We start from the raw sequence: 54,261 nt of genomic DNA, 5'->3' as shown, positions 1-54,261 counted from the left end.
GGCATCAACCACCACACGGCTCCGCTTGATTTGCGGGGTCGTTTTGCGTTTGCGCTCGATCAGATCGCGCCGACGCTGCAGGGCCTGCGCCAGTCGCTGGTCACTGCCGGCCGCCATGACGGTGTGGAAACCGCCATCCTGTCGACCTGCAACCGCACCGAAATCTACTGCGCAGCCGACACCCCGGCGCTGGACCACACGCTGAACTGGCTGGCACGCAGCGGCGGCGTCAGCCCCGAAATACTGCGCTCGCACTCCTACGTACTCGAAGAAGGCCTGGCCGCGCGCCATGCGTTTCGCGTCGCCAGCGGTCTCGACTCCATGGTGCTGGGCGAAGCGCAAATCCTCGGCCAGATGAAGAACGCCGTGCGCGCCGCCGAAACCGCCGGAGCCCTGGGCACCACACTCAACCAATTATTCCAGCGCAGCTTCGCCGTGGCCAAGGAAGTGCGCAGCTCCACCGAAATCGGCGAGCACAGCATCAGCATGGCCGCGGCTGCCGTGCGCCTGGCCAGCCAGCTGTTCGAAGACCTGGGCAAGATCCGCATCCTGTTTGTCGGCGCGGGCGAAATGATAGAGCTCGCGACCACGCACTTCGCGGCCAGGAACCCGCAGCACATCACCATCGCCAACCGCACCATGGAGCGCGGCGAAAAGCTTGCCGCCCGCTTTGGCGCCGACGTGATGCGCCTGTCCGAGCTGCCCGACCACCTGCACGAATACGACGCGGTGATCAGTTGCACGGCCTCGAGCCTGCCCATCATCGGCCTGGGCGCCGTCGAGAGCGCCCTGAAGAAACGCAAGCACCGGCCCATGTTCATGGTCGACCTGGCCGTGCCGCGCGACATCGAACCCGAAGTCAAGGCGCTGCGCGACGTCTATCTCTACACCGTGGACGATCTGGCCCACGTGGTGCAGACCGCCCAGGCCCACCGCCAGGCCGCCGTGGCCCAGGCCGAAGCCATCATCGACAGCGGCGTGCAGAGCTTTCTGCACTGGATGGACCAGCGCAGCCCCCAGGGCGGCGTCGTTCCGCTGATCCAGCAATTGCACGAGCAGACCGATGTCTGGCGCGCCGCCGAAATCGCGCGTGCCAAGAAGCGCATCGCCAAGGGCGAAGACCTGGACACGGTGCTCGAAGCCCTGTCGCGCGGATTGACGCAGAAAATGCTGCACGGCACCATGACCGAGCTGCACTCGGGCGACACCGCCCAACGCGCCCAGACGGTGCAAGCCGTCTCCCGCCTGTTCCTGCGCTCGCAGGGCCGCAAAACCTCTCTTTAGCGGCGCCCGCCGCTGGCCCTGACGGGCCTGGCCCCCGGCTGCGCGCCGGCCGGCCCGCCGACCTGTGCCCAGGTCCTTGCATCCAAGCCCTTTTCTCCAGCTATGTCCTGCATAGCGCAACTGCCCCGCACTGTCATGCAAACCTTTCTCCGCAGCCAGCTACAGCGCTTCGCCCAACGCCTGGAAGAGCTCGACTTCCTGCTGTCGCGCGAAGACATCATGAGCGACATGGCCCAGTACCGGAAAATTTCGCGCGAACACGCCGAAGTGACTGCCGTGGCCGGACGCTACGCCCGCTTTGTGCAGCGCGAAGCCGACCTGGCCGAAGCGCAGGAAATGCTGACCGACCCCGAAATGGGCGACATGGCGCAGGAAGAAATCGCCGGCGCCACGGCCGAACTGGCCCAGCTCGAAGAAGAGCTGCAGCGCCTGCTGCTGCCCAAGGACCCCGACGATGCGCGCGACGCCTACCTGGAAATCCGCGCGGGCGCCGGTGGCGACGAATCGGCACTGTTCGCGGCCGATCTGGCGCGCATGTACACCCGCTACTGCGACAGCGTGGGCTGGAAAGTCGAAGTCATGAGCGCCAGCGACAGCGAAGTCGGTGGCTACAAGGAAATCGTGCTGCACGTGAGCGGCGACCAGGTCTACGGCAAGCTGCGCTTTGAATCGGGCGGCCACCGCGTGCAACGCGTACCCGCCACCGAAACCCAGGGTCGCATCCATACCAGCGCCTGCACCGTGGCCGTGATGCCCGAGCCCGACGAGACCCAGGCCGTCACCCTCAACCCTGCCGACCTGCGCATCGACACTTTCCGCGCGTCCGGCGCCGGCGGCCAGCACATCAACAAGACCGACTCCGCCGTGCGCGTGGTCCACCTGCCCACGGGCATCGTCGCCGAATGCCAGGACGGCCGCAGCCAGCACGCCAACAAGGCCAAGGCCCTGCAGGTGCTGCAGGCGCGCATCCAGGAAAAGGAACGCAGCGAGCGCGCGGCCAAGGAAGCCGCCCAGCGCAAGGGCCTGATCGGCAGCGGCGACCGCTCCGACCGCATCCGCACCTACAATTTCCCCCAGGGACGGATCACCGACCACCGCATCAACCTCACGCTCTACAAGCTGCTGTACGTGATGGAAGGCGATCTGGGCGACGTGTTGCAGGCGCTGCAGCATGCGCGCGAAGCCGAGCAACTGGCGGAACTCGAAGTCAACGGTTGACCATGAACCTGCAACAAGCCCTGCACCAGGCCCAACAGGACGGCCTGGCCCGCATCGATGCCCAGATGCTGCTGCTGCATGCATTGGACAAACCCGATGCCGGCCGCGCGTGGTTGCTGACGCATGACACGGATGCCCTCACACCCGCGCAGCAACAGACTTTCGACCAGCTCTGCGCGCGGCGCCTGGCGGGCGAGCCCGTGGCCTACCTCACGGGCCACAAGGAGTTCTACGGCCTGGCGCTGCACATCGATGCGCGCGTACTGGACCCGCGCCCCGACACCGAAACCCTGGTCGACTGGGCGCTGCAAGTGCTGGCCGACTGGAATGCACCGCGCATCGTCGACCTGGGCACGGGCAGCGGCGCCATCGCCCTGGCCTTGCAGCACCAGCGCCCCGATGCCAGCGTCTGGGCCGTGGATGCCAGCGCCGACGCGCTGGCCGTGGCCGCGCTCAATGCCCAGGCACTGCACCTGCCCGTGCAATTCGCCCAGGGCTCGTGGCTGCAGGCACTCGCGCCGGACCTGGTATTCGACGCCATCGTCACCAATCCGCCCTATATCGCCGCCGATGACCCGCACCTGGCGGCCCTGACGCACGAGCCGTTGTCGGCGCTGGCCAGCGGCAGTGACGGGCTGGATGACATTCGCGCCATCGTCGCCCAGGCACCCGCGCGGCTGGCGCCCGGCGGCTGGCTGCTGATCGAGCACGGCTGGGACCAGGCCGAAGCCGTCCAGGCCCTGCTGCGCGATGCGGGCTTTGGCGAGGTGCAAAGCCACAATGATTTGGCAGGCATTGCCCGTTGCACGGGCGGGTGCATGACGCATTTGGACAGACAGTGAAATAATCCCGGGTGTACCCCATGCCGCACGCGCGGCCGCCCACTTTTGGAGCCACCATGAACAATACCCACCAACGCATCGACGACCTCGTCAAGAATAACGACATCCTGCTGTTCATGAAGGGCAACGCCAGTTTCCCCCAGTGCGGCTTTTCCGGCCGCGCGCTGCAAATCCTCAAGGCCTGCGGCGTGGACACCAAGACCATCGCCACGGTCAACGTCCTGGAAGACCAGGAAATCCGCCAAAGCATCAAGGACTACAGCCAGTGGCCGACCATTCCCCAGCTGTACATCAAGGGTGAATTCATCGGCGGCTCGGACATCATGATGGAGATGTACGAGTCGGGCGAACTCCAGCAACTGCTGGAAGCCAAGGCTTGATTCAGCGGGCCTGCCCCTGAGCTTGCACCCAAAAGCCGCCTTCGGGCGGCTTTTTCGTCGCCATGCAAACTTTGTATGATGCAATGGCGCCCCGCTGCGAGGCCTCTCTCGCGGCCTTCTTTCCGGTTATCTGCCTATGAGTCTGTCCCAAAGTCTGTTCACCATTGCCCTGCTGATCGCCCTCAGCGCCTTTTTCTCGATGGCCGAAATCTCCCTGGCCGCCTCGCGGCGCATGCGCCTGCGGCAGCTGGCCGACGAGGGTGACCCACGCGCCGAGCGTGTGATGCGCATGCAGGATCAGCCGGGCTACTATTTCACGGTGGTGCAGATTGGACAGAACGCCATCGCCATTCTTGGCGGTATTGTGGGCGAAGGCGCTTTCAGCCCGCATTTCACGCGCATCTTCGAGCTCTGGTTTGCTGCGAACACGGCCGCAACGCTGGGCTTTCTGACGTCATTCTTCATCATCACCTCGCTGTTCATCGTCTTTGCCGACCTCATCCCCAAGCGCCTGAGCATGGCCGAATCCGAGGCGGTGGCGCTGCGCGTGGCAGCGCCCATGCAATGGTGCATGTCGCTGTTCAAGCCCATCGTCTGGCTCTACAGCCGCACCACCGATCTCCTGTTCAAGCTGCTGAGCCTGCCGACCCAGCGCGACGAGCGCATCACCTCCGACGACATCCTGGCCATGACCGAAGCCGGCGCCCGCGCCGGCATGCTGGCCCAGCGCGAGCAGCAGATGATTGCCAATGTGTTCGAGCTCGACTCGCGCACCGTGTCCTCGGCCATGACGCTGCGCGACCGCGTCGCCTACTTCTTGCGCGATGACACCGAGGAAGTGGTGCGGCTGCGCATCGCCGCCGAGCCGTTCTCCACCTACCCGGTCTGTGACGGCGACATCGACCACATCATCGGCTACGTGGATGCCAAGGACCTGTTCCAGCGCGCCCTGACCAACCAGCCGATTTCGCTGCGCGACGAGACCCTGGTGCACAAGGCCCTGGTCGTTCCCGACCGGCTGACCCTGACCGAAGTGCTGGACCAGTTTCGCCAGGTGCATGAAGACTTTGCCATCATCATCAACGAATACAGCCTGGTGGTCGGCGTGGTCACGCTCAACGACGTGATGAGCACGGTGATGGGCGACATGGTGGACATGGAGTACGAAGAGCAAATCGTGCGCCGCGACGCCAGCTCCTGGCTGATCGACGGCGTGACGCCCGTGGGCGACGTGCTGCGCGCGCTCTCGCTCGACTCCCTGCCCCACGACGACGAATACGACACCCTGGGCGGCTTTCTGATGGTGATGCTGCGCCGCGTGCCCAGGCGCACCGATAGCGTCAACTGGGGTGGCTACAAGTTTGAAGTGCTGGACGTGGACAGCTATCGCATCGACCAGGTCATGGTCTCGCGGCTGGGCAGCGAAGCCGCCACTACCGACACGCCATCCGCCCCCTGATCAGATCCGGCTTGTGTCGCCGGGCTCGTACAGCCATTTGCGCTGGGCGGCAAAAACGGCATTGGGGTAAGGCGGCTTGCCCCGGCTGCCGTTGTAGCGGCCCAGGGCCATGAAGGCGTCTCCCCGCTCGCGGTCCAGGTAATGGCGCAGGATCACGCAGCCAAAGCGCAGATTGGTCTGCATGTGGAACAGCTTGCCCGCATCGCCATCGCCTATCACCCGCACCCAGAACGGCATGATCTGCATATAGCCACGCGCGCCGACGCTGGAGATCGCGAATTTGCGAAAAGCGCTTTCGACTTCGATCAGGCCCAGCACCAGGCTCACGTCTAGACCCGCGCGCCGCGACTCGTACCAGACCGTCTGCAGGAATTCGCGCCGCACCGCGGCGTCGGCCTTGCGGCGATACAGGCGGTCGCTCATCGCGGCCAGCCAACGCAGATAGGACAGCTTGGCCTCGGTCGAGGCAAACACCAGTTCCGGCGGCCCCTGGCTGACCACGGCCGCGCGCAGCGCCGTGCGCACGGAGTCAGCCAGCGGCTCCTCGAGCTGGCCGCCGGCATGCGCCGGCAAGGCTGCACCGACCAAGGCGGCCGGCAGCGCAGCCAGCAGGCCGCGCCGGCGCAGCCCCGCGGCCGCGGACCGCGGCAGGGGTGCAGCGGTGCGGCCTGAGGGCATCACAGGCCCAACCGAGCCTTGAGATGGTCCAGAATGCCGTCCTGCGCGACCTTGCTGGCTTCGGTCTCGCGGCGGTGCTGGTACTCGACCGTGCCTTCTTTCAGGCCGCGGTCGGAAATGACCACGCGGTGCGGCACGCCGATCAGCTCCCAATCGGCGAGCATGGCGCCCAGACGTTCGTCACGGTCGTCGAGGATCACGTCCACGCCCAGCGCGATCAGCGCGTCGTACAGACCACCGGCGGTGGCCTGCACGGCTTCGCTGCGGGCCATGCCGATGGGGCACAGCACCACGGTGAAGGGCGCAATCGCGTCGGGCCAGATGATGCCGCGCTCGTCGTGGTTCTGCTCGATCGCAGCGGCCGGCAGGCGCGTGATGCCGATGCCGTAGCAGCCCATCTCAAAGAACGCGGGCTTGCCGTTGTCACCCAGGAAGGTGGCGTTCATGGCCTTGGAGTACTTGTCGCCCAGGTAGAACACGTGGCCGACTTCGATGCCGCGCTCGATGGCCAGCACGCCCTTGCCGTCCGGCGACAGGTCACCGGCGACCACATTGCGCAGATCGGCCACCAGGGCCGGCTCGGGCAGGTCACGACCCCAGTTCACGCCGGTCATGTGGAAGCCTTCCACATTGGCGCCGCAAATCCAGTCGCCCATGACTGCCACATCGCGGTCCACGACCAGGGTCACGGGCTGCAGCAGGTTCAACGGGCCCAGGTAGCCGGGCTTGCAGCCGAAATGCGTTTCGATTTCGGCCTGGGTCGCGAAGCGGAAGCCCGCATCGAGGCCGGGCACCTTGGCGACCTTGATCTCGTTCATGTCGTGGTCGCCGCGCAGCAGCAGCAGCCAGACATGGCTCTTGACCAGAATGCCCTTGTCGTCGAGTTCGTCCGTGGCCAGCACCAGCGACTTCACCGTGGTGGACAGCGCAACGCCCAGCAGCTCGGCGACATCGGGGCAGGTGCTCTTGCCCGGCGTGGCGGTCTGGGTCAGGGCCAGGGCAGCCGCGGGACGTGTGCCCGTGGGTGCCAGGGCTTCGGCCTTCTCGAGGTTGGCCGCGTAGTCGCTGGCGGGACAGTAGACGATGGCGTCTTCGCCCGTCGACGCAATGACCTGGAACTCTTCGCTCAGGTCACCGCCGATGGCGCCGCTGTCGGCACGCACGGCGCGGTAGCTCAGACCAAAACGGTCGAAGATGCGCTGGTAGGTGGCGCGCATGTTCTGGTAGCTCAGCTGGGCCGCGTCACGGCTTTTGTCGAAGCTGTAGGCGTCCTTCATGATGAACTCGCGACCGCGCATCAGGCCGAAACGCGGACGGCGCTCGTCGCGGAACTTGGTCTGGATCTGGTAGAGGTTCTTGGGCAGCTGCTTGTGGCTGCGCAGCTCCTGGCGAGCGATGTCAGTGACCACTTCCTCGCTGGTGGGCTGGATCACGAAGTCACGGCCGTGGCGGTCCTGGATGCGCAGCAGCTCGTCACCCATCTTCTCGAAGCGGCCGGTTTCCTGCCACAGCTCGGCGGGCTGGACCACGGGCATGGACACTTCCACGGCACCGGCGCGGTTCATCTCTTCGCGCACGATGGCCTCGACCTTGCGGATCACGCGCAAGCCCATGGGCATGTAGTTGTAGATGCCGGCGCCCAATCGTTTGATCAGGCCTGCACGCATCATGAGCTGATGGCTGACCACCTCGGCATCCGCCGGAGCTTCTTTGAAGGTGGAGATGAAGAATTGAGAGGCTTTCATGGGGTCACAGTACAGCGGAAATCAGGCGGGCGCGCTTGCCGGAGGCATAGCACCATGCATAATGGACGCAATTTAAAAAATTGGGGTTCGATTATGCTTGACCGGGACGGATTTCGCCCGAACGTCGGCATCATCCTGCTCAACCACAAGAACCAGGTGTTCTGGGGCAAACGCATCCGCACCCACAGTTGGCAGTTCCCGCAAGGTGGCATTGACCGGGGGGAATCTCCGGAGCAAGCCATGTTCCGGGAATTGCACGAAGAGGTGGGTCTGAAGCCCGATCACGTTCGCGTGGTCGCCCGAACCCGGGACTGGTTGCGCTACGAGGTGCCAGACCGGTATATCCGCCGCGATGCGCGCGGACATTACAGAGGCCAAAAGCAGATCTGGTATTTGCTGCAGCTACTGGGCCATGACTGGGATTTGAACCTCAGGGCCACTGACCATCCTGAATTCGACGCCTGGCGCTGGAACGACTACTGGGTTCCGCTGGAAGCCGTGGTCGAGTTCAAGCGCGGCGTCTATGAAATGGCGCTGACCGAATTGGCGCGCTACCTGCCCCGCCATGAGCAGCGCAACCGCTATCTGCGCAGCGGCATGCGCCACCGCGAACAGGACGACCCACAAAACCTCTGTGCGCTACCGATGCGCACCGCCATCGGCCTGCTCCATCCGGGCCTGGAGTTGCCGCCAGGCGCGAGCTTCGATCCCGATCCGCAAACCGATCTGAACGCGGCCAGCCTGCGCGCCGAAGCAGAACAGGCCAAGACGCACAAGACGGGCTGAGCCACCGCGGGCCAGGCGCCTACGCGACCTCCAGCCCATGACACTGGCGCGCCCCAGCAAGGGGGCAGCGAGGAAGGGCCGCCCCGCACCGAGGCTGCCGTCCCCCTCCACCGAAGGTTGAGAGGGGGAAGCGTCGAAGACGCTCAGGGGGGGCTTCACTTCAGTGGCCGGGTACCACCATGTTGTCGCGGTGGATCATTTCCGCCTCGGCCGTATAACCCAGCAACTGCTCGAATTGCGCCGAGCTCTTGCGGCACAGCAGCCGCGCTTCGGCACTCGCATAATTGGCCAGCCCGCGCGCGATTTCCTCGCCCTGCGCATTGCGCACGGCAATCACATCGCCGCGCGAGAAGTTGCCTTCCACGCCCGTCATGCCGATGGGCAGCAGGCTTTTGCCTTCATCTTGCAGCTTCAGCGCCGCACCCTCATCGACGCTGACCGAGCCCTTGAGCTGCAGATGGTCGGAAATCCAGCGCTTGCGGGCCTGGTTTTTCGGTGTCTGCGCCACCAGCAAGGTACCAATGGCTTCGCCCGCTACCAGCCGGCCCAGCACATTGGGCTCGCGCCCCCAGGCAATCACCGTGGACGCTCCCGAGGCTGCGGCGCGCTTGGCGGCCAGGATCTTGGTGATCATGCCGCCGCTGCCTATGCTCGAGCCCGCACCGCCGGCCATGGCTTCGAGCGCCGGATCGCCGGCTTCGGCTTCGTCGACGAAGCGGGCATCGGAATGCTTGCGCGGATCGGCGGTGTACAGACCTTTCTGGTCGGTCAGGATCACCAGCGCGTCGGCGTCAACCAGGTTGGCCACCAGGGCCCCCAAAGTGTCGTTGTCGCCGAACTTGATTTCGTCATTGACGACCGTGTCGTTTTCGTTGATGACCGGCACCACGCCCAGGCCCAGCAGGGTCAGCAAGGTGGTGCGGGCATTCAGATAGCGCTCGCGGTCGGCCAGGTCGGCATGGGTCAGCAGCACCTGGGCACTGCCCACGCCCTGCTCGCGCAGCTTGGTTTCATACATCTGGGCCAGGCCCATCTGTCCCACGGCCGCGGCGGCCTGCAGTTCATGGATCTGCTTGGGCCGGACTTTCCAGCCCAGGCGCTTCATGCCTTCGGCAATCGCGCCGCTCGAAACCATCACGACTTCACGGGGGGTGCCGTCCGCATCGCCGCGCACCAAGGCAGCGAGCTGCTGACTCCACTGCGCAATCGCCGCCTCATCCAGGCCCCGACCCTCGTTGGTCACGAGGCTGGAGCCCACCTTCACCACAATGCGACGCGCATCACGCAAAACACTGGAAGCCATGATTTAGATTGTTCTTGAGCGCCTGCCTACACAGGCCACAGGCGCTGGTCAGTCAATGGCCCGAACCTCGCTCAGGCCTCTCCCCCGGCAGGCCTTGCGGCCTGCCCGGCACTCTCACTGGGCCTCGTCGCCCGCAAAGCGCGGGTCGCGTGGATCGACTTCCGCTGGTACATCGCCGACAAAGCGCGGATCGATTTCCTCGGGCGTGTTTTCCGCGCGTTGCTGGGATTGCACGTGCTGGAAGATGGTCTTGATCAGGGGCTCGCAGCCTTCACGCGTCAGCGCGGAGATCTCGAACACCGGACCCTTCCACTTGAAGCGCTTGACGAAGTCCTTGACGCGCGCTTCGCGCTCGTCCAAAGGCACCATGTCCAGCTTGTTGAGCACCAGCCAGCGCGGCTTGTTGTACAACGCCATGTCGTACTTCTTGAGCTCGCCCACGATGGCCTTGGCCTGTGCCACGGGATCCACCGCGTCGTCAAACGGAGCCATGTCGACCACATGCAGCAGCAAACGCGTGCGTTGCAAATGGCGCAGGAACAAATGGCCCAGGCCCGCGCCTTCGGACGCACCTTCGATCAGGCCGGGAATGTCGGCAATCACGAAGCTTTGCTCAGGGGCGACCCGCACCACACCCAGATTGGGGTGCAGCGTGGTGAAAGGATAGTCGGCGATCTTGGGGCGGGCATTCGAGACCGCGGCAATCAGCGTCGACTTGCCTGCGTTGGGCATGCCCAGCAGACCCACGTCGGCCAGCACCTTGAGCTCGAGCTTGAGGCTCTTGCGCTCGCCGGGCCAGCCCGGAGTCTTCTGGCGCGGTGCACGGTTGATCGCGCTCTTGAAGCGCATATTGCCAAAGCCGCCATCACCGCCCTTGGCGATGGTGACCACTTCGCCCGGCGTCAGCAGTTCATACAGCACTTCGCCAGTTTCCTGGTCCGAGAAGATGGTGCCCACGGGCACGCGCAAAGTGATGTCGGGGCCGGCAGCGCCGAACATGTCCGAACCCATGCCGTGCTCGCCGCGCTTGGCTTCATGCCGGCGGGCGTAACGAAAATCGACCAGGGTGTTGAGATTGGAATCCGCTACCGCGAAGACGTGACCGCCACGGCCACCGTCCCCCCCATTGGGGCCGCCGAATTCCTTGTACTTCTCGTGCCTAAACGAGACGCAGCCATTGCCGCCATCACCGGCAGCAATGTCAATATAAGCTTCATCGACGAACTTCATGAGGCATCCAGTTTACAAAACAGTGCGCTTTTGTGCAGCGTGCCGCGTTAGCCGCCCTGCGCAAAAGCATGAAGCCCCGCGAACGGGGCACTCATTAAAACCGAGGGGTAATACCCCTCAAAAAAACTGAGGGGGCAAACCCTCAAACAGCGAAGCCCCGACAGGTCGGGGCTTCGCTGCGAGTCGAAGTGACAAACCTTATGCAGGCGTCACATTGACCATGTGCTTGGACAGTGCGCCCTTGGTGGAGAAGGACACGTGGCCCTCGACCAAGGCAAACAGCGTGTGGTCCTTGCCCACGCCGACGTTTTCGCCGGGATGGAACTTGGTGCCGCGCTGGCGAACAATGATGGAACCAGCTGTGATCAACTCACCGCCGAAAGCCTTCACGCCGAGCATCTTGGGCTTGGAATCGCGCCCGTTTCGCGTAGAGCCGCCGCCTTTTTTCTGTGCCATGACTCAGCTCCTATTAAGCAACGATTGCCACGATCTGCAGTTCGGTGAACTGTTGACGGTGACCCTGACGCTTCTGATAGTGCTTACGACGGCGCATCTTGAAGATGTGCACTTTGTCGTGTTTACCGTGAGCAACTACAGTTGCCTTCACAGTTGCGCCGGACACCAGGGGTGTACCGACCTTGAGTTCAGCGCCGTTGCCGACTGCCAAAACTTGGTCGATCACAATTTCCTGGCCTACGTCCGCAGCAATCTGTTCTACTTTGATTTTTTCGCCGGAAGCAACGCGATACTGCTTGCCGCCGGTTTTTATGACCGCGTACATGTTGACCTCTTTAATTGAGAGTTCTGCGGACGAATTTCCACAGAGCCGGCGATTGTACCATGGCAGAATCTTTCGCGCTGACCATGAGCATGCGCGCACCACTTGCCGTGGTCAAAGTCACCAGTCCCCCACAGCGGCCGACCCTTCCTATAATCCAAGGCTCACATGGCGGCCACCATCTTGACAACAGCTATCACCCCCACCAATCCTCTTTCCCTGATCGTCGACGACATGCGCGAGGTGGACAGCGTCATTGCCCACCGCCTGCACAGCAGTGTTCCGTTGATTTCCCAGATTTCCCAGTACATCATTGCGGCTGGCGGAAAGCGCTTGCGCCCCGCGCTGCTGCTGATGGTGTGCAGCGCCCTGGGCTACCAGGGACGCCAACGCTTCAACCTGGCGGCCGTGGTGGAACTGATCCACACCGCCACCTTGCTGCACGACGATGTGGTCGACGAATCCACCATGCGCCGCGGCCGTGCCACGGCCAACGAAGCCTTCGGTAACCCCGCCAGCGTGCTGGTGGGCGACTTCCTGCACACCCGCTCTTTCCAGATGATGGTCGAGGCCGGCAGCACGCGCGTGCTGCAAATCCTGTCGGATGCCACCAACATCATTGCCGAAGGCGAAGTCCAGCAATTGATGAACATGCACGACGCTTCGCTGGATGAAGAGGGCTACCTGCATGTGATCCGCTCCAAGACAGCCAAGCTGTTTGAAGCCAGCGCCCAGCTCGGCGCCGTGCTGGCCGGCAGCGATGCAAGCGTCGAAGCCGCCTGTGCCACTTACGGCCAGGCCCTGGGAACGGCCTTCCAGATCATTGACGATGTGCTCGACTACACCGGCGACACCGCCGAAATGGGCAAGAACATCGGCGACGACCTGCGCGAAGGCAAGTGCACCCTGCCCCTGATCGCCGCCATGCAGCGCGCCGCGCCCGCGCAGGCCGCCATCGTGCGCCAGGCCATCGAGCAGGGCTCGACCGAGCAGCTCGCCACCGTGGTCGGCATCGTCCAGGCCACCGGCGCGCTGGACGTTGCCCGCGACGCAGCCCACGCCGAAGCGCGTCGCGCCATCGATGCGCTGAGCCAGCTTCCTGACAATGAGCACACGGCAAACTTGCTACAATTGGCCGCCCAACTTTTGGATCGCCGCACCTGAAACCCTTGCGGGTTGACGGCCCCAAAAGGGCAGGAATCGGGGTGTAGCTTAGCCTGGTAGAGCGCTACGTTCGGGACGTAGAGGCCGGAGGTTCGAATCCTCTCACCCCGACCAGGAATCCATGCAAAAAGCCCAAGTGATGCAATCACTTGGGCTTTTTGCGTTGGGCTTGCGGAAATCAGCGCGCGGCAGCCAGGCAGTCGTCTGCACTTTCGAGCGACGGCTCGCTCCACATCGCCAAACCGCCGGCCAGGCTCCAGGCGGACGCATGGCCCAGACGGCGCAGCGTGCGCGCGGCCTGGGCGCTGCGGTTGCCGCTGCGGCAATAGAACACCACCGGCACCTGGGACGCCAGCGCCAGCCACTGCGGCACGGCCGAGAGCAAGTCCGACAGCGGCACTGCCTGCGCATTCGCGAGCAGGCCACGTCGCTCCTGGACCTCGCTCTCATAGGCTTCGCGCACATCGACCCACAGGCCGCCCGCCTGGGCCTGCAGCAAGGCCAGCGCGGCCGGCTGGTCCAGCACCACGTCCATACTGTCCGCCAGGTCGTCGGCCAGAGCCAAGCTGGCAAACGCCGCCGACGCATCCAGCGGCGCCGCGCCGCTCAGGCCGCGAGCGCGCAGCACCTCGCCGCAACGCTGCAGGCGCGCGCAGGCCGCGGCAATGAACTCCGGGCTGTCCAGGGCGCCAAACGACAGGCGCACCGCGGCCTGGGTCTGCCATTCCTCCAGGCCCATGGCCTGCAGCACATAGCTGGGCTCGGCCTTGGCGGCGCTGCAGGCCGAGCCGCCGCTGACGCGCAGATCGGCGGCATCGAACAGGTCCAGCAACAGCCGGGAAGTCACGCCGCGCACCGCGAAGTTCAAGGTCGTCGGCAGGCTCAACGCGTCAGGGGCGTTGAACACCAGGCCGGGAAACGCCGCGTGCAAGGCCGCAGCCAGTTGGCCACGGTGCGCGGCCAGTGCCGCGGGCGTCTGGAATACATCTGCGGCTTCCCAGGCCTGCAGCACCGCGCCCAGCGCGGCAATGCCCGCGATGTTCTCCGTGCCGCCACGCAGCCCGCCCTCCTGCCCGCCGCCCGTCAGCAACGGCGTGAAAGGCGCGCCCGCGCGCACATAGAGCAGGCCGATTCCCTTGGGCGCATAGAACTTGTGGCCGGAAAACGGCGCGTAATCGATGCGCCGCTCGACCAGCTTCAGCGCCAGCTTGCCCAGCGCCTGCACGCCGTCGACCAGCCACAGCGCCGGACTCGCACGCAGGATGTCGGCAATGCCGTCGAGGTCGCTGATGACGCCGGTCTCGTTGTTCGCGGCCATGGTGCAGACCAGCCCGGCGGTTGGCGCGTGCGCGCGCAGCCAGTCCAGGTCATGGCGCCCCGAGCGGTCCACGGGGATTGCCAGCACTGGCAAGTTCAATCCCAGCAGCACATTCCAATGGTGCAGCGCCTGCGGCACGGCCTTGTGTTCGGTCGCGCCATAGAGCAGCGCCTGGGCCGTGGGCTCGCCAGCGTCGCGTCGGCGGCGCAACTCGCACAGCGCCGACAGCACGCTGGTCTGAATGCCTTCGGTCGCGCCGCTGGTGAAGAACAGCTGCCCGGTCGGCGCATCGAGCACGCGCCGCGCGCTGGCGCGCACCCGGTCGACCACGGCGCGCGCCTTGAGGCCGCTGCCGTGAATGCTGCTGGGATTGCCGAAGCCCTGGGCCATGACGGCCAGCGCGGCCTGCTGGGCCGGGGGAAAGACAGCCGTGGTGGCGTTCGCGTCGAGATAGATTTCCATGGAGAAAATTTTCCACCAGCGGCTCCGTACAGGTCTTGCAAAATACAGCTTGATTTCGCATCATTACGCTATGAAATTCCACTTCCAACATTAAAAGTGAAAATAGATTCCATTGACTGCAAGCTGCTGGAAAAACTCCAGCAAAACGCCGATGCCCCGGTCGCGGATCTGGCCGCCGAATTGGGCCTGTCGCAGACCTCGTGCTGGCGGCGCATCCAGCGCCTCAAGGAGGGCGGCGTGATCACGCGCAATGTCGCGCTGCTGGACCGCAACCACGCCAACGTCAGCGTCACGGTGTTCGTCGCCGTGCGCACCAGCACCCACAGCCAGGAATGGTTCGACCAGTTCCACGCCACGGTCGCGGCCATCTCCGAAGTGGTCGAGCTCTACCGCATGAGCGGCGATGTCGATTACCTGCTGCGCGTGGTCGTGCCCGACATCGCGGCCTACGACAAGGTCTACAAGCGCCTGATTGCGGGCACCCAGCTGCTGGACGTGTCCTCGAGCTTTGCGATGGAGGAACTCAAATACACCACGGCCTTGCCCCTGACCTACGTTCGCTGACGCTGCGCAGGCGATATGGCCTAGACCAAAACACCATTCATGGCCCTCACGGACCAGTCCATTGCCGCACCACAATGGCGTCAACCGAGTCACCGGGACAGCGCCTCCAGGCACTTTGCTGGCCGCTCCCGGTGCATGAAATCTGCAATTTTCACTCTTGACTGGAACGGACCATGAGCCAACGCCTCGACTACTACAAGCTTTCTCCCGACGCTGCCCAGAAGTACGTGGAGTTCAACAACCTGCTGCACAAGAAGCCATTTCTCGCGCAATACGGACATCTGGTGACACTGCGCGCTTCGCAGCTCAACGGCTGCGCATTCTGCGTGGACATGCATGTCAAGGAAGCCCGTATCCACGGCGAGCGCGAACTGCGCCTGCACCATGTGACGGTATGGCGCGAGTCGCCCCTGTTCAGCGCGAAGGAGCGTGCCATCCTCGAATGGACCGAGGCCTTGACCCACCTGGGCGCGCATGGCGTATCGGACGCGATCTTCGACAGCGTGCGCGCCGAGCTGTCGGACGAGGAGCTCGCCGACCTGTCCTTCCTGATCGTCGCCATCAACGGCTGGAACCGCCTGAGCGTCGCCTTCCGCGCCGTGCCGGGCTCGGCCGACAAGATCTACGGCCTCGACAAGGCCGGCCTGGCCTGATCTAGAGCGACTGCCTTATCAGTATTCCCAGGCGCTCGGCCTGCGCGGCGGTGCTGTTGGTGAAGCTCATCAGCAAGGCCGAATCCCGGCGCTCCGAAGCCCACCAGCCCGACATGGGCTGCACGGCCATGCCGTGGGCCAGCAGCTTCTCGGCCAGGGGCTGGTCGCTGCGCTCGCCGGGCAGGCGCAGCACCAGATGCATGCCGCCGGGCTGGGGCTCGGTGCGCAGCCGGCCTTCGAGGCCGCGCTCGAGCGCGACGATGGCAGCCGCGCGGCGCTCGGCATAGAGCTTGCGCATGCGCTGGATGTGGCGCGAGAAATGTCCTTCGGCCATGAAGTCCGCGACGATGGCCTGGGTGATGGCCGGCGTCGCGGCGGCGAAGAAGATGCGCCCCACGCGCTCGAACGCCGCGACCTGGGCCTGCGGCACGACCAGATAAGCCAGTCGGATGCCGGGAAACAGCACCTTGCTGAAGGTCCCCGCGTACAGCACGCGGCCATGGCGGTCCAGGCTCGCGAGGGCCGGCAGCGGCCGGCTGGCGTAGCGGTACTCGCCGTCGTAATCGTCCTCGACCACCCACGCGCCTTGCGCCGCGGCCCACTCCAGCAGCGCATGCCGGCGCGGCAAGGAAAGCGACATCGACAAGGGACTTTGGTGCGCGGGCGTGACCGTCACCACTTTCGCGTCGGGCGCGAGCGCCAGGCCGCGCTCCACCATCAGGCCTTGCGCGTCGACCGGCACCGGCACCGGCAGCAGGCCCGACTCGCGCAGCAGCTGCCGTGTGGGCGGGTAACCGGGATCTTCGACCCAGGCGCGATCGCCGGCCTGCATCACCGTCAGCGCAGCCAGTTGCAGGCTCGCGCGGTAGCCCGTGGTGATGAACACCTGGTGCGCGCCGCAATCGATGCCGCGCGCCACCTGCAGATACGAGGCGATCGCGCTGCGCAACGCGGGCAGGCCATGGGGCGGTGGATAGTCGAGGTCCGCGGCCTGCATGCCGCGCAGGTAGCGCGCGCCCAGCCGCGCCCAGAGCTTGCGCGGAAACGCATCCATCGCCGGCACGCCCAGTTGGAAAGGCAGCAGTTGCGCGGGCCGCCACAGCGCATCCTGCGTCGAGGCCGCAGGCGTCTCGGGTGGCGCGACCGCCGCCGGCGCCGCCGCCTCGGCCGCTCGCAACGCCGGATGGATGACCGTGCCCGCCTGGCCGCGCGCCAGCAGATAGCCTTCGGACGTCAACAGCTCGTAGGCCAGCTCTATGGTGCCGCGCGCCACGCCCAGCTCCTTGGCCAGCGCGCGCGCCGAAGGCACGCGGTCCCCCGGCGCAAGGTCACCGGCCGCGATCGAGGCCCGCACACGCGCGTACAACTGACGGTACAGCGGCGTGCTGCTTTCCACGGCCAGCGGCGCAAAGGCATCCGGCGAAACAGCAGGCGTCATGGTCCAGTCCAGAAGTACAGTCTTGGCTTGAGGCATTGTGGCATGTGACTTGCAGCGTCAAGGGCCCGCGCCCAGCCACGGGCGGCGCTGCTGGCGCGGCGCCGCCCGTGAATGCGCATCCGCGGCCCCGGGGCGCCTTGATACAAGATCTTGCAAAATTTGCCGCGCAGCTATGCAGTCTGCCGCGAATGAGGGATGATAGGGCGACTTCACTTCGCCTCCAATCGCCTGCTTCATGTCTGCTGCTGACTCCGTCACTTCGTCCTCATCCAGCATGGCGCTTCCCGGTTTGGGACGTGCGCTCATTTCTGCCGGCAAGATCACCACCCAGGTGGCCGAAGCGCTGCACCAGAAATCACTGTCCGCGCGCACCAGCTTCATTTCCGAGTTGATCGGCTCGGGCACGGTGTCGTCCGCCGAGCTGGCCCATACGCTGGCCTCCGTTTTCGGCGCGCCCCTGCTGGACCTGGACGCGGTAGACCCCACCGCCCTGCCCCAGGGGCTGCTGCCCCCCAAGCTGTGCCTGACCTACCGCGTGGTGGTGCTGAGCAAACGCAACAATCGCCTGACGATTGCCGCCGCCGACCCCACGGACCAGGAAGCAGCCGAAAAGATCAAGTTCACGTCCCAGATGGGGATTGACTGGATCATTGCCGAGTACGACAAGCTGGTGCAATTCATCGATGCGACGCACAAGACCGCGGCCGAATCGATGCAAGCCTATACGGCGTCCAGCGACTTCAACTTTGACGACATCAAGGCCGACGACCCCGAGGAATCCGGCGACAACGCCGCCGCGTCCGACATCGAAGATGCGCCCGTCGTCAAATTCCTGCACAAGATGCTGCTCGACGCGTTCAACATGCGCGCGTCCGACCTGCATTTCGAGCCCTACGAGCACCAGTACCGGGTGCGCTTTCGCATCGACGGCGAATTGCGCGAAATCGCTTCGCCGCCCGTCGCCATCAAGGAAAAGCTCGCCTCGCGCATCAAGGTCATCTCACGCCTGGACATTTCCGAAAAGCGGGTGCCGCAGGATGGTCGCATGAAGCTCAAGGTCGGCCCCAACCGGGTGATCGACTTTCGCGTCAGCACCCTGCCCACCCTATTTGGCGAAAAGATCGTGATCCGTATCCTGGACCCCGACAGCGCCAAGCTGGGCATCGAGGCCCTGGGCTACGAGCCCGAGGAAAAAGAGCGCCTGATGCATGCCATCAAGCGCCCCTACGGCATGATCTTGGTCACCGGCCCCACGGGCTCGGGCAAGACCGTCTCGCTCTACACCTGCCTGAACCTGCTGAACAAGCCAGGCGTCAACATCGCGACCGCGGAAGACCCGTCGGAAATCAACCTGCCAGGCGTCAACCAGGTCAACGTCAACGAAAAAGCCGGGCTGACCTTCGCCACCGCGCTCAAAGCCTTTCTGCGCCAGGATCCCGACATCATCATGGTCGGTGAAATCCGCGATCTGGAGACGGCCGACATTTCCATCAAGGCCGCCCAGACCGGCCACCTGGTGCTGTCCACGCTGCACACCAACGACGCTCCGACCACGCTCACGCGCATGCGCAACATGGGCATTGCGCCGTTCAACATCGCCTCCAGCGTGATCCTGATCACGGCCCAGCGCCTGGCCCGCCGCCTGTGCCCGCAGTGCAAGCAGCCGGCCGACATTCCGGATCAGGCCCTGGTCGATGCCGGCTACGACGCACACGACATCGACGGCAGCTGGGTGACCTACAAGCCCGTAGGCTGCAAAGCCTGCAACAACGGCTACAAAGGCCGGGTCGGTATTTACCAGGTGATGCCTATTTCGGAAGAAATCCAGCGCATCATCTTGCGCGACGGCAGCGCTCTGGACATCGCGGCCCAGGCCAAGCTCGAAGGCGTGCGTTCGCTGCGCGAGTCAGGCCTGCACAAGGCCCGGCAAGGCCTGACCTCGCTCGAAGAGGTCCTGGCCGTGACCAACGAATAAGACCGCACACCACACGAGAGAGAACATCGCATGGCGACAGTAGCATCCGGCATCCAGGATTTTGTCTTCGAATGGGAAGGCAAGGACCGGCACGGCAAGATCGTGCGCGGCGAAACCCGTGCCGGCGGAGAAAACCAGGTCCAGGCGACACTGCGCCGGCAGGGTATTTTCCCCACCCGGATCAAGAAGCGCCGCACGCGCTCGGGCAAGAAGATCAAGCCCAAGGACATCGCCTTGTTCACCCGCCAGCTGGCCACCATGATGAAGGCCGGCGTGCCCTTGCTGCAGTCCTTTGACATCGTCGGCCGCGGCAACACCAACACCAGCGTGACCCGGCTGCTCAACGACATCCGCTCGGATGTGGAAGTCGGCACCTCGCTGAGTGCGGCGTTTCGCAAGCACCCGATGTACTTCAACAGCCTGTACTGCAACCTGATCGAAGCGGGCGAAGCCGCGGGTATCCTGGAAACGCTGCTCGACCGCCTCGCGACCTACATGGAGAAGACCGAGGCCATCAAGAGCAAGATCAAGTCGGCACTGATGTACCCCAGCGCCGTGATCGTCGTGACCTTCGTGGTGATTGCCGTGATCATGATTTTCGTGATTCCGGCGTTCAAGGAGGTGTTCAGCTCCTTCGGCGCCGACCTGCCGGCCCCCACGCTGATCGTGATGGCCATCAGCGAAATCTTCGTCGCCTGGTGGTGGCTGATTTTTGGCGTGATAGGCGGCGGAATCTACTTCTTCCTGCAGGCCTGGCGCCGCAGCCCGCGCATACAGATGACCATGGACCGGCTGTTGCTGCGCCTGCCGATTTTTGGCGTGCTGGTCGAAAAATCCTGCGTGGCCCGCTGGACGCGCACGCTGTCGACCATGTTCGCTGCCGGCGTGCCGCTGGTCGAAGCCCTGGACTCGGTCGGTGGCGCCGCGGGCAATGCGGTCTACAGCCAAGCCACAGAGAAAATTCAGCAGGAAGTCTCCACCGGCACCAGCCTGACCACGGCCATGTCGAATGCCAACGTATTTCCCTCGATGGTGCTGCAGATGTGCGCCATCGGCGAGGAGTCCGGCTCCATCGATCACATGCTGGCCAAGGCGGCCGATTTCTATGAAGCCGAAGTCGATGAAATGGTCGCCGGCCTGTCGAGCCTGATGGAGCCCATCATCATCGTCGTCCTGGGTGTCGTCATCGGCGGAATCGTGGTTTCCATGTACCTGCCCATCTTCCAGCTGGGTCAGGTGGTCTGATGCAGTTGGCTTGGGAACATGCGGCCATGGGCGCCGTTTTCGGTTTGCTGATCGGCAGTTTCTTGAATGTGGTGATCCACCGGCTGCCCAAGATCATGGAGCAGCAGTGGGCCGATGAATGCGCGCACTACGCCCAGGAACAGGCGCAGACGGCAGGCCAGGCGCCGGTATCGCCTGCACCTGAGGTGCAACGCATCAGCCTGAGCACGCCGCGCTCGCGCTGCCCCCATTGCGGGCATGCGATCCGCTGGTGGGAAAACATTCCAGTGCTGAGCTATCTGGCGCTGCGCGGCAAGTGCTCGGCCTGTCACGCGGGCATCAGCGTCCGCTATCCGCTGGTCGAGATCGCCACCGCCGCCCTGTTTGCCTTCTGCCTGGGTCAGTGGGGCCCCACGCCCACCGGCCTGGCCTGGTGCGGCTTCAGCGCCGCCCTGGTGGCGCTGGCCATGATCGACTGGGACACCACCTTGTTGCCGGACGACATCACCCTGCCCCTGCTGTGGGCCGGACTGCTGGCCGCTGCGCTGGGCTGGACGAACACCCCGCTGACCGACGCCGTCTGGGGCGCTGCCGCAGGCTATCTGTCGCTGTGGCTGGTCTACTGGGGCTTCAAATGGGCCACCGGCAAGGAAGGCATGGGCTATGGCGATTTCAAGCTGTTCGCCGCCCTGGGCGCCTGGTTCGGCTGGCCGGCCCTGGTGCCCATGATCCTCGCCGCTTCGGTGATCGGCGCCATCGTCGGCCTGGCCATGAAATTCCGCAAGCAACTGCGCGAAGGCGGCTACATTCCCTTCGGACCGTTCCTGGCCGGCGCCGGCCTGGCGGCCATGCTGTTCGGCCCCCAGCAGATGCTGGAACGCTTTCTTCGCCTGTTGGGACTGTGATGAGCACATTGCAAACGCCCTCCCCCAGCCACTGGCGCATCCCGCGCCTGGGCGTCACCGGCGGCATAGGCAGCGGCAAAAGCACCGTGGCGGCCATGCTCGCCGCGCACGGCGCCACCCACATCGATGCCGACCAGATCGCGCGCAGCGTCACCGCGGCGGGCGGCACGGCCATGGCGCAGATTGCCCAGGTCTTTGGCAGCGAATTGATAGACGACAGCGGCGGCCTGCACCGCGAGCGCATGCGCGCCCTGGCGTTTGGCGACGCTTTGGCGCGCCAGCGGCTCGAAGCCATCGTTCACCCGCTGGTGGGCCAGGCCACGGCCCAGCGGGTGCTGCAAGCCGAGCAGGCGGGAGCACCGCTGATCGTGCTCGACATCCCGTTGCTTGTGGAGTCGAACCGCTGGAATCGCCAGCTCGACCGGGTGCTGGTGGTCGATTGCAGCGAGGCCACACAGCTCGCCCGCGTCACCCTGCGCAACAAGTTGCCGCCTGACGCCATCGCCCGCATCATCGCCGCCCAGGCCTCGCGCAGTGCCCGCAGAGCAGCCGCGGACATGATTATTTACAATGACGCACAAGATCTGGGCCTTTTGCGCGCGCAAGCGGCCCAGATCGCCGCATTGTTCGGGCTATGATGGGACACGGCTTGGCCTGCAGACACACTGCGGTGTGGGCCCGGGCGACAGTTCGTCCCTGTACGCCCCTAGGAGCCCTGCCAGCGTGATCCTCTACGAATACCCTTTCAACGAACGTCTGAGAACCTATCTCAGGCTCGAACACCTTTTTCGCCGCCTCGGCGAACTGATTGGGCGAACGCATCCCAGCGACCACCATTTCGCGCTGGTCACGATCTTCGAGATCATGGATGTGGCGGCCCGGGTCGACCTCAAGTCGGATGTGCTCAAGGACCTGGAAAAGCAGAAAGCCCTGCTCGACAGCTACCGCAGCAACCCCTCGATCTCCACCGAACTGCTCGACCAGATCGTGGGCCGGCTGGACCAGTGCTTTGCCGCGCTCAATGCCCAGACCGGAAAAACCGGCCAGAACCTGACGGAAAACGACTGGCTGATGGCCATTCGCAGCCGCATCAGCATTCCTGGCGGCACCTGTGGTTTTGACCTGCCCGCCTACCACGCCTGGCAGCACAAGGACAGTCGCGACCGCCAGTTGGCGCTTGAAGGCTGGACCGCGTCGCTGTCACCGCTGGCCGACGCCCTGTTCGTGCTGATGCAAATGCTGCGCGACACGGGCGTGCCCCAGCGCGTTGCGGCCGAGCACGGTCAGTTCCAGCAGAATCTGCCCACGGGGCGCACCTTCCAATTGCTGCGCCTGCGCATAGACCCCGCCCTGGACCTGGTGCCGGAAATCAGCGGCAACCGGCTACTGCTGTCGGTGCGTCTGATGCGTGCGGATGCGAACGGCAAGCTGCAGCCTTGCCAGGACGACGCAGCCTTCGAAATCACGCTCTGCGCTTGAGCGCTGCGGCCTGCAGGCAGGCCACAGCCCGCCCAGTCACCGTTGACCTTTTACTGCCATGACGAATACTCCCCCCCCTTCTCCGGCAGCGCCTAAGCCGGCCGCGCCCATCGTGCGCTGCCCCAGCTGCGGCGGCCGCAGTGTCTTCAGCCCGGAAAACCGCTGGCGCCCGTTTTGCAGCGAACGCTGCCGCCAGATCGACCTGGGCGCCTGGGCCAATGAAGAATTCCGCGTGCCTTCGCCCGTGCCGCCCGAAGGCGCACCTTACGGCGACCCGCGCGAGCAGGACTGAAGCCCTGACGCAGCGCCTCAGGCGTCTGCGGGCAGTTGCTGGGTGTAATAGTCCGGGTCGAACGCCAAGCCGCGCTCCTGCGACAGCCATTCCAGCACCGGCAGCGCGCCGGGCAGCACCGGCTTGACGGCAAGCGGCAGCTGCTGCCAGGCCATGGACTGGCCTTCGCGCATTTCGAACTCGCCGTCCCATGCGCGCACCTTGCACCAGTGCAGGCGCACCAGCGCGTGGGGGTAGTCGTGCTCGGTGACTTTCCAGACTTCGGCCGCGCCAATGGTGATGCCCAGCTCCTCGATCAGCTCCCGACGCAGCGCCTGCTCCACGCTCTCGCCGGCCTCGAGCTTGCCGCCAGGAAACTCCCAGAAGCCCGCGCAGGGCTTGCCTTCGGGGCGCGAGGTCAGCAGCAACGCATCATCGCTGCGGATCAGCACGCCCACGGCGACTTCGGTGTGTTTGCGCGTGTTCTCGGTCACAGCTCGGCCTCTTCACTCAAATCGTTCACATCGGCAATGCCGACGCCAGCCGCTGCGTGGGTATCGCGGCCTGCGTAGTCACGCGCAAACTGGTGGGCCACGCGGCCGCTGCGCGAACCGCGCTCCAGCGCCCAGACCAGGGCTTCCGGACGCGCCGCCGCGATGGCCGCGTCATCCACACCCAGGGCCGACAGCCACTGCGCGACGACGCGCAGGTATTCGTCCTGGCTGAACGGGTAAAAGCTCACCCACAGGCCGAAACGCTCGGACAGGGAAATCTTCTCTTCCACCACTTCGCCGGGATGGATCTCGCCGTCGTCACCGCGCTGCGTCGCGAGGTTGTCGGTCATGTACTCGGGCAGCAGGTGGCGGCGGTTGCTGGTGGCATAGACCAGCACGTTGGGGCTCGCGGCCGACACCGAGCCGTCGAGAATCGACTTCATGGCCTTGTAGCCCGGCTCGCCTTCTTCAAAGCTCAGGTCATCGCAGTAGATGATGAACTTCTCGGGCCGGCCCGCGACCACGTCCACGATGTCGGGCAGGTCGGTCAAGTCCTGCTTGTCGACTTCGACCAGGCGCAGGCCCTGCCCCGCATAGGCGTGCAGGCAGGCGCGAATCAGCGAGGACTTGCCCGTGCCGCGCGCGCCCGTGAGCAGCACGTTGTTGGCCGTGCGGCCCTGCACGAACTGCTCGGTGTTGCGCGCGATTTTTTCCTTTTGACCATCGATGTTCTGCAGATCCGACAGTCCCATGGCGCCGATATGCCGCACCGGCTCCAGAGCGCCGCAGCCATTGGCCCGCTTGCGGTAGCGCCAGGCAATGGCCTCATTCCAGTCCTGCGGGGACTGCAGCGGCTGGGGCAGGACAGCTTCGATGCGCTGCATCAGCTGCTCGGCACGCGCCACCAGGCGTTCAAGGGGGTTGGAATCCGTGGGCAAGGTCATGGCAAAACTCTCGTGTCTCGGTCGGTCGTTATATCGATGCGCCCCGCAGGGCGGCTGCTCGGTGATCTACGGCGCGCGCCGCGCGCAATCTCTGAAACTGGCGCGCCCCAGCCCAGGGACACCGAGCAAGGGCCGCCCCGCAGCGATGGTGTCGTCCCCCTCCCGCGAAGCGAGAGAGGGGGAAGCCGCGTAAGCGGCTCAGGGGGTGTTTCTCAAGACCGATAATCGGCGTTGATCGTCACGTAGTCATGGCTGAAATCGCAGGTCCAGACGGTGTCGACCGCATCGCCACGGCCCAGCAGCACGCGCACGGTGATTTCCTGCTGCTGCATCACGCGCTTGCCGTCTTCCTCGCGGTAGGCCGGGTTGCGCCCGCCCTTGATGGCCACATGCACATCGTCGAGGTACAGATCGATGCCGGTCTGGTCGAGGTCGGCAATGCCCGCATAGCCCACCGCCGCGAGAATGCGGCCCAGGTTTGGGTCGCTGGCGTAGAACGCGGTCTTGACCAGCGGCGAATGGGCGATGGAATAGGCCACCTGACGGCATTCTTCGCCGGTCTTGCCGCCTTCGACGCGCACGGTGATGAACTTGGTCGCGCCTTCGCCGTCGCGCACGATGGCCTGGGCCAGCTTTTGCGACACTTCCAGCAGGGCGGCCTGCAAGGCCTGGCCTTCGGCGCTGGACAGCTGCGTGATCTGCGCATGCTTGGCACGGTTGGTGGCGACCAGCACGAAGGAGTCATTGGTCGACGTGTCGCCGTCGATGGTCACGCGGTTGAACGAGCTTTCGGCCAGCGCGGTCACCAGCGGCTGCAGCAGCTCGGGTGCGATGCAGGCATCTGTGGCCAGAAAGCCCAGCATGGTCGCCATGTTCGGGCGGATCATGCCCGCGCCCTTGCTGATGCCGGTAATCGAAACTGTGACGCCACCGATCTGCACCTGGCGGCTGAAGGCCTTGGGCAGGGTGTCGGTGGTCATGATGCCTTCGGCCGCACGCGCCCAATGGGCGGGCTGGGCATCGGCCAGCGCTGCAGGCAGGCCGGCGACGATGCGGTCGACCGGCAGCGACTCCATGATCACGCCAGTGGAGAACGGCAGCACCTGGTGCGCAGCCACGCCCAGCAGGCCCGCCAGCGCGGCGCTGGTGGCGCGTGCATCGGCCAGGCCCTGGGCGCCCGTGCCGGCGTTGGCATTGCCGGTGTTGATCACCATGGCGCGCACGCCCGTACCCTGGGCCAGGTGCTCGCGGCTGACCTGCACGGGGGCCGCGCAGAAACGGTTTTGCGTGAACACGCCGGCCACGGCCGCGCCTTCATCGAGCAAGAAGACCGTCAAGTCCTTGCGATTGGCCTTGCGCACGCCGGCTTCGGCGACGCCAATACGGACACCGTCGATGGCAAGCAGCTCGGCGGCAACAGGGGCAGAGAGATTCACAGGCATGCGAATGTCTTTCGTGAAAAGGAAATCAGACAAATTATGCGGAAAGATCTTCCGCTGAAAAAAAAGCCCCCACGCTCGCTCGCTTCGCGTAGCAGCTGCCCCCAAGGGGGCGCTTTTTGCCTTGGGGCTGCCCAGCGGCAAAATGCAAACACGGGCCGTAGCCCGTGCTCTGCATCACACCCAAACAGCCATCACTCGCTCAAGCGAGCTTGCCGTGGCATTGTTTGTACTTCAGACCGCTGCCGCAAGGGCAAGGGTCGTTGCGGCCCACACGGCCCATGCCGGCGGCAGCAGTAGCGGCGGCCACCTCGTCGGCACGCACCGTGGCCTGGCTGCCGTCTTCGTTCGGCGAGGTATAGGTCACGTTGGAGATGTGCTCGGCGCGCTGGCCCAGCACTTCCGTGGCCTGGTCCAACTGCTCGTTGGACTGCACCTGCACCGTCATCAGCACGCGTGTGACTTCGTTCTTCACGTGGTCGATCAACTGACGGAACAGTTCGAAAGCTTCGCGCTTGTATTCCTGCTTGGGCTGCTTTTGCGCGTAGCCGCGCAAATGGATGCCTTGGCGCAGGTAGTCGAGCGCGGCGAGGTGATCGCGCCAGTTCGAGTCAAAGCTCTGCAGCAGCACGGCGCGCTGGAACTGGGTGAAGTTCTCCTTGCCGATCAGCTGCACCTTGGCGTCGAACGCGTCCTGCGCTGCCTTGAGCACCTTTTCGAGGATTTCCTCGTCGGTGACGGCTTCGGTCGACTCCACATCCTGCACCAGGGACACCTGGAGATTCCACTCGTCGGCCAGCTGCTTTTCCAGCGCCGGGAGGTCCCACTGCTCTTCCATCGAATCTGCGGGCACGTGCAGGCGCACCATGTCGGTCACGGTTTCCTCGCGCATCACGGCGATGAGCTCGCTCAGGTCGGCTGCGTCCAGGATCTCGTTGCGCTGCTGGTAGATCACCTTGCGCTGATCGTTGGCAACGTCGTCGTACTCCAGCAATTGCTTGCGCACGTCGAAGTTGCGCGCCTCGACCTTGCGCTGCGCCGACTCGATGGAGCGTGTGACGATGCCGGCTTCGATGGCTTCGCCATCGGGCATCTTCAGGCGTTCCATGATGGACTTGACCCGGTCGCCGGCAAAAATGCGCAGCAGGGCGTCGTCCAGGCTCAGGTAAAAGCGCGAAGAACCGGGGTCACCCTGACGGCCCGAGCGGCCGCGCAGCTGGTTGTCGATTCGGCGCGATTCATGGCGCTCGGTGGCGATGATGCGCAGACCGCCCAGGGCCGCGACCTTCTCGTGCTCGATCTTCCACTGTTCGCGCAGCTCGGCGATGCGCTGCGCGCGCTCGGCGTCGCTCAGCGTGGTGTCGGCTTCGACTTCGGCGACGAGCTTTTCCACATTGCCGCCCAGCACGATGTCGGTGCCGCGGCCCGCCATGTTGGTGGCGATGGTGATCATGTTCAAACGGCCGGCCTGGGCGACGATGTCGGCCTCACGGGCGTGCTGCTTGGCGTTGAGCACCTGGTGGGGCAGCTTGGCTTCGTTGAGCAGTCCGTCGATGATTTCCGAGTTCTCGATCGAGGTCGTGCCGACCAGCACAGGCTGGCCGCGCTCGTAGCATTCGCGGATGTCCTTGATCGCGGCCGCGTACTTCTCGGCCGTGGTCTTGTAGACGCGGTCGAGCTGGTCTTCGCGACGGCTCTGGCGGTTGGGCGGGATCACCACGGTTTCGAGGCCGTAGATTTCCTGGAATTCGTAGGCTTCGGTATCGGCCGTGCCGGTCATGCCGCCCAGCTTGCGATACAGGCGGAAATAATTCTGGAACGTGATCGAGGCCAGCGTCTGGTTCTCGGCCTGGATGGCCACGCCTTCCTTGGCTTCCACGGCCTGGTGCAGGCCGTCGCTCCAGCGGCGGCCCGACATCAGTCGGCCGGTGAACTCGTCAACGATCACGATTTCACCGTTTTGCACCACATAGTGCTGGTCGCGGTGGTACAGGTGATTGGCACGCAGGGCTGCGTACAGGTGGTGCATCAGCGTGATGTTCGCCGGGTCGTACAGCGAAGCACCTTCGGCGATCAGGCCGGCATGGGCCAGCACGCGCTCGGCCGTCTCGTGGCCTTGCTCGGTCAGGAACACTTGCTGGGTCTTTTCGTCCAGCGTGAAATCGCCAGGCACCTTGACGCCTTCGCCCGTGCGCGGGTCGGCTTCGCCTTCCTGGCGCTTGAGCATGGGGACGATGGTGTTCATCGCCAGGTACATGGCGGTGTTGTCGTCGGCCTGGCCGCTGATGATCAAAGGCGTGCGCGCTTCGTCGATCAGGATCGAGTCCACTTCGTCGACGATGGCGTAGTTGAGCTGGCGCTGCACCCGGTCGCGCGACTCGTAGACCATGTTGTCGCGCAGGTAGTCGAAGCCGTACTCGTTGTTCGTGCCGTAGGTGATGTCGGCCTGGTAGGCAGCCTGCTTTTCTTCGCGCGGCATGTTGGGCAGGTTGATACCCACCGTCAGACCGAGGAAGTTGTACAGGCGCGCCATCCATTGCGCATCGCGGTTGGCCAGGTAGTCGTTGACGGTCACGACGTGCACGCCTTCGCCGGCCAGGGCATTGAGGTACACCGGCAGCGTGGCCGTCAGTGTCTTGCCTTCGCCGGTGCGCATTTCAGCGACCTTGCCGTAATGCAGGGCCATGCCGCCCAGCAGCTGCACGTCGAAGTGGCGCATCTTCATGACGCGCTTGGAGCCTTCGCGAACAACCGCAAACGCTTCAGGCAACAGGTCATCCAGGGCTTGCCCCTGACTCACCCGTTCCTTGAATTCCTGGGTCTTGGCACGCAGTGCTTCGTCGCTGAGCTTCTCAAGTTCGGGTTCCATCGCATTGATGCGAACCACCGTCTTGCGGTATTGCTTGAGAAGCCGGTCATTGCGGCTGCCGAATAATTTGGTGAGGAAATTGGTGGCCATGCAAACAGATTCACCTTGCCTGCAACAGGGCATTCAAGGTAACCAGAGTCCCTAAGAAGAATGTATTTCAGATGGGGCCGCAGCATGGAATTTCTACAGGGAGAACCCATAATGCGGAGACTGATCCAATGATTCTAACTGCCACATCCAGTGCAGGGCATGCCTTCCACGGACATCCTTGCGCGCAGCGCAGGCAGTGCGGTCACCGCCAGCCCTGCGCCCACCGCCGAACAGGCCGCATTTTTGTCCATTACCCGCTCTTGCAATCGGCTTGACGCCCCTGCCAAGGCCGCCATTTTCCCAGGCCATGAACCGACGCAACTACCCCATCACCTTCCAGCAAGCCGCCCAGTCCTCGCCCACGCTGGCCAAACTGGTCGCCATGACCCAGGACTCCTCGGCACGCCTGCAGGCCATACAGCCGCTGATGCCCATTACCTTGCGCAAAGTCGTGCAGGCGGGGCCCATCGACGGCAGCACCTGGTGTCTGCTGGTCAAGAGCAATGCCGCCGCGGCCAAGCTGCGCCAGCTGCTGCCGGCATTTGCGGCGCACTTGCGTGTCAAAGGATGGGATGTGACGGAAATTCGCCTGAGAGTGCAGACCTGAGGCTCCAGACAGCAGATGCTGGAGGACAGACTGGGCGATATTTCCGTGAGAAATATGGTGCCGGTTGTCGGAATCGAACTGACGACCTACCGCTTACAAGGCGGGTGCTCTACCAACTGAGCTAAACCGGCGAAGCCCGAATTCTAGCGTATAGAAAATGGGCAAAAAACCAAACTCGGTTTTTTATTTGCCGCAGGGCCGCCCCAAGGCAAAAAAATGATGGGGGGCTTTGCCCCCCACTGCTTACTTGACGCGCTTGAGCGCGGGACGCGGTCCGGCGGGCGTTGGCGTGCGCGGTGTGGGCTCATCGCCCTCGTCCGTTGACGCATCAGCCGGCACCAGCTGCATGCGCGCATCGGGCCCTGCCGACACGGGGCTCAGGGCAGGACGTGCGGCCGGCAAAGGCGTATCGCCCGCGGCATCACGACCCGACTTTTCCTCGGACATGGGAAAGGCCATGCCTTCACCCGTCTCGCGCGCATAAATCGCCATCACGCGGCCCACGGGCACCATGATTTCACGCGGCTGGCCGCCAAAGCGGGCCTTGAACGCGATGAAATCGTTGCCCAGCTGCAGGCCGCCGGTGGCGTCGTAGCTGGTGTTGAGCACGATTTCGCCGTCCTTGACGAACTCTTGCGGCACCTGGACCGAGCCGTCCACGCGCACCGCAAGATACGGCGTCAGGCCATTGTCCGTGCACCATTCGTGCAAGGCACGAATCATGTACGGACGGGTAGAACTGGATTCCATTGCATTCATGGGCGTGGATCTCTGGAGACAGGCGCTTACTTGCGCATCACCTTTTCGGAAGGTGTCAGCGCTTCAATGTAGGCAGGGCGCGAGAAGATGCGCTCGGCGTACTTGAGCAAAGGCGCGGCGTTCTTGCTGAGCTCGATGCCGTAGTAGTCCAGGCGCCACAGCAGCGGAGCAATCGCCACGTCGAGCATGGAGAAGTTCTCGCCCAGCATGTACTTGTTCTTCAGGAACACGGGAGCCAGCTGCGTCAGACGGTCACGGATGTGCGCACGGGCTTTTTCAATGGCTTTTTCATTGCCCTTGACGTTGCGTGCTTCCAGGATGTTGACGTGGACGAACAGCTCTTTTTCGAAGTTCAGCAGGAACAGGCGCACGCGGGCACGGTCGACTGGGTCGCCGGGCATCAGCTGGGGATGTGGGAAGCGCTCATCAATGTATTCATTGATGATGTTCGACTCGTACAGAATCAGGTCGCGCTCGACCAGGATAGGTACCTGGCCGTAGGGGTTCATCACATTGATGTCTTCGGGCTTGCTGTACAGGTCCACATCACGGATCTCGAAGTCCATGCCCTTTTCAAACAGCACAAAGCGGCAGCGGTGAGAGAAGGGGCAGGTTGTTCCCGAATAAAGCACCATCATGGTGAAGGCTCCTAAAAATCAAAAAGAGTGGGACGCCTGAAGCGCCCACTCTGTACAAATCCGGCTGTGGGCGCAGTCAGCGCGCCCACAGGGGATGGACCGTCCGTTACTTGACGTCTTTCCAGAATGCAGCGTTCAAACGCCAGGCAATCGCGATGAAGATTCCGAGGAAGATGAGGACCCATACGCCGATGTTTACACGGCGGTTTTGTGCGGGCTCACCCATCCACTGCAGGTAGTTCACCAAGTCGCCAACGGCCTGATCGTACTGCACAGGCGTCATCAGGCCCGGAGTGACCTGTTCCCAGCCTTTGAAAACCTGGGTTTTCTGGCCGTGAACGTCCAGTTCCTCAAATACCGCGCGGCGCGCGCCCTGGAGCTGCCACAGCACGTGCGGCATGCCCACGCTAGGGAAAGCCAGATTGTTCCAGCCCGTGGCCTTGGTGTCGTCGACGTAGAACGTGCGCAGGAAAGTGTAGAGGTAGTCCGCACCCGAACCACCGGCGCCGGCGCGCGAACGTGCAATCACCGTGAGGTCAGGAGGATTGCCGCCAAACCAGTCCTTGGCCTGCTTGGGATCGATCGCGGCCTTCATGGTGTCGCCGACCTTGTCGGTCGTGAACAACAGGTTGTCCTTGATCTCCTGCTCGGTCAGACCGATGTCCTGCAGGCGGTTGTAGCGCATGAAGGCCGCGGAGTGGCAGCTCAGGCAGTAGTTGACGAACAGCTTGGCGCCGTTTTGCAGCGAAGCCAGATCGTTGGTCTTGACGGGCGCCTTGTCCCAGGCCATGCCGCCTTCGGAAGCCTGCGCACCCGTGACAAAGCCCAGAGCGACGATCAACGTGAGGATCAGTTTCTTCATTATTTTTCTCCAGCTCAGTGCGGCTTGAAAGTCACGCGATCAGGCACTGGCTTGGGCGTGCCCAGGCGGCTCCACCATGGCATCAGCAGGAAGAAGCCGAAGTAAAACAAGGTGCCGACCTGCGAAATGCGCTCGAACAGTGGCGAAGGAGGCTTGACGCCCAGGTAACCCAGGACCACGAAGTTCACCACGAACACGGCGTAGAGGTACTTGTGCCAGTCAGGACGGTAGCGGATCGACTTGACCGGGCTGTGATCCAGCCAAGGCAGAGCGAACAGAATCACCACCGCGCCGCCCATCACGACCACACCCCAGAACTTGGCGTCGATACCCAGCATCAGGGCCACGGCCACCGCAGCCACCACGACCACGGCACCCTTGATCACCGATGGCAGCTTGGACTTGAGCACGCCAAAGCCCGCACCCAGCACCACGCAGGCGATCAGCACGTACATCATCTCGGAAGTGATCGCACGCAGCATCGAATAGAACGGCGTGAAATACCAGACGGGAGCAATGTGCGCCGGAGTCTTGAGCGGATCGGCCGGGATGAAGTTGTTGTATTCCAGGAAGTAGCCACCGAACTCGGGGGCGAAGAACACCACGGCCGAGAACAGGAACAGGAACACGGTCACACCCAGGATGTCGTGCACGGTGTAGTAGGGGTGGAAAGGCACGCCGTCGAGCGGGTGTCCCTTTTCATCCTTGGGAGCGTCAGGACCCTTGATTTCCACGCCGTCAGGGTTGTTCGAACCCACGTCGTGCAGCGCCAGCAAGTGGGCCACCACCAGTCCCAGCAGGACCAGCGGCACAGCGATCACGTGGAAGCTGAAGAAGCGGTTGAGCGTGGCGTCACCGACCACGTAGTCGCCGCGGATCAGCAGGGCCAGGTCGGGACCGATGAAGGGAATGGCGGCAAACAGGTTGACGATCACCTGGGCGCCCCAGTACGACATCTGGCCCCAGGGCAGCAGGTAGCCCATGAACGCTTCGGCCATCAGCGCCAGGAAAATGGCGCAACCGAAGATCCAGACCAGCTCACGCGGCTTGCGGTACGAACCGTAGAGCAGACCGCGGAACATGTGCAGGTACACCACGATGAAGAAGGCCGAGGCCCCGGTCGAGTGGATGTAGCGGATCAGCCAGCCCCAGGGGACGTCGCGCATGATGTACTCGACCGACTCGAATGCCTTGGCGGCATCGGGCTTGTAGTGCATCACGAGGAAAATCCCGGTCACGATCTGGATCACCAGCACCAGCAGGGCGAGCGATCCGAAGATGTACCAGAAGTTGAAATTTTTCGGAGCGTAGTACTCCGACATGTGCACGCGGTAAGCATCGAACGCCGTGGGGAAACGGTTTTCGAACCAGTTCGTGACCTTCGCGCCCGCAGAGGCGTTCGGGGAGATGTCCTTGAATTCATGAGCCATGTCGTATTCCCTCAGGCCTTGTCTTCACCGATCAGGAGCTTGGTCTCCGACAGGTACTTGTGGGGCGGCACTTCCAGATTGTCCGGCGCGGGCTTGTTCTTGAACACACGGCCGGCCAGATCGAACGTCGAGCCATGGCAGGGGCACAGAAAGCCGCCATGCCAGTCGCTTGGCAGCGAAGGCTGCGGTCCGGCCTGGAATCTGTCGACTGGCGAGCAGCCCAGGTGGGTGCAAATGCCCACGACCACCAGAATTTCCGGCTTGATGGAACGGTGTTCGTTGCGCGCGTAGACCGGCGTCAGTTCCCCGGGCTTGCGCTGGGACTGGGGATCGGCGAGCTGGCCGTCCAGGGAAGGCAACTCTGCCACCTGCTCCGGCGTGCGCTTCATGATCCAGACGGGTTTGCCGCGCCACTCGGCCGTGACTTTCTCACCAGGCTTGAGGGCGGAAATATCCACCTCGACGGGAGCGCCTGCAGCCTTGGCCTTTTCGGACGGCTGGAAGCTGCTCACAAAAGGTACGGCTGTTGCCACGCCGCCCACCGCACCAGCGCAGGCCGACGTGATGATCCACGTCCGCTTGCTGGAGTCGATTGGAGTGTCACTCATGGGGATCCTCGATGTACATCGCTTGATTTGGGGTCAACTACAAATTGTAGCGGAGTGAGTATGGTTATTCCAGGCTGTCGCTCCTGTCGATGTCCGCTGTTGACAGAAGTCAAGCCGGGCCATACTGTTTGCCCAAACCAACTCCAGGAGAACCGCACATGGGCATGATGCAAGAATTCCGCGAATTCGCGATCAAGGGAAACGTGATTGACTTGGCGGTGGGCGTGATCATTGGTGGCGCATTCGGGAAAATCGTCGACTCGGTGGTTTCCGATCTCATCATGCCGGTGGTCGGGCTGGTGTTCGGCAAGCTCGATTTCTCCAACCTGTTCCTGGTGCTGGGCTCCGTGCCCACTGGCACGGCGATGACGCTGGATGCACTGCGCAAGGCCGGCGTGCCGGTCCTGGCCTATGGCAACTTCATCACGGTGGCGGTCAACTTCCTGATCCTGGCCTTCATCATTTTCCTGATGATCAAACAGATCAACCGCCTCAAGCGCAGCGCCCCACCGGCCCCCGCTCCTGCAACGCCCGAAGACATCGTGCTGCTGCGTGAGATCCGGGATAGCTTGGCTCGTAACACCCCCTGAGCGGCTGACGCCGGATGGCCGGCCCCCGCTTCCCCCTCTCATCCTTCGGTGGAGGGGGGCGACACCATCGCTGCGGGGCGGCCCTTGCTCGGTGTCCCCTTGTTGGGCCGCGCCAGTGGCATAGGGCGCGCCTTCTTTTCAGCCCGCAAGCTGGCGTGCCATGCGCACTGCTTCGATCAGGCTGGACGCGTCGGCCAGGCCCTTGCCGGCGATATCGAATGCCGTTCCGTGGTCCGGGCTGGTGCGCACCAGCGGCAGGCCCAGCGTCACGTTGACGCCCTTCTCCACGCCCAGGTACTTGACCGGGATCAGCCCTTGGTCGTGGTACATGGCCAGCACCACATCGAACTCGCCGGGGTGACCCGGCGCGTTGCGTGCACGCATGAACACCGTGTCGGGCGCGAACGGCCCGTGCACGTCCATGCCCAGCGCGCGCGCGGCTTCGATCGCGGGCACGATGGTCTCGATTTCTTCCCGGCCAAAACGCCCGCCCTCGCCCGCATGCGGGTTGAGCCCGGCCACCGCAATGCGCGGCGCGCGGCCCAGCGTACGCGTGAGCGCCGCGTGGGTGATGCGCAGCGTCTCGAGAATCTGCGGCTGGGTCACGGCGTCCAGCGCATCACGCAACGCGACATGGATGCTCACCAGCACCGTGCGCAACTCGTCATTGGCCAGCATCATGCGCACCGGCATGTCGGCCAGCGCCACACCCGCGTGCTGCGCGGCCGCGGCCTGCAGCAGTTCGGTATGACCGGGGAAATCCACCCCGGCCAGCGCCAGCGCCTCCTTGTGCAGGGGCGCCGTCACCAGGGCCGCAATGCGCCCTTGCAAGGCCGCTTCGGCCGCCCACTCCACGCAGCGCGCCGCGGCCTCGCCGGCCTGGCGCGAAATCTGGCCCCAGGGCGCAGGCCCCGGCAGACCGGCCAGCGGCAGCACCGGCAGGCAGCGCGCAGGCACGGACCAGGCGTCATCCGGGTTTGCGATCACCGCCACAGGCAGCGAACTGTCTCCATTGCGCAACACTGCATCGCTTGCACGGCGCATGGTGGCCACTTCGCCCACGGCAAAACAGCCGCGCAAAACCTCGGGCGCATCACGAAAGGCCTTGGCGATGGTTTCCGGGCCTATGCCGGCGCAGTCGCCCTGAGTGATGGCGATGGCGCGACCGGGTGGATTCAGATCAGAAATGGCAGACACAAAAGACTCCAAAAACAGTATTCCACCGTATCTCGCAACGCCCACGGCCTACGAAACTGGCGTGCTCCCGTTCAGGGGCAACGAGCAAGCGCCGTCGCGCAGCGAGGTTGCCGTCCCCCTCCACCGAAGGTTGAGAGGGGGAAGCCGCGTCAGCGGCTCAGGGGGTGCTTCTTTTTTATGCGGGGTTGTCGATCTCAACGAAGACATGGTCCAGTCCATGCGCTGCCGCGACATGGGCCGCGACCGCGGGGGCGCCATAGCGCTCGGTCGCATGGTGACCGGCAGCGATGAAGGCCACGCCCGTTTCACGCGACAAATGGGCCTGGGGCTCGGAAATCTCGCCCGTGAGGAACAGATCGGCGCCCGCGGCAATGGCCGACTCGAAGTAGCTCTGGGCCCCGCCCGTGCACCAGGCCAGCTGGCGAATGGGCCGGCCGTCGCCGGGCAGACAGGTCACCGTCCGACCCAGCACCTGTTGCACATGGGAGGCCAGGTCTTCGGCGCTGGACTCGGGGCCCGGCGCCATTCCCAGCCAGCCCAGCTCCTGCTCGCCAAAACGTCCTTGCGCTTCCCAGCCCAGCCGCAGGCCCAGTTGGGCGTTGTTGCCCAGCTCGGGATGGGCGTCGAGCGGCAGGTGGTAGGCGAACAGATTGATGTCGTGGGCCAGCAGCAGGCGCAGACGCTCTTTCATCCAGCCCGTCACCCGCCCGTCCTGACCGCGCCAGAACAGGCCGTGGTGCACGAAGATGGCGTCGGCCCGCAGGTCGATCGCCGCCTCGATCAGCGCACGGCTGGCCGTGACGCCGCTGACCAACCGGGTGATGCGGGGCTTGCCTTCCACCTGCAAGCCGTTGGGCCCGTAGTCTTTGAAGCGTTGGGGCTGCAGCAAGTCGTCCAGACTGCCCAGCAGGTCTTGTCGCGAGATGGTCATACTCCGATTGTCTCAGCCCATCCGCCCTTCATGCAAAAAAACCGCCATGCAGGCCCAAAACCACGACAGTGATTCATTCCACGTGCGCGGCCCACGCAACTGGCGCGCCCCAGCAAGGGGGCAGCGAGGAAGGGCCGCCCCGCACCGAGGCTGCCGCCCCCCTCCACCGCAGGATGAGAGGGGGGAGCCGCGTCAGCGGCTCAGGGGGTGCTTAAATTCCGTGCCTTCCAGCCCTTGGAGGCCAGCGGCCAGAAAGCCAATGCGACGCCCAGAATGCCCATCGCCCCCACGTAATGGGCCGGGAACAAATGGTCGTACTGCTGGCCGACGCTGATCAGCACCGGCGTGAGGCCGCCGAACACCGCATAGGCCATGTTGTAGGAAAAGGACAGGCCCGAGAAGCGCACGGCGGGCGGGAAGGCCCGCACACTGACGATGGGCAGCAGCGAAATCGAACCGACGAAGAATCCCACCAGCGCATAGGTCACCACGAGGGACTCGGGCGAGCCCGGCAGACCCAGGTAGAACAGGTAGGAGGTCACCGCCATGCCACCCCAGCCGATGATCATCACGGCCTTGGTGCCGATGCGGTCCGTGGCCCAGCCCGTGACCAGGCAGCCGATCGTCAGCATCAGCGTTGCGGCCACGTTCGCCTGCAGCGACAAGGCGGCGGGGATATGGAACACCTTCTGCAAATAAGCCGGCGTGAACAGAATCACCACCACGATGGCCGTGGACAGCACCCAGGTCATCAAGGCCACCAGCACGATGGCGGGGCGGTGGTCACGCAAAATGGTCTTCAACGGCAGCTCGCGGGCAACGCTCTTGCGCGCGGCCATCTCCTTGAAGATGGGAGTTTCCTCGAGAAAGCGGCGCAGGTAGACCGAGACCATGCCGAACACGCCGCCCAGGATGAAGGGAATGCGCCAGGCATAGGCATTGATTTCGCTGGTGCTGAACCAGCTGTTGATGCCCACGGCGATCAGCGAGCCCAGCAGGATGCCGCCGGTGATGCCCGAAGTCAGCGTGCCGACGGCCAGACCGTAATGCTTTTGCGGCACATGCTCGGCCACGAAGACCCAGGCGCCCGGCATTTCACCGCCGATGGCCGCGCCCTGCAGCACACGCATCGCCAGCAGCAGCAATGGCGCGGCAATGCCTATCGCCTCATAGGTGGGCAGCAGGCCGATCACCAAGGTCGGCAGGGACATCAGGAAAATGGACAGCGTGAACATCTTCTTGCGGCCCAGGATGTCACCGTAGTGGGCAATGATGATGCCGCCCAGGGGGCGTGCCAGGTAGCCGGCGGCGAAAATGCCCAGGGTCTGCAGCTGGCGCAGCCATTCCGGCATTTGCTCGGGAAAGAACAGGCGTCCCAGCACATTGGCGAAGAAAATGTAGACGACGAAGTCGTAGAACTCCAGCGTGCCGCCGAGTGCGGACAGGCCCAGCGTCTTGTAATCTTTTTTCGTCAAGGGACGGGCAGGCGCACCGGCGGGAATCGCCTTGCCGGTGGAGTAGTCAAGCGTAGTCATGGTGTTCGCAAAAAAAGTGTCAACAACAAGACAGCGCGGGTACCGCCCCCCCGGTCAGGTGGGCGGCAACCGGTTCTTCCAATGCCTGGGTGAGGAAAGAATGCCTGGGGCTCCGGGCAGATGGGCCGGAACGCCAGTGAACACAGAATGGCGCAGTCGAAGCCCATTCTAGGGTTTCCACTTATCCAATGTGGTCAACCTCACTACTCGTGCTTGAGTCAAGACCATTTGCACCCGCCAGGGCTTGCAGCACAATGACAGCTTCTTTGACCACCCGTGATGGACTTCATGAAGCGCTTCTGGCTCTTGTTTTCCCAAGCCGTGACCATCCTGGTCGCCGCCTACTTCGTTGTCGCCACCCTGCAGCCTGACTGGTTGCATGGCGGAATGACCCGCTCGCGTGCAGGCGTGGCTTTGCTCGAGGCCCCGTCCACTCCCGCCGGCGTACCCGCTCCTGGCAGCCTCAGCGCGGCCGCGCGCAAGGCGGCACCGGCCGTGGTGAGCATCAACACCAGCAAGGCCGTGCGCCACCCGCGCAGCAACGACCCCTGGTTCCAGTTCTTCTTCGGCGAACAGGGCCCCCAGGAGCAGACCGGTCTGGGCAGCGGCGTGATCATCAGCCCCGACGGCTACATCCTGACCAACAACCATGTGGTCGAAGGCGCGGATGACATCGAAGTCACGCTCGCCGACAACCGCCAGGCCAAGGCCCGCGTGATCGGCACCGACCCGGAAAGCGATCTGGCCGTGCTCAAGATCGCGCTCGACAAGCTGCCCGTGATCGTGCTGGGAAATTCCGACCAGCTCGTCGTGGGCGACCAGGTGCTGGCCATCGGCAACCCCTTTGGCGTAGGCCAGACCGTGACCAGCGGCATCGTCAGCGCCCTGGGCCGCAGCCAGCTGGGCATCAACACCTTCGAGAACTTCATCCAGACCGACGCAGCCATCAACCCCGGCAACTCGGGTGGCGCCCTGGTCGATGTCTACGGCAATCTGCAAGGCATCAATACCGCCATCTACTCGCGCTCGGGCGGCAGCATGGGCATTGGCTTCGCGATTCCGGTGTCGACGGCCAAGATGGTGCTCGACAGCATCGTCAAGCAAGGCCACGTGACACGCGGCTGGATAGGCGTCGAGCCCAATGAACTCTCGCCCGAACTGGCCGAGACTTTCGGCGTCAAGGGCGCAACCGGCGGCGTGATCGTCACCGGCGTGCTGCAGGCCGGCCCCGCGGCCCAGGCAGGCATGCGCCCCGGCGATGTGATCGTGCAGGTCACCGACAAGCCCGTGCGCAATGTGGCGGAACTGCTGTCCACCGTGGCCAGCCTGACTCCCGGCACCGCCGCCGATTTCCAGCTGCGCCGCGGTGACACGGAGCTCACCATCAAGGTCACTCCTGCCGTGCGCCCCGCCCAGCCCAAGCGCGAAGAGCAGCGCCGCTGAGCCATCGGCTGACAACGAAAAAGCGGCCCATGCGGGCCGCTTTTTTCATGTCCAATGCCCACCGCTGCGGGGGCTGGAACAGCTTACTTGTTCGAGTTGTCTGCCGAGGCCGCCGACTTCTCGGCTTCTTCTTCCTCGCTGTCCGGCGAGCGGGACACGCGGCTGAACCAGCCCGCGCCCAGAATGCCCACTTCATACAAGATGCACATGGGAATGGCCAGCGCCAGCTGTGAAATCACATCCGGAGGCGTAACCACGGCCGCGATGATGAAGGCCACCACCACGAAATAGCCGCGAAACGCCTTGAGCTTTTCGATTTCGACCAGCTTGAAGCGCACCAGCAGCATGACCACGATGGGCACCTGGAAGGCTAGGCCAAACGCCAGGTACAGCGACAGGATGGCTTCCACATACGAAGCAATGTCCGGAGTCGCGGCCACGCTGGCGGGCGTGAACCCCTGGATGAAGGCGAACATCTTGTCGAGCACGAAAAACTGCACGAAAGCGATGCCGAGGTAGGCCAGCAGGCTGCCGAACATGATCAGCGGCAGGGCAAAACGCTTTTCATGGCTGTACAGGCCGGGCGACACGAAGGCCCACATCTGGTACATGATCCAGGGCAGCACGGCCAGCACACCGACCATGCCCAGCACCTTGATAGGCACGAAGAACGGGGTGAACACGCCGACCGCGATCAGCTTCGCATTCGGCGGCATGTGCGCCTTGATCGGCATGGCGATGAAATCGATCAGGCCGTTCGGGCCTGGCCACACCGCCAAGATGGCCACGGCCAGGGCGATTCCGTAAATGCAATAGAGCAGTCGGTTGCGCAACTCCAGCAGGTGCTGCACAAAAGGCTGCTCGGTGCCGGCCAGCTCGTCGTCTTTGGATGGGATGTCTGACATGGTGGAGATAGCGGGCCGTCAAGCCCTGACACACTTTCGGGAAGACCAGTAAAAAAGCACGCGCCACGAACTGCGCGCCGAAGCCTGAATCCAGGCGTTCGGCGCATGCCGTTCGCAACGCCTCGCCAGCGCTGTTGCCTCACCCCACGCGCCCTGCGGCAGCGCAGGTCAGCGGAATTTCTGCGGACGAAAGCGCGCTACGCGGGCCGCACCGGATTGTGCCTTGCTGCGCACGCCTGCGCGGGCCTTGTACCACTGGGGCACGGCCGCGCGCTTGAGGCGCCAGTTCTTGCGCGGGTGCGCATAGGCCGGCACCACGCCGCTGGCGGACTCGTAAGAGGATGCGTAGCTGCCTGAGGACGAATCCAGTGCATCGCCCGTCGCGTTGTGCCAGTCCTTTTCGAAGTCGCTGGCACTGGTGTGAATGGTTTGCTCGACGTCGCGCGCAGCCCCTTCCACCGTTTCCTTCATCTTCTTGAGCTCGTCGAGCTCCATAGAGCGGTTGACTTCGGATTTCACATCGGCGACGTAACGCTGGGCCTTGCCCAGCAAGGTCCCCACGGTACGCGCCACGCGTGGCAGCTTTTCCGGCCCGATGACAATCAATGCCACCGCGCCGATCAGCGCCATCTTGGACAGGCCAATATCAATCATGCAAGCAGCAACAAGTGATTAGCTTTTTTGCTTGGCTTCCACGTCGATCGTGGTCTTTTCAGCCGATTGCTGGTTCGCAACCTGGCCGGGAGCGGCCGTCGTGTCAGATGCTGCCGCATCCGCGCCGCCGTCCTTGACGCCGTCCTTGAAACCCTTCACCGCGCCGCCCAGATCGGAGCCGAGGTTCTTGAGTTTCTTGGTGCCGAACACCATGACAACGATAAGCAGCACGATCAGCCAGTGCCAGATGGAAAAAGAGCCCATGAGTTATCTCCTAACGAATTCAGAACATTTTAGACGGGCGCACGTGAACAGTTGATGAAACGCCCTGTTTGTCATGCGACAAGTATCCGTCATCCCTAGCGCTCGCACCGCTCAAAGCCCACGCAACTGACGTGCCCCAGCTCAGGGGCACCGAGCAAGGGCAGCCCCGCAGCGACGGTGCCGTCCCCCTCCACCGAAGGATGAGAGGGGGAAGCCGCGAAGCGGCTCAGGGGGTGCATTACCCTTTCAACCAGGGGCGTGGGCCGCCCATGACATGCAGGTGCAGATGGTGCACTTCCTGACCGCCTTCGGTGCCGGTATTGACCACCACGCGAAAGCCCCCAGTGGGGTAGGGATTGCAGCCCTGCTCCAGCGCCAGCTTAGGGGCCAGCGCCATCATCCGGCCGATCAGGCCCGCATCCTCGGCCTGCACATGGGCCAGCGATGGAATGTGCTTCTTCGGCAGCATCAGAAAGTGGATGGGCGCGCCTGGGTGGATGTCGTGAAAGGCCAGGACTTCGTCGTCTTCATACACTTTGCGCGAAGGAATCTGGCCGGCAATGATTTTGCAAAAGAGGCAGTCGGGATCGTGCATGTCAGTCAGAGAAAGTTAAAGGTAGAACGAAGCAGAAGGCAGGCGCCTGGAGCTCACCGCCTATGAAACTGGCACGCCCCAAAGCCAGAGACATCGAGCAAGGGCCGCCCCGCAGCGAGGATGTCGTCCCCCGCGGGGGAAAGCCGCGCCAGCGGCACAGGGGGGCTTAAATATCCACGGCCTGGTCCTTGTTCATCGCCACCATGCCGCGCACGATGCGATACAGGAACCAGATGGAAATGATGCCCCAGGCGATCCAGCCGGGAAAAATGAACAGCAGCCACAGCGGTGCCGTGACCAGGTACAGCACCCCGGCCCAGATCACGGTGCGGATGCGCCAGGAAAAGTGGCTGGCCTGCCAGGTGCCGACCGCGTCGGAACGCTTGACCAGGTCGATGATCAGGGCGATCACCAGCAGAGCTATGCTGGGCTGGGCGCTGGGTACGACGGCGGCCACGGCCACGATCAGGTGCAGCACGTAGCTGACCCAGCCCCAGGCCTTGAGGCCGTCCATTTGCTGAGGGTCCAGGGAACGGGATTCGACGATGTCATCACGCATGCGACTCTCCTTCTTGTTGCGAGCGCGCCTGGACTTTGCGCAAGGCCTTCTCTTCCAGCCCGCTGGTGCCTTCGCGGCGCTCGAGTTCGGCCACCACTTGGGCGGGGGTCAAACCGTAGTGGGACAGGGCAATCATCGTATGAAACCAGAGATCGGCCACTTCGTACAGCACTTTGCTGGTATCGCCACCATGGTCGGCGTCCTTGGCCGCCATGACCACTTCCGTGGCTTCTTCGCCGATCTTCTTCAGAAAGGCATCGGGCCCCTTGTGCAGCAGGCGGGCCACATAGCTTTTTTCCGGGTCGCCGCCGTTGACCGTCTTGCGGCTTTCGATCACCGCGGCCAGCCGCGCCAGGGCGCCTTCGCTCGACGCTGCAAAATTTTCAGAAACAGTCATACACATTCACCGGTAAATGGATTCAGGGTCTTTGAGCACCGGATCCACAGGGGTCCAGACGCCGTCCTTGAGCACGCTGTAAAAGCAGCTGTGGCGGCCCGTATGGCAGGCAATGCCGGGATCGTGCCCTTCCTGGGTGATCTTCAGCAGCACCACGTCGTTGTCGCAATCCAGGCGCATTTCATGCACCAGCTGCACATGGCCGGACTCTTCGCCCTTGAACCACAGGCGGTTGCGCGAACGGCTGAAATAGACCGCGCGGCCCAGTTCCGCCGTCTTGGCCAGCGCCTCGCGATTCATCCAGGCAAACATCAGCACGTCGCCCGAACTGCGCTCCTGCGCAATCACCGGCACCAGGCCTTGCGCGTCCCATTTCACTTCATCAAGCCAGTTCATAGTGTTTAGATCCGTACAGGGATGCCGCGTTCGGCCATGCGCTGCTTGGCCTGGCCCACGGTGAATTCGCCATAGTGAAAAATGCTGGCCGCGAGCACGGCATCGGCGCCGCCTTGCTGCACGCCATCGGCCAGGTGGTCAAGATTGCCCACGCCGCCCGATGCGATCACGGGCACGCTGACGGCATCGCTGACGGCACGCGTGAGCGCCAGATCGAAGCCCGACTTGGTGCCGTCGCGGTCCATGCTGGTCAGCAGGATTTCGCCCGCGCCGCGCCGCGCCATCTCGCTGGCCCACTGCACGACATCCAGGCCGGTGTTCTTGCGTCCGCCGTGGCTGTACACATCCCAGCCCGGCCCCATGGGCAGGCCGTCGGCGCCCGGGCGCTGCTCGCCTTCGAGCGTGCGGCGCTTGGCATCGATGGCCACCACGATGCACTGGGCACCGTATTTCTGCGAAGCCGCATTGATGACGTCGGGATTGGCCAGCGCCGCCGAGTTGAAGCTGGTCTTGTCGGCGCCGGCGTTGAGCAGTCGGCGCACGTCGTCCACGGTGCGCACTCCGCCGCCCACGGTGAGGGGAATGAACACCTGGCTGGCAACAGCTTCGATGATGGGCAGGATCAGGTCCCGGCCATCGCTGGTCGCCGTGATGTCGAGGAAGGTGAGCTCGTCGGCCCCCTGGCCGTTGTAGCGCGCGGCGATTTCCACCGGATCGCCGGCGTCACGCAGTTCGACAAAATTGACACCCTTGACGACGCGGCCTCCGGTCACGTCAAGGCAGGGAATGATGCGTTTGGCAAGCATGGCGCTGGGTCTCACAAAGCTGAAAAAGAAAATCTAGGCGCAGGCGGCCTGACGGCGGGCTTCGCCGTCCTGCCAGCGCCAGGCGTCAAGACACATGCGGTCCAGGTCCAGTTCGGCACGCCAGCCCAGCAACTGCTCGGCACTGGACGGATCGGCCCAGTACGCGGCCAGATCGCCGGGGCGGCGCGCCACCACTTCATAGGGAATCGGCCGACCGCAGGCCCGGGCAAAGCTGGCGACCATTTCCAGCACCGAGGCCGGACGACCCGAGCCCAGGTTCACGGTCAGCAAGCCCGTGTGCTGGCGCAGGTAGTTGAGCGCCGCGACGTGGCCCTTGGCCAGATCGGTGACGTGGATGTAATCGCGCACGCCCGTGCCATCGACTGTAGGGTAGTCGTTGCCGAAGACGCGCAGTTGCGCGCGCTGGCCCGTCGCCACCTGGGCCACGAAGGGCATCAGATTGTTGGGCACATCCTGCGGGTCTTCGCCGATCAGGCCGCTCTCATGGGCGCCCACGGGATTGAAGTAGCGCAGCCGCGCCAGGCGCCAGGCCTGGGGCTCGGAGGCATCCAGGTCGGCCAGCACCTGCTCTATCATCAGCTTGGTCTGGCCGTAGGGGTTGGTGGGCGACAGCGGGAAATGCTCGGCGATGGGCATCACGGCCGATTCCGCATAGACCGTCGCCGATGACGAAAACACCAGCGTGCGGACATTCGCCCGCTGCATGGCCTGCAACAGCGTCAGCGTACCGGCCACATTGGTGTCGTAATAGGCCAGCGGCTTGGCCACGGACTCGCCCACGGCTTTCAATGCGGCGAAATGGATCACCGCATCGATGGGATATTTGGCAAACAGCCGGTCCAGCAAGGCGCCATCGCGCACATCGCCTTCTTCGCACAGCGGCGCCTGGCCGGTGATGCGCTGCAGGCGTTCGAGCACGCTGCGCTGGCTGTTGCTGAAATTGTCCAGAATGACAAAAGCTTCGCCGGCCGCAGCCAGCTCTACGCAGGTATGCGAGCCGATGAAGCCGGTGCCGCCGGTAACAAGAATCACGGAGTTTCCTTTGCTGTTCGCGCAGGCCAGGGCTTGAACCCCAGGCCGCGCAAAAGTCCATTATTTCAGGCTTCGGGGCGCGCGCTGCACTCCAGCCTTTGCGCAGCCTGCCAATGCCCTTGCGGGGCCAGCACCACGGGCGCATCGATGGCCGCAGCTTCCACGCACAGCATATGGGTATGGCCGTCAGACGGCATGTCGGACAGGCGCGCGCACAGCGCAGCACCCGGATTCCAGACCACGGTATCGACCCAGGCCGCATCCTGCGCGATACGCAGCCGCGCCTGGCCGGCTTCGTGCAGCGCCATGGCCTGGGCCGGGCGCGGGTAGACCCGATCGAGCTCAGGGCCAAAGCGCAGCGCAGCTTCTTGCAAGGGATGGGTGTCGGCCACGGCATCCCAGTAGCGCAGGCCTTCCAGGCCGGTCAGAGTGGCCTGGGCTGCGTCGTCGAGCCGCAGATAGCTGTGCAGCGCGGCCGTGAAGGCCAGGGGTGCATCACCGGGGTTGTGCACCGACAGCTGCACCGTCAAGGCGCCAGGCTGCAGCCGCACACTGAGTTCGGCCGCAAACGCATGCGGCCAGACGGCGCGCGTGGCGGCGCTGTCGGTCAGGCCCAGCGTCAGCCGCAGGGCATCGCCCTCGGCCTGCGCATCCGCCGCCTGGGCTTGCCAGGCCAGCGTGCGCGCAAAGCCATGCTTGACCAAGGGGCCGCGCTGATTGAACTGGGGAAAGCACACGGGAATGCCGCCACGGATGGGCGTCGCGCCATCATGGGCCGACTGCGGGCTCAGGAACAGCTGCTCCTGCCCGCCCGCCACCCAGGACAGCACCTGGGCGCCCTGCAGGGCGACCAGCGCCGTGTCGCCGCCGGGCAGGGTCAGCCGAACGGCCGGCAGGCCCTGCCACAAAGCGTCGACAGCCAGCATTTCAGACTCCGGCCAGTTCGTCGGCGCGCGCCTGGGCGGCCGCGAAGTCGAGGTTGCCCGAGTAAATCGCCCGGCCGCAGATCACGCCCTGCACGCCTTCTTTTTCGACGGCGCACAGTTGCTCGATGTCGGCCATGCCCGCCAGACCGCCCGAAGCGATGATGGGAATCGTCAGCGATTGCGCCAGCTTCACGGTGGCATCGATGTTGATGCCCGACAGCATGCCGTCGCGGCCGATGTCGGTATAGATGATGGACTCGACGCCCCAGTCTTCGAAGCGCTTGCCCACGCTCAGCACGTCCTGGCCGGTGAGCTTGCTCCAGCCGTCGATGGCGACCTTGCCGTCCTTGGCATCGAGGCCGACGATGATGTGGCCGGCGAAAGCCGTGCAGGCATCCTGCAGGAAGCCGGGGTTCTTCACCGCGGCCGTGCCGATGATCACGTAGCGCATGCCGGCATCGATATAGCGTTCGATGGTGTCGAGGTCGCGAATGCCGCCACCGATCTGCACCGGAATCACGTCGCCCACTTCCGCCAGGATGGCCTTGATGGCGGCATTGTTCTTGGGCGCACCCGCGAAAGCACCATTGAGGTCAACCAGGTGCAGGCGGCGCGCGCCCGCGTCGACCCACTTGCGGGCCATGGCCGCGGGGTCTTCACCGAAGGTGGTGGATTGGTCCATGTCGCCCTGCTTGAGGCGAACGCAGTGGCCGTCCTTGAGGTCAATGGCGGGAATGAGCTGCATGATGATTGAAAAAGGAAAAAGCGCCGGCGACTCCGGCGGGGAACGGGAACAGAATCAGGGATTCCAGTGCAGGAAATTGCGAAACAGGGCCAGGCCCTGGTCAGCGCTTTTTTCCGGGTGGAACTGGGTCGCAAAAATATTATCGCGCGCGATGGCTGCGGCAAAGCGTCCACCGTAATCGGCTTCGCCCGCGCAATGGAGTGCATTGCGCGGCTGGGCATAAAAGCTGTGCACGAAGTAGAAATAGCTGTCGTCTGGCACGCCCTGCCAGATAGCGTGCGACTGGCTCTGGCGCACACGGTTCCAGCCCATTTGCGGTACCTTGAAGCGGCTGCCATCGGGCTGGGTGCGGCCTTCCAGCTGGAATTTGCGCACTACGCCAGGAATCAGTCCCAGGCCGGGCGTATCGCCTTCTTCGCTGTGGTCCAGCAACATCTGCATGCCCACGCAGACGCCGAACAAGGGCTTGTCGCGCGCGGCTTCGAGCACCGGCTCGCGCAGACCCGAGCTGGCGAGCTCGCGCATGCAGTCGGGCATCGCGCCCTGGCCGGGCAGCACCACGCGGGCCGCGGAACGCACCACGTCCGGGTCGGCCGTGACCACGACCTGCCAGCCCGAGTCTTGCGCCGCGGCCTTGACGGCCTGCGAGACCGAGCGCAGATTGCCCATGCCGTAATCCACCACGGCGACGGTATTTGCTTGCATATTCATAGCTATCGGAAAGGGCTCCCTGCAATTGTGCGGCGAGCCTCTATTCTTACAGAGAGCCCTTGGTCGAGGGAATGGTGGTGGCAGCACGCGGATCAATCTCCACCGCCTGCCGCACGGCGCGGGCAAAGGCCTTGAAGACGGATTCGCACTGGTGGTGGGCATTGAAGCCCTTGAGGTTGTCGATGTGCACGGTGCAACCCGCGTGGTTCACAAAGCCCTGGAAGAATTCATAGACCAGCTGCGTGTCGAGCTGACCGATGCGTCCCGCCGTGAACTTCACGTCCATGTGCAGGCCCGGACGGCCGGAAAAGTCCACCACCACGCGCGACAGGGCTTCGTCCAGCGGCACGTAGACATGGCCGTAGCGGCGCAGGCCCTTCTTGTCGCCCACGGCGCGCGCAAAGGCCTGGCCCAGCGTGATGCCGATGTCTTCCACCGTGTGGTGGCCGTCGATGTGCAGATCGCCTTCGCAATGCACTTCCATGTCGATCAGGCCGTGGCGGGCAATCTGTTCGAGCATGTGGTCCAGAAAACCGATGCCGCTGTGCAGCTTGTTCTGGCCCGTGCCATCGAGGTTGATGCGCACGGTGATGCGGGTCTCGGCCGTGTTGCGGCTGACTTCCGCGATGCGCGGCGCGGCCGCGGAGGTGGAGATGAGAGCAGAAGAGGTCATATCGAAGCTTCCAGTGCAGCAAGCATAAGGGCATTGTCGGCCGTGCTGCCCACGGTCAGACGCAAACATTGGTCCAACAAGGGGTGCATGGCCGAGACATTCTTCACCAGCACGCCGCGCGCCTTCATGCCGGCATGGGCGGCGGCGGCGTCGCGCACGCGGATCAGCACCATATTGGCTTCACTGTCCCAGACTTTTTGCACCCCAGGCAGGCGGCGCAGCGCGGCCAGCAGTTCGGTGCGCGCCGCGCACAGCTCGGCGGCCTGGGCCGCGAACACGTCGGTGTGCTCCAGCGCGAACAGCGCGGCTTCGCAATTGAGCACGCTCACGTTGTAGGGCGGGCGCACCTTGTCGATTTCCTGCACCAGCGCCTTCTGGCCGATCAGATAACCCAGGCGTACGCCGGCCAGGCCGAACTTGCTGAGCGTGCGCATCAGCAGCACATGGGCGTTGCGCTCGGGTTCGGCATGCATGCGGGTAATCCAGCTGCGGCTGGCGAACGGCTGGTAGGCCTCGTCCATCACCACCATGCCGCCCTGGGCGCCCACGGCGTCGATCACGCGCTGCACCACGGCTTCGCCCCACAGCGTGGCCGTAGGGTTGTTGGGATAGGCCAGATAGGTGATGGCCGGACGGTGCTCGGCCAGGGCCGCGAGCATGGCGGCCTCGTCGAGCTGGAAGTCCGCGTCCAGCGACACATTGACGAAATCCAGGCCTTGCAGCTGGGCGCTCATCGGGTACATCACAAAACCCGGCATGGGCGCGAGCAGCTTGGCGCGCTGGCCCGCCTGGGCGCAGGCCAGGGCCAGCAGGGAAATGATTTCATCCGAACCATTGCCCAGCAGAATGGCCGAGCCCGCGGGAGCGCCCGCATAGTCCATCAAGGCCTGCTTCAGGTCTTCAAGCCGCTCGCCCGGGTAGCGGTTCAGCGCCAGCGCGCCCAGACGTGCACCCAGCGCCGTCTGCAGCGCGGGCGGCAGGCTGAACGGGTTTTCCATGGCGTCCATCTTGAGCAGGCCCGTGGCCGGCTGAACGACGTAGGCATGCATGGCGCGCACATCGGCGCGAATGCGCTGCAGCGTGGAAGAAAGATTGGCAGATTCGGTCATGGCTCGAGCCCCTGCTGGACGGGATGAATGATTTGCACGCCGCCAAACTGCGCGCCGTGAGGCAGTTGCAGTGACAGCAAAGTTTCGCAGCCGCTGTGCTGGGCCGCGGCCAGGGCCAGGCAGTCGCCCCAGGCCAGTTGGTGCCGGGCTTCGACAGCCCAGGCGGTCTCGAACGTCGCGGCATCGATTTGCCAGGGCGTCCAGGTCTGGTAGCGGCGCATCGCGGCGCGCGCATCGCCTTGCGGCATGGGCCTTTGGCGCTGCACGGTGACGATTTCGTAGAACTCGGCCAGCACCTGGGAGCTGACGCGCCCCAGGCGCTCGCGCCACAGGCTGTCCAGCCAGACCAGCACCGCGGCCTGCGCCGGATCTGACGTGTCCTCGGCGCTGACCAGCACCGACGTATCGACAAACACCGGCTGGCGCGAAAGATGGAGTCGGCTCATGCGCCCTCTCCCATGGCGGTGGGCGCCGTGCGCGCAAAGCACACGCTGCGCGCCGCATCCTCCGCCGGGCCGGCACCGGGCGCCCAGGTGCGCTCGTCCGTGCGCCAGGCCAGATAGGCGCGCTCGTAGGCGTCTTCACGGCGCTGCATTTCAGCCAGGAAATCGCCCACCATGCGCGATACGCTGGTGCCGCGCCGGGCCGCTTCCACACGTGCCCATTCGAGCACGTTGTCGTCCACAGTGATGGTGACGTTCTTCATGACTGCAGTTTACACGGATTTCGTGTCACACGAACTTCGTGTTGCACGGTTTTCGTGCTCAAAACCCTGTGCACGTAAAAAAAGCCACGGCTTCCTGGAAGACCGTGGCTGGCATTCGCTCTGGCACTCGCCAGAAAAATCAGTCCTTCAAGCGCATCTCAGCGGCTCTCGCATGGCCTTGCAGGCCTTCGCCGTGGGCCAGCACCGAAGCGATCTTGCCCAGCACCTGGGCACCGGCTTCGCTGACTTCGATCAGGCTGGAGCGCTTCTGGAAGTCGTAGACGCCCAGCGGCGAGGAAAACCGCGCCGTGCCGCTGGTGGGCAGCACGTGGTTGGGGCCGGCGCAGTAGTCGCCCAGCGATTCGCTGGTGTAGGCACCGAGGAAAATCGCGCCCGCGTGCTTGAGCAGCGGCTCCCAGCGGTGCGGGTCCTGGCTGGAGACTTCCAAGTGCTCGGGCGCAATCCGGTTGCTGATGGCGCAGGCCTCTTCCATGTCGCGCGTGAGAATCAGCGCGCCACGGTCATTGAGGCTTTTGGCGATGATGGCCGCGCGCGGCATCTCGGGCAGCAGGCGGTCGATTTCGCGCTGCACGGCGTCGAGGTAGTCGGCGTCGGGGCTCAACAAGATGCTTTGCGCCAGCTCGTCGTGCTCGGCCTGGCTGAACAAGTCCATGGCCACCCACTCGGCAGGCGTGCTGCCGTCGGCCAGCACCAGGATTTCCGAAGGGCCGGCAATCATGTCTATGCCCACGGAGCCGAACACGCGCTTCTTGGCGCTGGCCACATAGGCATTGCCCGGGCCGGTAATCTTGTCGACCTTGGGTACGGTCTGCGTGCCATAGGCCAGCGCGGCCACAGCCTGGGCACCGCCAATGGTGAAGGCCCGGTGCACACCGGCGACATAGGCCGCGGCCAGCACCAGTGCGTTCTTGGCGCCCTGGGGCGTGGGCACGACCATGATGATTTCGCCCACACCGGCCACCTGGGCCGGAATCGCGTTCATCAGCACGCTCGACGGATAGGCGGCCTTGCCACCGGGCACGTAAATGCCCACGCGGTCCAGCGGCGTGACTTTCTGCCCCAGCAACGTGCCGTCTTCGTCGCGGTAGCTCCAGCTTTCACCACAGGCCTTCTTTTGCGCTTCGTGGTAGCGGCGCACGCGCTCGGCGGCCGACTGCAGCGCTTCGCGCTGGACATCGGGCAGGCCGTCAAACGCGGCCTTGAGCTCGGCCGCCGTCAACTCCAGCGCCGACAGGCTGTCCGCGGTCAGGCCGTCGAAGCGCTGCGTGTATTCGAGCACGGCGGCATCGCCGCGCTGCTGCACGTCGGCCAGGATGTCGGCCACGCGCTGCTCGATCGCTGCATCGGTATCGGCCGACCAATGCAGGCGGGCCTGGAAGGCAGTTTCAAAATCGGCACTGTCAGTGCGCAAACGGGCGGGCGTGGCTTTCATCTTTTCCAGCTTCAATAGGTAAGGGTCAGGCCTTGGCCTGCGTGGCGCGTGCGAACACGTCGATCAGGCGGCGCAAAGGCACTTGCTTGAGCTTGAGCGCGGCCTGGTTGACCACCAGGTGCGAGCTGATGTCCATGATGCGTTCGACTTCCACCAGGTGGTTGGCCTTGAGCGTATTGCCCGTGGACACCAGGTCGACGATGGCGTCGGCCAGGCCCGTCAGCGGTGCGAGCTCCATGCTGCCGTAGAGCTTGATCATGTCGACGTGCACGCCCTTGCTGGCGAAGAAGTTGCGCGCGATCTCGGTGTACTTGGTCGCGACCTTTAGACGCGAGCCCTGCTTCACGGCCAGTGCATAGTCGAAATCGGCGCGCACGGCGACGCTCACGCGGCACTGGGCAATGCACAGATCCAGCGGCTGGTACAGGCCTTGCGCGCCATGCTCGATCAGCGTGTCCTTGCCGGTCACGCCCAGGTCGGCACCGCCGTACTGCACATAGGTGGGCACATCGGTGGCGCGCACCAGCACCACGCGCAGGTCGGGCTGGTTGGTCGTCAGAATCAGCTTGCGCGATTTTTCCGGGTCTTCCAGCACTTCGATGCCGGCAGCAGCCAACAGCGGCAGGGTTTCTTCAAAAATCCGGCCTTTGGACAGGGCGAGGGTAATCATCAGACTCTTTCAATATCCGCGCCCAGAGCGCGCAGCTTGGCTTCCATGCAGTCGTAGCCGCGGTCGAGGTGGTAGATGCGGTCGACCAGGGTCTCGCCGCTGGCCACCAGTCCGGCAATCACCAGGCTGGCCGAAGCGCGCAGATCGGTCGCCATCACCGTGGCCCCCGACAGTCGCTCCACGCCTTCCACCACCGCCACCTTGCCATCGACCTGGATTTTTGCGCCCAGGCGCACCAGTTCGTTGACATGCATGAAGCGGTTTTCAAAAATCGTTTCCGTCACCGACGCCGCACCCTGGGAAATCACGTTCAGCACCATGAACTGGGCCTGCATGTCGGTGGGAAAGCCCGGGTATTCGGTGGTGCGAAAGCTCTGGCTCTTGAGCCGGCCTTCGGATTGCACGCGCATGCCGCCGTCCACGGCGTCCACCTTGGCACCGGCGTCACGCAGCTTGTCGATCACCGCGCCCAGATGGTCGGCGCGCGCGTGGCGCAGCAACACTTCGCCGCCCGTGGCGGCAACCGCGCACAGGAACGTACCGGCTTCGATACGGTCGGCCACCACCTGGTGGTCGCAGCCATGCAGGCGCTCCACGCCCTGGATGGTGATGCGGCTCGTGCCGTGGCCGCTGATGCGCGCGCCCATCTTGATCAGCATTTCGGCCAGATCGACGATCTCAGGCTCCATGGCCGCGTTTTCCAGCACGGTCTCACCTTCGGCCAGCGCTGCGGCCATCAGGAAGTTCTCGGTACCGGTCACCGTCACCATGTCGGTGGTGATGTGCGCGCCCGAAAGGCGCGTGCGTCCTGCGGCCAACTTGGCGAGCATGTAGCCGTGCTCGACCACGATCTGCGCACCCATGGCCTGCAAGCCCTTGATGTGCTGGTCGACCGGGCGCGAGCCGATGGCGCAACCGCCAGGCAAGGACACCGTGGCTTCGGCAAAACGGGCCAGCAACGGCCCCAGGGCCAGCACCGATGCGCGCATGGTCTTAACCAGCTCGTAAGGGGCTTCGGGCGTGGACAGGCGGCTGGCGTCTATGCGCACCGAGCCGTCGGCCGCATGCTCGACTTCGACGCCCATGTTGCGAATCAGCTTGAGCATGGTCGCCACGTCCTGCAGGCGCGGCACATTGCGCAACACCACAGGCTCGGCCGTCAGCAGCGCTGCGCACAATTCGGGCAGAGCGGCGTTCTTGGCGCCGGAAATCGAGACCTCGCCGTGCAGCGGATGACCGCCGCGAATCAAGAGTTTGTCCATGGCTGGATAGGCCTAAGTAGAAGTTAAAACTGCCTTAAACGAAGGCTGGCCTATCGTTTTCAGCGATCAAGTAAATAGAAAACACGCGCCTGTCGGCGCTTCAGGCCTGACGCGGCTGGTTGGCCCACTCGGCCGGGCTGAAAGTCTTCATCGACAAGGCATGGACCTCGTCGGTATGCATCTTGTTGCCCAGCGTGGCATAGACCCGGCGCTGGCGTTGAACCAGGCGCTGGCCTTCGAATTCGGCCGAGACGATGGTCGCGTACCAGTGGCGTCCGTCGCCTTCGAGCGCCAGGTGCTCGCAGGAAAGACCCGCGCTGATGATGGCTTTGAGTTGGTCGGCAGTCATGTCAGATCTCGCGCAGCGCCGCCATGGCGGCCCGCGTACCCCCCGCCACTGGGGCCGGGGAAAGGTTGCAAACAAAAAGAGTCATCGCAAAGCGACTCAGTGGCGAATCTTGTAGCCGGTGCGCAGCAGGTGCACGGCCAGCGCGCTGACCAGCAGCCAGGCGCTACCGACGATGGCCAGGCTGATCCAGGGCGAGACATCGCTCTGGCCGAAAAAGCCGTAACGGAAACCGTCGATCATGTAGAAGAACGGGTTCAGGTGGCTCACGGTCTGCCAGAACGGCGGCAGCGACTGTATCGAATAGAACACGCCCGACAGGAAAGTCATGGGCATGATGAGGAAATTCTGGAATGCGGCCATCTGGTCGAATTTGTCGGCCCAGAGGCCGGCGATCACGCCCAGCGTGCCCAGCAGGGCTGCGCCCAGCAGCGCGAAG

General features: G+C 64.2%; 59 protein-coding genes and 2 tRNA genes (2 of these 61 running past the window's edge). 19 read left to right on the top strand and 42 right to left on the bottom strand.

Annotated features, from left to right (window positions below):
• The 5 genes from hemA to N0K08_RS22325 form a co-directional block, all read left to right on the top strand.
• Nucleotides 1-1,284 carry the 3' portion of a glutamyl-tRNA reductase gene (gene hemA, locus N0K08_RS22345; protein WP_261502630.1) on the top strand. It extends 18 nt beyond the left edge of the window, so only the last 1,284 of its 1,302 coding nucleotides appear in the window; the start codon falls outside the window, past its left edge; its stop codon occupies nt 1,282-1,284.
• A 135-nt stretch (nt 1,285-1,419) separates the two neighbouring features.
• On the top strand, nt 1,420-2,502 hold the full coding sequence (gene prfA / locus N0K08_RS22340; RefSeq protein ID WP_261502629.1) for a peptide chain release factor 1: 1,083 nt from the start codon (nt 1,420-1,422) through the stop codon (nt 2,500-2,502).
• A gap of 2 nt (nt 2,503-2,504) precedes the next feature.
• A complete protein-coding gene (gene prmC, locus N0K08_RS22335) occupies nt 2,505-3,344 on the top strand; it encodes a peptide chain release factor N(5)-glutamine methyltransferase (protein WP_261502628.1) in 840 nt (279 codons plus the stop codon).
• A 56-nt stretch (nt 3,345-3,400) separates the two neighbouring features.
• Nucleotides 3,401-3,724 carry a Grx4 family monothiol glutaredoxin gene (gene grxD, locus N0K08_RS22330; protein ID WP_261502627.1) on the top strand — a complete coding sequence of 108 codons (324 nt, stop codon included), beginning with the start codon at nt 3,401-3,403 and terminating at the stop codon, nt 3,722-3,724.
• 136 nt (nt 3,725-3,860) lie between these two features.
• Nucleotides 3,861-5,183, top strand: a complete 1,323-nt coding sequence (locus N0K08_RS22325) for a hemolysin family protein (RefSeq protein WP_261502626.1) — start codon at nt 3,861-3,863, stop codon at nt 5,181-5,183.
• On the opposite strand, the gene N0K08_RS22320 is transcribed toward N0K08_RS22325, so the two are convergent.
• Entirely contained in the window at nt 5,184-5,861 is a 678-nt protein-coding gene (locus N0K08_RS22320; RefSeq protein ID WP_261502625.1) for a lytic transglycosylase domain-containing protein, read from the bottom strand.
• On the bottom strand, nt 5,861-7,606 hold the full coding sequence (locus N0K08_RS22315; protein WP_261502624.1) for a proline--tRNA ligase: 1,746 nt from the start codon (nt 7,604-7,606) through the stop codon (nt 5,861-5,863). The genes N0K08_RS22320 and N0K08_RS22315 overlap by 1 nt, the downstream gene beginning before the upstream one ends.
• 93 nt (nt 7,607-7,699) lie before the next feature.
• On the opposite strand from N0K08_RS22315, the gene N0K08_RS22310 reads away from it, so the two are divergent.
• Nucleotides 7,700-8,392: an RNA pyrophosphohydrolase gene (locus N0K08_RS22310; protein ID WP_261502721.1), complete on the top strand. Its 693-nt coding sequence runs from the start codon at nt 7,700-7,702 to the stop codon at nt 8,390-8,392.
• A 160-nt stretch (nt 8,393-8,552) separates the two neighbouring features.
• On the opposite strand, the gene proB is transcribed toward N0K08_RS22310, so the two are convergent.
• From proB to rplU, 4 genes are all read right to left on the bottom strand, one after another.
• Nucleotides 8,553-9,695, bottom strand: a complete 1,143-nt coding sequence (gene proB / locus N0K08_RS22305; RefSeq protein WP_261502623.1) for a glutamate 5-kinase — start codon at nt 9,693-9,695, stop codon at nt 8,553-8,555.
• Nucleotides 9,696-9,809: 114 nt separating this feature from the next.
• Entirely contained in the window at nt 9,810-10,925 is a 1,116-nt protein-coding gene (cgtA, locus tag N0K08_RS22300) for an Obg family GTPase CgtA (RefSeq protein WP_261502622.1), read from the bottom strand.
• Nucleotides 10,926-11,123: 198 nt separating this feature from the next.
• Complete coding sequence (gene rpmA, locus N0K08_RS22295; protein ID WP_184274515.1) at nt 11,124-11,381, bottom strand: 50S ribosomal protein L27; 258 nt, start codon at nt 11,379-11,381, stop codon at nt 11,124-11,126.
• A gap of 13 nt (nt 11,382-11,394) precedes the next feature.
• Nucleotides 11,395-11,706: a 50S ribosomal protein L21 gene (gene rplU, locus N0K08_RS22290; RefSeq protein ID WP_159910763.1), complete on the bottom strand. Its 312-nt coding sequence runs from the start codon at nt 11,704-11,706 to the stop codon at nt 11,395-11,397.
• A gap of 231 nt (nt 11,707-11,937) precedes the next feature.
• Here rplU and N0K08_RS22285 point away from each other — a divergent pair, with 231 nt between their 5' ends.
• Together N0K08_RS22285 and N0K08_RS22280 are read left to right on the top strand one after the other, a co-directional pair.
• The gene (locus N0K08_RS22285) at nt 11,938-12,867 is read left to right on the top strand and encodes a polyprenyl synthetase family protein (protein WP_315968025.1); all 930 of its coding nucleotides are present in this window, start codon (nt 11,938-11,940) and stop codon (nt 12,865-12,867) included.
• Nucleotides 12,868-12,904: 37 nt separating this feature from the next.
• Nucleotides 12,905-12,981 (top strand) — tRNA-Pro (locus tag N0K08_RS22280).
• Between the two features lie 64 nt (nt 12,982-13,045).
• Here the strand turns inward: N0K08_RS22280 and N0K08_RS22275 are convergent.
• The gene (locus N0K08_RS22275; protein ID WP_261502620.1) at nt 13,046-14,647 is read right to left on the bottom strand and encodes an aminotransferase class V-fold PLP-dependent enzyme; all 1,602 of its coding nucleotides are present in this window, start codon (nt 14,645-14,647) and stop codon (nt 13,046-13,048) included.
• Between the two features lie 102 nt (nt 14,648-14,749).
• On the opposite strand from N0K08_RS22275, the gene N0K08_RS22270 reads away from it, so the two are divergent.
• Together N0K08_RS22270 and N0K08_RS22265 are read left to right on the top strand one after the other, a co-directional pair.
• Complete coding sequence (locus tag N0K08_RS22270) at nt 14,750-15,211, top strand: Lrp/AsnC family transcriptional regulator (RefSeq protein ID WP_261502720.1); 462 nt, start codon at nt 14,750-14,752, stop codon at nt 15,209-15,211.
• 173 nt (nt 15,212-15,384) lie between these two features.
• Entirely contained in the window at nt 15,385-15,864 is a 480-nt protein-coding gene (locus N0K08_RS22265; protein ID WP_261502619.1) for a carboxymuconolactone decarboxylase family protein, read from the top strand.
• 1 nt (nt 15,865) lies between these two features.
• Here the strand turns inward: N0K08_RS22265 and pdxR are convergent, their stop codons facing one another.
• The gene (gene pdxR, locus N0K08_RS22260; protein ID WP_261502618.1) at nt 15,866-17,302 is read right to left on the bottom strand and encodes a MocR-like pyridoxine biosynthesis transcription factor PdxR; all 1,437 of its coding nucleotides are present in this window, start codon (nt 17,300-17,302) and stop codon (nt 15,866-15,868) included.
• A 235-nt stretch (nt 17,303-17,537) separates the two neighbouring features.
• Between pdxR and pilB the strand changes: the two genes are divergently transcribed.
• The 6 genes from pilB to N0K08_RS22230 all read left to right on the top strand — a co-directional run bounded on the left by pilB (nt 17,538) and on the right by N0K08_RS22230 (nt 23,177).
• Nucleotides 17,538-19,277 (top strand): type IV-A pilus assembly ATPase PilB, encoded by a 1,740-nt coding sequence (pilB, locus tag N0K08_RS22255; protein WP_261502616.1) that lies wholly within the window; start codon nt 17,538-17,540, stop codon nt 19,275-19,277.
• Between the two features lie 30 nt (nt 19,278-19,307).
• Entirely contained in the window at nt 19,308-20,522 is a 1,215-nt protein-coding gene (locus tag N0K08_RS22250) for a type II secretion system F family protein (RefSeq protein WP_261502615.1), read from the top strand.
• Nucleotides 20,522-21,406, top strand: a complete 885-nt coding sequence (locus N0K08_RS22245; RefSeq protein ID WP_261502614.1) for a prepilin peptidase — start codon at nt 20,522-20,524, stop codon at nt 21,404-21,406. Before N0K08_RS22250 ends, N0K08_RS22245 begins: the two co-directional genes overlap by 1 nt.
• Complete coding sequence (coaE, locus tag N0K08_RS22240) at nt 21,406-22,044, top strand: dephospho-CoA kinase (protein WP_261502613.1); 639 nt, start codon at nt 21,406-21,408, stop codon at nt 22,042-22,044. Before N0K08_RS22245 ends, coaE begins: the two co-directional genes overlap by 1 nt.
• A gap of 85 nt (nt 22,045-22,129) precedes the next feature.
• Nucleotides 22,130-22,885, top strand: a complete 756-nt coding sequence (gene zapD, locus N0K08_RS22235) for a cell division protein ZapD (RefSeq protein ID WP_261502612.1) — start codon at nt 22,130-22,132, stop codon at nt 22,883-22,885.
• A gap of 58 nt (nt 22,886-22,943) precedes the next feature.
• Entirely contained in the window at nt 22,944-23,177 is a 234-nt protein-coding gene (locus N0K08_RS22230) for a DNA gyrase inhibitor YacG (protein ID WP_261502611.1), read from the top strand.
• Nucleotides 23,178-23,194: 17 nt separating this feature from the next.
• Here N0K08_RS22230 and N0K08_RS22225 read toward each other — a convergent pair whose 3' ends face one another.
• The 4 genes from N0K08_RS22225 to secA form a co-directional block, all read right to left on the bottom strand.
• Nucleotides 23,195-23,650 (bottom strand): NUDIX domain-containing protein, encoded by a 456-nt coding sequence (locus tag N0K08_RS22225; protein WP_261502610.1) that lies wholly within the window; start codon nt 23,648-23,650, stop codon nt 23,195-23,197.
• Nucleotides 23,647-24,594, bottom strand: a complete 948-nt coding sequence (locus tag N0K08_RS22220; protein ID WP_261502609.1) for an ATP-binding protein — start codon at nt 24,592-24,594, stop codon at nt 23,647-23,649. Before N0K08_RS22220 ends, N0K08_RS22225 begins: the two co-directional genes overlap by 4 nt.
• Before the next feature lie 212 nt (nt 24,595-24,806).
• Nucleotides 24,807-26,036: a bifunctional glutamate N-acetyltransferase/amino-acid acetyltransferase ArgJ gene (gene argJ / locus N0K08_RS22215; RefSeq protein WP_261502608.1), complete on the bottom strand. Its 1,230-nt coding sequence runs from the start codon at nt 26,034-26,036 to the stop codon at nt 24,807-24,809.
• Nucleotides 26,037-26,235: 199 nt separating this feature from the next.
• Nucleotides 26,236-28,992, bottom strand: coding sequence for a preprotein translocase subunit SecA (gene secA / locus N0K08_RS22210; RefSeq protein ID WP_261502607.1), 2,757 nt, complete (start codon nt 28,990-28,992; stop codon nt 26,236-26,238).
• A gap of 307 nt (nt 28,993-29,299) precedes the next feature.
• Here secA and N0K08_RS22205 point away from each other — a divergent pair, with 307 nt between their 5' ends.
• The gene (locus N0K08_RS22205; RefSeq protein ID WP_261502606.1) at nt 29,300-29,599 is read left to right on the top strand and encodes a hypothetical protein; all 300 of its coding nucleotides are present in this window, start codon (nt 29,300-29,302) and stop codon (nt 29,597-29,599) included.
• A gap of 55 nt (nt 29,600-29,654) precedes the next feature.
• Here N0K08_RS22205 and N0K08_RS22200 read toward each other — a convergent pair.
• From N0K08_RS22200 to petA, 6 genes are all read right to left on the bottom strand, one after another.
• Nucleotides 29,655-29,730 (bottom strand) — tRNA-Thr (locus N0K08_RS22200).
• A gap of 112 nt (nt 29,731-29,842) precedes the next feature.
• Nucleotides 29,843-30,358: a ClpXP protease specificity-enhancing factor gene (locus N0K08_RS22195; protein WP_261502605.1), complete on the bottom strand. Its 516-nt coding sequence runs from the start codon at nt 30,356-30,358 to the stop codon at nt 29,843-29,845.
• Between the two features lie 26 nt (nt 30,359-30,384).
• Complete coding sequence (locus tag N0K08_RS22190; protein ID WP_175505044.1) at nt 30,385-30,996, bottom strand: glutathione S-transferase N-terminal domain-containing protein; 612 nt, start codon at nt 30,994-30,996, stop codon at nt 30,385-30,387.
• Between the two features lie 106 nt (nt 30,997-31,102).
• A complete protein-coding gene (locus N0K08_RS22185; RefSeq protein ID WP_261502604.1) occupies nt 31,103-31,858 on the bottom strand; it encodes a cytochrome c1 in 756 nt (251 codons plus the stop codon).
• A gap of 14 nt (nt 31,859-31,872) precedes the next feature.
• Nucleotides 31,873-33,288, bottom strand: a complete 1,416-nt coding sequence (locus N0K08_RS22180; RefSeq protein ID WP_261502603.1) for a cytochrome b — start codon at nt 33,286-33,288, stop codon at nt 31,873-31,875.
• A gap of 11 nt (nt 33,289-33,299) precedes the next feature.
• Nucleotides 33,300-33,896 (bottom strand): ubiquinol-cytochrome c reductase iron-sulfur subunit, encoded by a 597-nt coding sequence (petA, locus tag N0K08_RS22175; RefSeq protein ID WP_261502602.1) that lies wholly within the window; start codon nt 33,894-33,896, stop codon nt 33,300-33,302.
• Between the two features lie 158 nt (nt 33,897-34,054).
• Between petA and mscL the strand changes: the two genes are divergently transcribed.
• Nucleotides 34,055-34,486, top strand: a complete 432-nt coding sequence (gene mscL / locus N0K08_RS22170) for a large conductance mechanosensitive channel protein MscL (RefSeq protein WP_261502601.1) — start codon at nt 34,055-34,057, stop codon at nt 34,484-34,486.
• Between the two features lie 138 nt (nt 34,487-34,624).
• Here the strand turns inward: mscL and pdxA are convergent, their stop codons facing one another.
• The 3 genes from pdxA to N0K08_RS22155 form a co-directional block, all read right to left on the bottom strand.
• Nucleotides 34,625-35,674, bottom strand: a complete 1,050-nt coding sequence (gene pdxA / locus N0K08_RS22165; protein ID WP_261502719.1) for a 4-hydroxythreonine-4-phosphate dehydrogenase PdxA — start codon at nt 35,672-35,674, stop codon at nt 34,625-34,627.
• A 184-nt stretch (nt 35,675-35,858) separates the two neighbouring features.
• The gene (locus tag N0K08_RS22160) at nt 35,859-36,614 is read right to left on the bottom strand and encodes a Nif3-like dinuclear metal center hexameric protein (protein ID WP_261502600.1); all 756 of its coding nucleotides are present in this window, start codon (nt 36,612-36,614) and stop codon (nt 35,859-35,861) included.
• 200 nt (nt 36,615-36,814) lie between these two features.
• Nucleotides 36,815-38,149: an MFS transporter gene (locus tag N0K08_RS22155; RefSeq protein WP_261502599.1), complete on the bottom strand. Its 1,335-nt coding sequence runs from the start codon at nt 38,147-38,149 to the stop codon at nt 36,815-36,817.
• Nucleotides 38,150-38,437: 288 nt separating this feature from the next.
• Between N0K08_RS22155 and N0K08_RS22150 the strand changes: the two genes are divergently transcribed.
• The gene (locus N0K08_RS22150) at nt 38,438-39,592 is read left to right on the top strand and encodes a trypsin-like peptidase domain-containing protein (RefSeq protein WP_261502718.1); all 1,155 of its coding nucleotides are present in this window, start codon (nt 38,438-38,440) and stop codon (nt 39,590-39,592) included.
• Between the two features lie 83 nt (nt 39,593-39,675).
• Here N0K08_RS22150 and tatC read toward each other — a convergent pair whose 3' ends face one another.
• The 21 genes from tatC to N0K08_RS22045 all read right to left on the bottom strand — a co-directional run.
• Complete coding sequence (gene tatC / locus N0K08_RS22145) at nt 39,676-40,497, bottom strand: twin-arginine translocase subunit TatC (RefSeq protein ID WP_261502597.1); 822 nt, start codon at nt 40,495-40,497, stop codon at nt 39,676-39,678.
• A 168-nt stretch (nt 40,498-40,665) separates the two neighbouring features.
• Complete coding sequence (gene tatB / locus N0K08_RS22140; protein WP_261502596.1) at nt 40,666-41,151, bottom strand: Sec-independent protein translocase protein TatB; 486 nt, start codon at nt 41,149-41,151, stop codon at nt 40,666-40,668.
• Nucleotides 41,152-41,169: 18 nt separating this feature from the next.
• Nucleotides 41,170-41,415 (bottom strand): Sec-independent protein translocase subunit TatA, encoded by a 246-nt coding sequence (tatA, locus tag N0K08_RS22135; RefSeq protein WP_261502595.1) that lies wholly within the window; start codon nt 41,413-41,415, stop codon nt 41,170-41,172.
• Nucleotides 41,416-41,653: 238 nt separating this feature from the next.
• On the bottom strand, nt 41,654-42,010 hold the full coding sequence (locus N0K08_RS22130) for a histidine triad nucleotide-binding protein (RefSeq protein ID WP_261502594.1): 357 nt from the start codon (nt 42,008-42,010) through the stop codon (nt 41,654-41,656).
• Between the two features lie 166 nt (nt 42,011-42,176).
• Nucleotides 42,177-42,569 (bottom strand): DUF4870 family protein, encoded by a 393-nt coding sequence (locus N0K08_RS22125; RefSeq protein WP_261502593.1) that lies wholly within the window; start codon nt 42,567-42,569, stop codon nt 42,177-42,179.
• On the bottom strand, nt 42,562-42,966 hold the full coding sequence (locus N0K08_RS22120) for a phosphoribosyl-ATP diphosphatase (protein ID WP_261502592.1): 405 nt from the start codon (nt 42,964-42,966) through the stop codon (nt 42,562-42,564). Before N0K08_RS22120 ends, N0K08_RS22125 begins: the two co-directional genes overlap by 8 nt.
• Nucleotides 42,967-42,972: 6 nt before the next feature.
• Nucleotides 42,973-43,362: a phosphoribosyl-AMP cyclohydrolase gene (hisI, locus tag N0K08_RS22115; protein ID WP_261502591.1), complete on the bottom strand. Its 390-nt coding sequence runs from the start codon at nt 43,360-43,362 to the stop codon at nt 42,973-42,975.
• A gap of 5 nt (nt 43,363-43,367) precedes the next feature.
• Nucleotides 43,368-44,168, bottom strand: a complete 801-nt coding sequence (gene hisF, locus N0K08_RS22110) for an imidazole glycerol phosphate synthase subunit HisF (protein WP_261502590.1) — start codon at nt 44,166-44,168, stop codon at nt 43,368-43,370.
• A gap of 33 nt (nt 44,169-44,201) precedes the next feature.
• The gene (gene galE / locus N0K08_RS22105; RefSeq protein ID WP_261502589.1) at nt 44,202-45,221 is read right to left on the bottom strand and encodes a UDP-glucose 4-epimerase GalE; all 1,020 of its coding nucleotides are present in this window, start codon (nt 45,219-45,221) and stop codon (nt 44,202-44,204) included.
• 65 nt (nt 45,222-45,286) lie between these two features.
• A complete protein-coding gene (locus N0K08_RS22100; RefSeq protein WP_261502588.1) occupies nt 45,287-46,147 on the bottom strand; it encodes a D-hexose-6-phosphate mutarotase in 861 nt (286 codons plus the stop codon).
• 1 nt (nt 46,148) lies between these two features.
• On the bottom strand, nt 46,149-46,892 hold the full coding sequence (hisA, locus tag N0K08_RS22095; protein ID WP_261502587.1) for a 1-(5-phosphoribosyl)-5-[(5-phosphoribosylamino)methylideneamino]imidazole-4-carboxamide isomerase: 744 nt from the start codon (nt 46,890-46,892) through the stop codon (nt 46,149-46,151).
• Nucleotides 46,893-46,946: 54 nt separating this feature from the next.
• The gene (hisH, locus tag N0K08_RS22090) at nt 46,947-47,603 is read right to left on the bottom strand and encodes an imidazole glycerol phosphate synthase subunit HisH (RefSeq protein WP_261502585.1); all 657 of its coding nucleotides are present in this window, start codon (nt 47,601-47,603) and stop codon (nt 46,947-46,949) included.
• Between the two features lie 46 nt (nt 47,604-47,649).
• Nucleotides 47,650-48,276: an imidazoleglycerol-phosphate dehydratase HisB gene (gene hisB / locus N0K08_RS22085; protein ID WP_261502584.1), complete on the bottom strand. Its 627-nt coding sequence runs from the start codon at nt 48,274-48,276 to the stop codon at nt 47,650-47,652.
• A complete protein-coding gene (locus N0K08_RS22080; RefSeq protein WP_261502583.1) occupies nt 48,273-49,385 on the bottom strand; it encodes a pyridoxal phosphate-dependent aminotransferase in 1,113 nt (370 codons plus the stop codon). The genes hisB and N0K08_RS22080 overlap by 4 nt, the downstream gene beginning before the upstream one ends.
• On the bottom strand, nt 49,382-49,831 hold the full coding sequence (locus tag N0K08_RS22075) for a PIN domain-containing protein (RefSeq protein WP_261502582.1): 450 nt from the start codon (nt 49,829-49,831) through the stop codon (nt 49,382-49,384). The genes N0K08_RS22080 and N0K08_RS22075 overlap by 4 nt, the downstream gene beginning before the upstream one ends.
• The gene (locus tag N0K08_RS22070; protein ID WP_261502581.1) at nt 49,828-50,091 is read right to left on the bottom strand and encodes a DUF6364 family protein; all 264 of its coding nucleotides are present in this window, start codon (nt 50,089-50,091) and stop codon (nt 49,828-49,830) included. Before N0K08_RS22070 ends, N0K08_RS22075 begins: the two co-directional genes overlap by 4 nt.
• 139 nt (nt 50,092-50,230) lie before the next feature.
• The gene (hisD, locus tag N0K08_RS22065; RefSeq protein ID WP_261502580.1) at nt 50,231-51,544 is read right to left on the bottom strand and encodes a histidinol dehydrogenase; all 1,314 of its coding nucleotides are present in this window, start codon (nt 51,542-51,544) and stop codon (nt 50,231-50,233) included.
• A 25-nt stretch (nt 51,545-51,569) separates the two neighbouring features.
• Nucleotides 51,570-52,214, bottom strand: coding sequence for an ATP phosphoribosyltransferase (hisG, locus tag N0K08_RS22060; protein WP_261502579.1), 645 nt, complete (start codon nt 52,212-52,214; stop codon nt 51,570-51,572).
• Nucleotides 52,214-53,476 (bottom strand): UDP-N-acetylglucosamine 1-carboxyvinyltransferase, encoded by a 1,263-nt coding sequence (gene murA, locus N0K08_RS22055; protein ID WP_261502578.1) that lies wholly within the window; start codon nt 53,474-53,476, stop codon nt 52,214-52,216. The genes hisG and murA overlap by 1 nt, the downstream gene beginning before the upstream one ends.
• 100 nt (nt 53,477-53,576) lie before the next feature.
• The gene (locus N0K08_RS22050; RefSeq protein ID WP_261502577.1) at nt 53,577-53,825 is read right to left on the bottom strand and encodes a BolA family protein; all 249 of its coding nucleotides are present in this window, start codon (nt 53,823-53,825) and stop codon (nt 53,577-53,579) included.
• Between the two features lie 96 nt (nt 53,826-53,921).
• Nucleotides 53,922-54,261, bottom strand: partial view of an ABC transporter permease gene (locus N0K08_RS22045; protein WP_261502576.1) — the 3' portion only. The gene runs 416 nt beyond the window's last position; 340 of the gene's 756 nt are visible here — the last part of the coding sequence; the start codon falls outside the window, past its right edge — the gene reads right to left on this strand; the stop codon is at nt 53,922-53,924.

The organism is Acidovorax bellezanensis, from assembly GCF_025421555.1.
GTDB classification, from domain to species: Bacteria; Pseudomonadota; Gammaproteobacteria; order Burkholderiales; family Burkholderiaceae_C; genus Comamonas; species Comamonas bellezanensis.
Note: the sequence above shows the minus strand (reverse complement) of the source record. Positions and strands in the feature narration are given on the sequence as shown.

Excerpts from the sequence above, each read along its gene's own strand:
- prfA (WP_261502629.1), top strand. The coding sequence starts at position 1,420 with ATGCAAACCTTTCTCCGCAGCCAGCTACAGCGCTTCGCCCAACGCCTG.
- N0K08_RS22310 (WP_261502721.1), top strand. The coding sequence starts at position 7,700 with ATGCTTGACCGGGACGGATTTCGCCCGAACGTCGGCATCATCCTGCTC.
- N0K08_RS22230 (WP_261502611.1), top strand. The coding sequence starts at position 22,944 with ATGACGAATACTCCCCCCCCTTCTCCGGCAGCGCCTAAGCCGGCCGCG.
- N0K08_RS22315 (WP_261502624.1), bottom strand. The coding sequence starts at position 7,606 with ATGAAAGCCTCTCAATTCTTCATCTCCACCTTCAAAGAAGCTCCGGCG.
- mscL (WP_261502601.1), top strand. The coding sequence starts at position 34,055 with ATGGGCATGATGCAAGAATTCCGCGAATTCGCGATCAAGGGAAACGTG.
- N0K08_RS22245 (WP_261502614.1), top strand. The coding sequence starts at position 20,522 with ATGCAGTTGGCTTGGGAACATGCGGCCATGGGCGCCGTTTTCGGTTTG.
- pilB (WP_261502616.1), top strand. The coding sequence starts at position 17,538 with ATGTCTGCTGCTGACTCCGTCACTTCGTCCTCATCCAGCATGGCGCTT.
- prmC (WP_261502628.1), top strand. The coding sequence starts at position 2,505 with ATGAACCTGCAACAAGCCCTGCACCAGGCCCAACAGGACGGCCTGGCC.
- N0K08_RS22080 (WP_261502583.1), bottom strand. The coding sequence starts at position 49,385 with ATGACCGAATCTGCCAATCTTTCTTCCACGCTGCAGCGCATTCGCGCC.
- N0K08_RS22100 (WP_261502588.1), bottom strand. The coding sequence starts at position 46,147 with ATGCTGGCTGTCGACGCTTTGTGGCAGGGCCTGCCGGCCGTTCGGCTG.
- N0K08_RS22075 (WP_261502582.1), bottom strand. The coding sequence starts at position 49,831 with ATGAGCCGACTCCATCTTTCGCGCCAGCCGGTGTTTGTCGATACGTCG.
- N0K08_RS22325 (WP_261502626.1), top strand. The coding sequence starts at position 3,861 with ATGAGTCTGTCCCAAAGTCTGTTCACCATTGCCCTGCTGATCGCCCTC.
- N0K08_RS22195 (WP_261502605.1), bottom strand. The coding sequence starts at position 30,358 with ATGAATGCAATGGAATCCAGTTCTACCCGTCCGTACATGATTCGTGCC.
- N0K08_RS22205 (WP_261502606.1), top strand. The coding sequence starts at position 29,300 with ATGAACCGACGCAACTACCCCATCACCTTCCAGCAAGCCGCCCAGTCC.
- N0K08_RS22160 (WP_261502600.1), bottom strand. The coding sequence starts at position 36,614 with ATGACCATCTCGCGACAAGACCTGCTGGGCAGTCTGGACGACTTGCTG.
- hisH (WP_261502585.1), bottom strand. The coding sequence starts at position 47,603 with ATGAATATGCAAGCAAATACCGTCGCCGTGGTGGATTACGGCATGGGC.
- rplU (WP_159910763.1), bottom strand. The coding sequence starts at position 11,706 with ATGTACGCGGTCATAAAAACCGGCGGCAAGCAGTATCGCGTTGCTTCC.
- coaE (WP_261502613.1), top strand. The coding sequence starts at position 21,406 with ATGAGCACATTGCAAACGCCCTCCCCCAGCCACTGGCGCATCCCGCGC.
- N0K08_RS22320 (WP_261502625.1), bottom strand. The coding sequence starts at position 5,861 with ATGCCCTCAGGCCGCACCGCTGCACCCCTGCCGCGGTCCGCGGCCGCG.
- petA (WP_261502602.1), bottom strand. The coding sequence starts at position 33,896 with ATGAGTGACACTCCAATCGACTCCAGCAAGCGGACGTGGATCATCACG.
- N0K08_RS22155 (WP_261502599.1), bottom strand. The coding sequence starts at position 38,149 with ATGACTACGCTTGACTACTCCACCGGCAAGGCGATTCCCGCCGGTGCG.
- rpmA (WP_184274515.1), bottom strand. The coding sequence starts at position 11,381 with ATGGCACAGAAAAAAGGCGGCGGCTCTACGCGAAACGGGCGCGATTCC.
- N0K08_RS22275 (WP_261502620.1), bottom strand. The coding sequence starts at position 14,647 with ATGGAAATCTATCTCGACGCGAACGCCACCACGGCTGTCTTTCCCCCG.
- proB (WP_261502623.1), bottom strand. The coding sequence starts at position 9,695 with ATGGCTTCCAGTGTTTTGCGTGATGCGCGTCGCATTGTGGTGAAGGTG.
- tatC (WP_261502597.1), bottom strand. The coding sequence starts at position 40,497 with ATGTCAGACATCCCATCCAAAGACGACGAGCTGGCCGGCACCGAGCAG.
- hisD (WP_261502580.1), bottom strand. The coding sequence starts at position 51,544 with ATGAAAGCCACGCCCGCCCGTTTGCGCACTGACAGTGCCGATTTTGAA.
- N0K08_RS22185 (WP_261502604.1), bottom strand. The coding sequence starts at position 31,858 with ATGAAGAAACTGATCCTCACGTTGATCGTCGCTCTGGGCTTTGTCACG.
- N0K08_RS22125 (WP_261502593.1), bottom strand. The coding sequence starts at position 42,569 with ATGCGTGATGACATCGTCGAATCCCGTTCCCTGGACCCTCAGCAAATG.
- N0K08_RS22120 (WP_261502592.1), bottom strand. The coding sequence starts at position 42,966 with ATGACTGTTTCTGAAAATTTTGCAGCGTCGAGCGAAGGCGCCCTGGCG.
- N0K08_RS22220 (WP_261502609.1), bottom strand. The coding sequence starts at position 24,594 with ATGACCTTGCCCACGGATTCCAACCCCCTTGAACGCCTGGTGGCGCGT.
- pdxR (WP_261502618.1), bottom strand. The coding sequence starts at position 17,302 with ATGACGCCTGCTGTTTCGCCGGATGCCTTTGCGCCGCTGGCCGTGGAA.
- secA (WP_261502607.1), bottom strand. The coding sequence starts at position 28,992 with ATGGCCACCAATTTCCTCACCAAATTATTCGGCAGCCGCAATGACCGG.
- N0K08_RS22180 (WP_261502603.1), bottom strand. The coding sequence starts at position 33,288 with ATGGCTCATGAATTCAAGGACATCTCCCCGAACGCCTCTGCGGGCGCG.
- N0K08_RS22150 (WP_261502718.1), top strand. The coding sequence starts at position 38,438 with ATGAAGCGCTTCTGGCTCTTGTTTTCCCAAGCCGTGACCATCCTGGTC.
- hisI (WP_261502591.1), bottom strand. The coding sequence starts at position 43,362 with ATGAACTGGCTTGATGAAGTGAAATGGGACGCGCAAGGCCTGGTGCCG.
- hisB (WP_261502584.1), bottom strand. The coding sequence starts at position 48,276 with ATGACCTCTTCTGCTCTCATCTCCACCTCCGCGGCCGCGCCGCGCATC.
- N0K08_RS22070 (WP_261502581.1), bottom strand. The coding sequence starts at position 50,091 with ATGAAGAACGTCACCATCACTGTGGACGACAACGTGCTCGAATGGGCA.
- N0K08_RS22130 (WP_261502594.1), bottom strand. The coding sequence starts at position 42,010 with ATGCACGATCCCGACTGCCTCTTTTGCAAAATCATTGCCGGCCAGATT.
- N0K08_RS22250 (WP_261502615.1), top strand. The coding sequence starts at position 19,308 with ATGGCGACAGTAGCATCCGGCATCCAGGATTTTGTCTTCGAATGGGAA.
- hisA (WP_261502587.1), bottom strand. The coding sequence starts at position 46,892 with ATGCAGCTCATTCCCGCCATTGACCTCAAGGACGGCCACTGCGTTCGC.
- N0K08_RS22265 (WP_261502619.1), top strand. The coding sequence starts at position 15,385 with ATGAGCCAACGCCTCGACTACTACAAGCTTTCTCCCGACGCTGCCCAG.
- argJ (WP_261502608.1), bottom strand. The coding sequence starts at position 26,036 with ATGCCTGTGAATCTCTCTGCCCCTGTTGCCGCCGAGCTGCTTGCCATC.
- hisG (WP_261502579.1), bottom strand. The coding sequence starts at position 52,214 with ATGATTACCCTCGCCCTGTCCAAAGGCCGGATTTTTGAAGAAACCCTG.
- grxD (WP_261502627.1), top strand. The coding sequence starts at position 3,401 with ATGAACAATACCCACCAACGCATCGACGACCTCGTCAAGAATAACGAC.
- N0K08_RS22285 (WP_315968025.1), top strand. The coding sequence starts at position 11,938 with ATGCGCGAGGTGGACAGCGTCATTGCCCACCGCCTGCACAGCAGTGTT.
- tatB (WP_261502596.1), bottom strand. The coding sequence starts at position 41,151 with ATGATTGATATTGGCCTGTCCAAGATGGCGCTGATCGGCGCGGTGGCA.
- murA (WP_261502578.1), bottom strand. The coding sequence starts at position 53,476 with ATGGACAAACTCTTGATTCGCGGCGGTCATCCGCTGCACGGCGAGGTC.
- N0K08_RS22050 (WP_261502577.1), bottom strand. The coding sequence starts at position 53,825 with ATGACTGCCGACCAACTCAAAGCCATCATCAGCGCGGGTCTTTCCTGC.
- tatA (WP_261502595.1), bottom strand. The coding sequence starts at position 41,415 with ATGGGCTCTTTTTCCATCTGGCACTGGCTGATCGTGCTGCTTATCGTT.
- cgtA (WP_261502622.1), bottom strand. The coding sequence starts at position 10,925 with ATGAAGTTCGTCGATGAAGCTTATATTGACATTGCTGCCGGTGATGGC.
- N0K08_RS22190 (WP_175505044.1), bottom strand. The coding sequence starts at position 30,996 with ATGATGGTGCTTTATTCGGGAACAACCTGCCCCTTCTCTCACCGCTGC.
- hisF (WP_261502590.1), bottom strand. The coding sequence starts at position 44,168 with ATGCTTGCCAAACGCATCATTCCCTGCCTTGACGTGACCGGAGGCCGC.